We start from the raw sequence: 57671 nt of genomic DNA on the forward strand, positions 1-57671 counted from the left end.
GTCCACCGTCAGGTCATCGGCGAAATGCCGGTCACCGGTCGCGTCGGGCACGTACTTCACACAGACAACGATCCTCAAGCTCACGCCGGCTCTCCCTGTACCTGGTGGTGTCCTGCGGAAATCCTATGGCACTCAGTACCCTTCGTAAAGGTACCCGGTGTCGGCGGGCTGCCTTCGGTGTTACGTTTCCGGCATGACCGAAGACCGCCGGCCGGCCAAGAAACCCCCCATGCGTGACGTGCTCGCCGAGGCGGCCTTCGCGCTCTTCCTGGAGCGCGGGTTCGAGCGGACCACGGTGGACGACATCGTCGCGCGGGCCGGGGTGGGGCGGCGCTCGTTCTTCCGCTACTTCCCCTCCAAGGAGGACGCGGTCTTCCCCGACCACGAGCGGTGCCTCGCGGACATGACCGCGTTCCTGGCGGACGCCGACGGCGCCGACCCGGTCGCCACGGTGTGCGACGGGGCGCGTCTTGTGCTGCGGATGTACGCGGAGAAGCCCGAGTTCTCCGTACAGCGCTACCGGCTCACCCGCGAGGTGCCCGGGCTGCGCACGTACGAGCTGTCCGTGGTGCGCCGTTACGAGCGGACCCTCGCCGGCTATCTGGAGCGGCGCTGGGCCGAGGACCCGGACGCCGGGCCCGACGCCGCGCTGCGCGCCGAGGTGATCGCCGCCTCGGTCGTCGCCGCGCACAACAACGGGCTGCGGTCCTGGCTGCGTTCGGGCGGCGAGGGCGACGCGGAGGCCGAGGTGGACCGGGCCCTCGAGCTGGTGCGCGCGGTCTGGGGCGGGGCGCACGCCCGGCCCGCCGCGCCCGCGCCGGAGCCCGCCCCCGCCGCCGTGTCCCCGCCCGCGAGCGACGACGAGGTGATCGTCATGGTGGCGCGCAAGGGCGCTCCGATGTGGCGCGTGGTGCAGCACATCGAGTCCGCGCTCGGCACCGCCTGAGGCCCCGGCTCCCACTTCGCGGCACTCAGTGCCTTTACTCCTGGAACCAAGTGCCATACGGTGCCGGTGTGCCGTCGCCGAAGGTGCGGCGCACCGAGTCGAGCGCGGGAGGCGGAACGTGTTCAGTACCGGAATCGACGTGGGGCCGCCGGCCCGCCGGGCGGTGTCGCCGCACAGCCGGGAAGGGCTCGTCCATCAGGTGTGCCGCTGGTGCCGCACCGCCTCCTTCCGCACACTCCTGTGCCCCGTCTGCGCGTCGAGCGACCTCGAGTCCGCGCACAGCGACGGCCACGGCGTGGTCGTCCGCTCCCACGTCGTCAACCGCTACTCGCGCGTGATGCGCAACGAGTCCCTGGTCCGCTTCTCCGCGGGCTTCGTCTACCGCTGCCGGATCGTGGGCGCGGCCCCGCACCTCGTGAACGTCGGCGACCGGGTGCGACCGGTCGGCGGCCGGACCTCCGTGTCCGGCGAGGTCGTGCTCGAACTCTGCGACCCGCCCGGCTCGGCCGGCTGGTACTAGGGCCTCACGCTTCCAGATAGCGCAGCACGGCGAGGACGCGCCGGTTGTAGCCGGTGGTGTGCGCGAGACCCAGCTTGTCGAAGACGGTGTTGAGGTTCTTCTCGACGGCACTCAGCGAGATGTGCAGCTTCCGCGCGATGGCTGCGTTGGTGTGGCCCTGCGCCAGCGCCTCCAGGACGGTGCGCTCGCGCGGGGTCAGCCGCGACAGCGGATCACCGTGCGTGCTGCGGATGACCAACTGCCGCACGACCTCCGGATCGAAGACGGCCCCGCCCGCGTGGATGCGCTCCAGCGAGTCCAGGAACTCCTCCACCTGCGCGACCCGGTCCTTGAGCAGATACCCGACCCGCTCCGCGTTCTCGGCGAGCAGCTGGGCGGCGTAGTTCCGCTCCACGTACTGGGAAAGCACCAGCACGCCGACGTCCGGGCGCCGCGCCCGGATCTCCACCGCCGCGCGCAACCCCTCATCCTTGTGGGTGGGCGGCATCCGGATGTCGGTGACGACGATGTCCGGCGCGTGCGCCGCGACCTGCGACAGCAGGGACTCCGCGTCGCCCACCGCCCCCAGGACCTCATGGCCCTCCTCGGTGAGCAGACGGACCAGGCCCTCCCTGAGCAGGATCGAGTCCTCGGCGAGAATCACGCGCACGGCAGCTCCGCGGTCACGGTGGTGGGGCCCCCGGCGGGGCTGTGGACGTCCAGCATGCCGTCGATCGCGGCGACCCGGCCGCGCAGCCCGGCCAGCCCGCCGCCGTCCGGGTCCGCGCCGCCGCACCCGTCGTCCCGGACGCGCACGGTCAGCACGCCGTCCCGCCGTGCCACGCTCACCACGATGCCCTCGGCGCCTGAGTGCTTGGCGGCGTTGTTCACGGATTCGGACACCACGAAGTACGCGGCCGTCTCCACGGGTGACGGCAGCTCTCCGGAGACCTCGTACGCCACCCGGACCGGGATCGGGCAGCGCTCCGCGACCCCGCCCAGCGCCTCCCGCAGCCCCACGCTGTCCAGGGCCGTCGGATACACCCGCCAGGCCACCTCGCGGAGTTCGGCGAGCACCTCGCCCGCCTCCCGGTGCGCCTGCGCCAGCAGTGCGTCGGCGCGGCCGGCGTCCCGGGTGCGGCGGGCCCGGCCCAGCAGCATCGCCAGCGCGACCAGGCGCTGCTGGACCCCGTCGTGCAGATCGCGCTCGACGCGCCGACGCTCCCGGTCCACCGCCCGCACCACCGCGGCCCGGCTGGCGGCCAGTTCACCGATGCGCCGCCTCAGCAGTTCCCGCTCGCCGGGCCCGAAGTACTCCCGGGCGAGCCGGGCGTCCAGCGCGGCGAGCGAGAACAGCCCCTGCACGTTGAGGAAGAGCAGGACGGAGCCCAGGACCGCCTGGGTCAGCAACTCGCCCCAGCCGAGCGTGGCACGGGCCACGCCCACCGCGAGCAGCCCGGCCAGCACCAGGCCGAACCCGAGCAGCGCGGTCACCACCGCACACAGCAGCCCCGACGAGACGCGGCCGGCCAGATAGCGGAGGACCTGCTGATCGGAGGCGCGGTGCGCGGGGAACCGGTCGCCGAAGAAGACGGACCGGCGCCACCGCTCCACTTCCGCCAGCCTTCGGGCCCCCGCCACCAGGAGGCGGCGCGCGGAGACCCGGGTGCGGGGCCACAGCAGGAACGCGCCCAGGAGCGCCCCGGCTGCTGCAAAGTACACCAGCCCGGCGAAGGCCGTCGCGCAGCCGAGCAGCGTCCCCGCCGCCGCGGACAGTCTGCCTGCCCGGCCGCGGCCGGACGCGCCCGGCACTCCGGCGGAAACCTCCGACACCCTGCTCCGCCCCTCCGCCTCGCGCCCGGGGCCCCTCGCCGGGGCCCGGTCGGCCGAACCATAGTGCCCGGCCCGCTCATCCGGCACCCCGGCGGTGCCTGGCCCGCCCCGCCGCGCGGGACCGGACGCGCACGACGACGTACAGCACGACCGCCACCGCGACCAGCAGCAGCACGGCCTCGGAGAGCACGCCGACGTAGTCGCCGACGGTGTCCCACTGGTCGCCGAGCCAGTAACCGGACATCACCAGCACGGAGTTCCAGGCCAGACTGCCCACGGTGGTCAGCCCGAGGAACATCGGCAGCGGCATGCGTTCCAGGCCCGCCGGTACGGAGATCAGGCTCCGGAAGATCGGCACCATCCGGCCCAGCAGCACCGCCTTCGTGCCGTGCCGCAGGAACCACGCCTCGGTGCGCTCCAGATCGGAAACCCTGACCAGGGGCAGCCGTGCCCACAGGGCGTGCACCCGCTCCCGCCCGAACAGCGCCCCGAGCCAGTACAGGGCCGCCGCCCCCGCCACTGAACCGAGCGTCGTCCAGAACAGCGCCGAGGCGAGCGACAGCACCCCCTGACCGGCGGCGAACCCGGTCAGCGGCAGGATCACCTCGCTCGGCAGCGGCGGGAACAGGTTCTCCAGGGCGATGGCGAGACCGGCCCCCGGAGCGCCGAGGGCGTCGATCAGGTCGGCCGCCCAGCCGGCGAAACCTTCGGCGGGTTCCTGAGGAAGAGCGAGTGGGGCGGGGTGCATGCGGGGCTCCAGACGGACGGCCGCCGAGGCGCCCTGCCCCGGCTCCCAGCCACGCTAGGAAGCGCGGGACCGCGCCGGTATGAGGGTCGCCGCCGTCCTGGGTGCGGTTTACCGCACGTGTGCCCGCCGGGGGCAGCACGCCGGAGTCATCCGATGAACCTTGTTCCCTCTCTTCTCGCGGAGGGGCGGCGCCGCTACCATCGGGACGCGAAATGGGAGCGCTCCCACATCCGTTCACCCCCGTAACCGCCTTTGTCGGCGGCCCTGTTCGGAGAGGACGTTTCCGTGCGCTCAAGCGCAAGACCCTTTGCCACCCTGGTGGCAGCACTCACCCTCACAGCCGGGCTCTTCGCCGCCGGCGCCCCGGCGTCGGCGAAGGACGGCGACGCCGCCCCCGCCGCCCAGGCATCCGATGTGTCCCTCGCGGCGGACACGTACGACTGGAAGAACGTCCGCATCGACGGCGGCGGCTTCGTCCCGGGGATCGTCTTCAACCGGTCCGAGAAGAACCTCGCCTACGCCCGCACCGACATCGGCGGCGCCTACCGCTGGGACCAGGCCGGCAAGCAGTGGACGCCGCTGCTCGACTGGGTGGACTGGGACCACTGGGGCTGGACCGGAGTGGTGAGCCTCGCCTCGGACTCCGTCGACCCGGACAAGGTGTACGCCGCCGTGGGCACGTACACCAACGACTGGGACCCCACCAACGGCGCGGTGCTGCGCTCCTCGGACCGGGGCGCGACCTGGAAGGCGAGCACGCTGCCGTTCAAGCTCGGCGGCAACATGCCGGGCCGGGGGATGGGCGAACGCCTCGCGGTCGACCCGAACAAGAACTCCGTGCTGTACCTCGGCGCGCCCAGCGGCAACGGCCTCTGGCGGTCCACCGATTCGGGCGCCACCTGGTCCGAGGTGACGGCCTTCCCCAACCCGGGCAACTACGCCCAGGACCCCACCGACACCAGCGGCTACGGCAACGACAACCAGGGCATCGTCTGGGTGACGTTCGACGAGCGCACCGGCAGCGCGGGCAGCGCGACCCAGGACATCTACGTCGGGGTCGCCGACAAGGAGAACACCGTCTACCGCTCCACGGACGGCGGGACCACCTGGTCGCGGATCGCCGGACAGCCGACCGGATACCTGGCGCACAAGGGCGTACTCGACTCCGAGAACGGCTACCTGTACCTGACCCTGAGCGACACCGGTGGCCCGTACGACGGCGGCAAGGGGCGGATCTGGCGGTACACCACCGCGACCGGTGAGTGGAAGGACGTCAGCCCGGTCGCCGAGGCCGACACCTACTACGGCTTCAGCGGCCTGTCCGTGGACCGGCAGCACCCGGGCACCCTGATGGCGACCGCGTACAGCTCCTGGTGGCCCGACACCCAGATCTTCCGCTCCACGGACAGCGGGGCGACCTGGACGCGGGCGTGGGACTACACCAGCTACCCCAACCGCGCCAACCGCTACACCCAGGACGTCTCCTCGGTGCCGTGGCTGACCTGGGGCGCCAATCCGTCGCCGCCGGAGACCACGCCCAAGCTGGGCTGGATGACGGAGGCGCTGGAGATCGACCCGTTCGACTCCGACCGCATGATGTACGGGACCGGCGCGACGATCTACGGCACCGAGAACCTCACGAACTGGGACTCCGACACCCAGTTCAGGATCACCCCGATGGTGAAGGGCCTGGAGGAGACCGCCGTCAACGACCTGGCCAGCCCGCCGTCCGGGGCGCCGCTGCTCAGCGCGCTCGGTGACATCGGGGGCTTCCGGCACACCGACCTCGACGCCGTGCCGGACATGATGTTCACCTCGCCCAACCTCACCTCCACCACGAGCATCGACTTCGCCGAGGGCAGCCCGGACACGGTGGTCCGGGTCGGCAGCGCCGACGCCGCCCCGCACATCGGCTTCTCGACGGACAACGGCTCCAACTGGTTCCAGGGCTCCGAGCCGTCCGGGGTGACCGGCGGCGGCACGGTCGCGGCGGCGGCCGACGCGAGCGGCTTCGTCTGGAGTCCGGAGGGCGCCGGCGTCCACCACACGACCGGGTACGGCAGTTCGTGGTCGGCGTCGACCGGCATACCGCAGGGCGCGACCGTCGAGTCGGACCGGAAGAACCCGAAGAAGTTCTACGGGTTCAAGGCCGGCACCTTCTACGTCTCCACGGACGGCGGCGCGACCTTCACGGCGAAGGCGTCGAGCGGTCTGCCCACCGAGGGCGACGTCCGCTTCAAGGCGGTGCCCGGCACCGAGGGCGACATCTGGCTCGCCGGAGGCAGCGCGACGGGCACCTACGGCCTGTGGCACTCCACCGACTCCGGGGCGACCTTCACCAAGCTGACCGGCGTCGAGCAGGCGGACTCCGTCGGCTTCGGCAAGGCGGCGGCCGGCGCCTCGTACCGGACGCTCTTCGTCTCCGCGAAGATCGGCGGGGTGCGCGGCATCTTCCGGTCCACCGACGCGGGCGCCACCTGGACCCGCATCAACGACGACGCCCACCAGTGGGGCTGGACCGGCGCCGCGATCACCGGTGACCCGCGCGTCTTCGGCCGGGTGTACGTGTCCACCAACGGGCGCGGGATCATGTACGGCGACTCCTCGGACGGCGACGGCGGCGGCACGGACCCGGGCACCGACCCGGACCCGGACCCCGGCACCGACCCGGGTGACGCCGCCTGTTCGGTGACGTACAAGGTCACCAACCAGTGGTCCGGCGGCTTCCAGGCCGAGGTGACCCTCACCAACACGGGGAACGCGGAGCTGGACGGCTGGAAGCTCGCCTGGACCTTCCCGGACGGGCAGAAGGTCGGCCAGATGTGGAACGCGACGCCCGCCCAGGACGGGGCGAAGGTGACCGCCACCAACATCTCCTGGAACGGGAGGGTGGCGCCCGGCGCGTCCGCGGGCTTCGGCTTCACGGGCACGCTGACCGGCGGCAACACGGCGCCGGACACCTTCTCGCTGGGCGAGGAGGTCTGCGCCACCGGCTGACGCGGGGTGCGGGGCCCCGCGGTGAGGGGCGGGCCGGGCGGCCGGGCCCGCCCCTCGACACGCTGGGCCTTTCCGGACCCCTCCCAACTGGCCCCGTACAGGTTCGTCGGCCATACTGCCCGCCGTGGAGCAGCGCATAGATCCGAAGACCCAGCCCGCGTACGCCGCAGGGACCGACCCGGCGTACATCCCCGGTCTCACGGCCCCCCGACCCGCCACGGCGGTGGAGGAGGAGCCGGAGAACACCGAGGAGCCCGCACCCGTCGACGCCGTCCCGGAGCCGCCGGCCGACGAGGTGCCGGTGGCCGACGAGGCACCGGTGGCGCAGGAGGAGGAGCAGGAGGAAAGCGACGAGAGCGACGAAGGGGCCGCCGAGGGGCCCTCGTTCGAGGTGAGCGACCGGCGGGGCTCGATCTCGGCCACCCGCTCGGGCATCCGGTTCACGCTGGACGACCAGCAGGCCGACTTCCTCTGGGAGGAGATCGGCGCGGTCGAACTGAAGCCGGCCCGTTTCGGCCGCAGGTTCACCGTCACCGTCCACCTGTCGTCCAAGCGCTGGTTCAACGGCGAGGTGGAGGCGGAGTCCCGCAGCAGCCTCAAGGAGTGGACCGAGGGCTTCGACGCGGTCCTGGACGCCTACTTCGAGGAGTCCTGACCGGCGCTCAGGCCGGCCGGGTCCCGTGCAGCGCGTCCAGGACGTGCGGCCACGCGGCCGCTCCGAGCGCCGCGTCGGCCGCGGCCGAACCCCCGTACCGGAAGCGGGCGGACGCGGCGGCGGGGCCCTCGCCGGGCAGGCGCGGGCGGTGGCCCGCGGCGGGACCGGTGATCAGCCGGACGGACCGGCCCGCCGCCCGGCGCCGCGCGGCCAGCTCCTCGGCGAACCGCAGCGAGGGCCACATCAGGTCGTCGCCGCCCGCCACCAGGACGATTTCGGCGGCCGACCGCTCCACGGGGACGGCCGCGGCCGGGACCCGGTGCGCGTACGTCCGCAGGCTCCGCTCGTACCAGCCGAGCACCGAGACCGGGGTGCCCTCCGGCTCCGCCGGGGCCCAGTCGGGATCGTAGGGCAGGAAGGGCAGCGGCTCGCCCCGCCAGGACCAGGACGACCGGTGGGGGAGGGCCGAACCGTCGCGCCCGGGGCCGACGTTGGCCCAGGTCACCGAGGTGGGCGAGACGGCCACCACGGCGTCGACGTCCGGCCGGAGCACCGACAGGTGCAGCGCGGCCTCGGCACCCTTGGAGACGCCCAGGACGCCGAGGCGCCGTACGCCTTCCGCGCGCAGCCGGGCGAGGGCGGACCCGAAGGTCTCCAGCGGGACTTCGCAGATGCCGGGCGGCTGGCCCGGCCCGCCGAACCACCGGACCGACAGGGCCGTCAGCCCCTGCCGGGCCAGCAGCCGGCACCGCTCGTCCTCGATCCGCCCGCTGGAGCCGGCGAGGACGAGTACCCCCGCGCCACTGCCGCGGCGCGCGGGCGCGGCGAGGAAGCCCGTCCAGGCGTCCGCGCCGCCGCCCGGCGCGCCGTGTATCTCGTGCTCGACGGTGTCCGGCACGTGATCAGGCGTCCGCCAGGACCACCGAGCGGGTCAGGTGGCGCGGGGCGTCCGGGTCGAGGCCGCGGGCGGTGGCGCGGGCGACGGCCAGGCGCTGGACGCGGACCAGGTCGGCCAGCGGGTCCAGGTCGCTCTCCACCCAGCGGGCGCCGGTCTCCAGGAGCTGCTCGCGCAGGCCCTCGGGGGCGGTGCCGAACATCCAGGTGGCGGTGGTGTCGCCGGCGATGGAGATGGGGCCGTGGCGGTACTCCATCGCGGCGTACGACTCGGTCCAGGAGAGCGACGCCTCCTTCATCTTGAGCGCGGCCTCGTTGGCGAGGCCGGCCGTCCAGCCGCGGCCGAGGAAGCTGAACTGGGTGCAGTCCACGAGGCCCTGCGGCAGCGGCTCGGCCAGCGCCTTCTCCGCGTCGCGCACCACGGCGTCGGTGTGCAGGCCGAGGTGGGCGCGCAGCAGCGTCAGCAGCGTGGTGGCGAACCGGGTCTGGACGACGGACTGTTCGTCGGCGAAGTCCAGGACGACGACCGCGTCGGCGGCCGTCATCACCGGGGTCTCGGGGTCGGCGGTGATGGCCACCGTGGGGGTGGTGCCGTGCAGCCGGCCGAGGAGTTCGAGCACCTCGGTGGTGGTGCCGGAGCGGGTGAGCGCGACGACCCGGTCGTAGCGGCGGCGGGCGGGGAACTCGGACGCGGCGAAGGCGTCGGTCTCGCCCTGCCCGGACTCCTCGCGGAGCGAGGCGTATGCCTGAGCCATGTAGAACGAGGTGCCGCAGCCGACGACGGCGACGCGCTCGCCGCGGGCGGGCAGCACGGCCGCGTGACTCTGCGCCAGCTCCGCTGCGCGGCGCCAGCACTCCGGCTGACTGGCGATCTCGATCTCGACAAATGACACTTTTGCACTCCGTACTGGGGATGGGATGCTCGTTTGCGCACGTTACCCGCGATGAGCGAGCATTATCAAGCATTCTGTTTGCACATGACTTGACTCGCCGGAGCCTTGTGCGACGCTTTGCCCCTGTCCGGTGATCGCGCCCAAGGGGATGGGTGTCTCCAGCCCGGACCCGTGAGGAGAACTCTCTTGTCCAGGGACGCCCGGTGGAACGCACTGCTGGAACTCGTAGGTAAGCACGGCCGGGTGGACGTCGAGGACGCCGCCAGGACACTGGATGTCTCGGCCGCGACCATCCGACGGGACCTGGACCAGCTCGCCGAGCAGCAACTGCTCACCCGGACCAGGGGCGGCGCGATCGCCCACGGGGTCAGTTACGAGCTGGCCCTCCGCTACAAATCGGGACGCAACGCCCCCGAGAAGCAGGCCATCGGCCGCGCCGTCGCCGAACTGGTCGCGGTCGGCGAGGTGGTCGGGCTCACCGGCGGCACCACCATCACCGAGGTGGCCCGCTCGCTGGCCGTCCGCGCGGACCTGGTGGGCGACGGTGTCGGCGGGGCGGCGGGACAGCCGACGCTGACGGTGGTGACCAACGCCCTCAACATCGCCAACGAGCTGGTGATCCGGCCGCAGATCAAGATGGTGGTCACCGGCGGGGTCGCGAGACCCCAGTCGTACGAGCTGACCGGCCCGCTGGCCAGTGGGGTGCTCGCCGAGATAACGCTGGACGTGGCCGTGCTCGGCGTCAACGCGGTCGACACCGAACGCGGCGCGTACGTGCACCACGAGGGCGAGGCCAGCATCAACCGGCTGCTCGCCCAGCAGGCCCAGCGCGTGGTGATCGCCGCCGACTCCTCGAAGATCGGCAAGCGGGCCTTCGCCCGGGTCTGCGATCTCTCCCTGATCGACTTCCTGGTCACCGACCGGGGGATCGCGCCCGAGGCGGCCGCCCGTTTCACGGAGGCCGGCGTCACGGTCGTCGCCGTCTGAGCCCACGCAGCCCCCACGGCGGGCCGCCGCGCACCGAATGCGCGGCGGCCCGCCGTTCTGTGTGCGCCCAAACCGGTTCAGGGTGTCGGACCGTGCATGAAGTGTGCGTGATCGATCACAACCACGCACGGGACAGCCGATTTTGACGGAGGAACAGTGCATTCCGGTGCTGATCTGCAGGTATCGAGTGCCCCTTATGTTCGTGTTGTCGGATCTGGGGTGCCCTGTGGCGCTGCGGGAAGCGACTTTTGCCTGCCCATAGATGTTCGTTACCTCTGCGAAATGAACAACTCTTGCCATATGGGCGCGCGATCGTGAACTATGTGCCTGTCGCCGCGAAGGAGCAGCGGCCGCGCTTCCCCGAAGCGCGGGCCGCCCTCCACGTATGCGGGACGTTCTCTCGCTCCATCAGCCCTGGAGGTGCCTGTGACGATGGCAAACACGCCGGTCACAGCTGCGCGGCCGCCCGTGCCGCAGCCCCGCGACCCGGAAGACGCGGACAGCTCCGCAGGGGGGAAGGACAAGAAGCACCGAATACGGCAGCCGTTCCGGCAGCGCCTGAAGCGGGACAAAACGCTTCTGCTCTTCTGCCTGCCGGGCGTGCTGTACTTCGCGCTCTTCTTCTACCTGCCGCTCGCGGGCAACGTCATCGCCTTCCAGGACTACCAGCCGTTCCTGGGCTTCAAGCAGAGCCCGTTCGTCGGGATGGCGAACTTCACCGCGCTGCTGGCCGAACCCGAGTTCTGGAGCGCGGTGTCCAACACCCTCCAGATCACGGCGATCCAGCTGCTCCTGTACTTCCCGGCGCCGATCGCCCTGGCCCTGCTGCTCAACTCGCTCATCAGCGAGAAGATCAAGCGGTTCATCCAGACCGTCGTCTACCTCCCGCACTTCCTGTCCTGGGTCGTCGTCGTCGCGATGTTCAAGCAGGTCCTCGGCGGCGCCGGTTCGGTCACCACGCTGCTCATGGAGCACGGGGTGAACATCGGCAACGTGATGACGGACCCCGGCACCTTCAAGCTGCTCATCACCGCGCAGGCCATCTGGAAGGACTGCGGCTGGGGCACGATCATCTTCCTGGCGTCCATCGCCTCGATCGACATGGGCCAGTACGAGTCCGCCGCCATGGACGGCGCCGGCTGGCTCCGCCGGATCTGGCACATCACCCTGCCGGGCATCCGGCCGGTCATCCTGATGCTGCTGATCCTGCGGCTCGGCGACATCCTCTCCGTCGGCTTCGAGCAGATCCTGCTCCAGCGCGACGCCGTCGGCCCGGACGCCGCAGAGGTCATGGACACCTACGTCTACTTCCACGGCGTCGTGGACGGCGACTGGGGCATGAGCACCGCCGCCGGACTGATGAAGGGCGTCATCGGATTCGCCCTCATCCTCGCCGCCAACAAGCTGGCCCACCGCTTCGGCGAGCAGGGAGTGTACCGATGAGTCAGTCCGTCGCGACGCGGCTGCGCGCCGCCCGGTCCGGTGCGCGTCCCCGCAAGTCCAACGGCAGGCCGCCGTGGATGGAGCGCCCGCACTGGTACGGGCAGGGTGCCAAGGGCCTGGCCCTCATCGCCCTCACCGTGGTCGTGCTCTACCCGTTCCTCCTCGCCATCGGCACCAGCCTCGCCGGCCGCGAGGAGCTGAACGCCAACGGCGGCTACGTGCTGCTCCCGCACCACCCGACGCTGGAGGCCTACCGGGTCATCCTGTCCGGGGGCGTGGTCACCCGCGCCGCGGTGGTGTCCATCTTCATCACGCTGATCGGCACCGCGCTCAGCCTGGCCTGCACGGTGATGATCGCGTACGGCACCTCGCGCCCCGGCACGGTCCTCGCCAAGCCGATCCTGCTGGTGGTGCTCGGCACGTTCCTGTTCGCCCCCGGCATCATCCCGACGTACCTGGCGGTCCAGCAGTTCCACATGCTGGATACCTACGCGTCACTGATCCTGCCGGTCCTGCTGAACGCCTTCAACATCGTCGTCGTCCGCTCGTTCTTCCAGAGCATTCCGGAAGAGCTGTACGACGCGGCGCGCATCGACGGCGCCGGCGAGGTCACGGTCCTCTTCCGGATCGTCCTCCCGCTGTCGAAGGCGGTCCTCGCCGTGGTCGGCCTGTTCTACGCCGTCGGGTACTGGAACAGCTTCTTCAACGCGGTGCTGTACCTCAACGACTCCAGCAAGTTCCCCATCCAGGTGATCCTGCGCAGCTACGTCCTCAACGGGCAGAGCATCAACGCCTCCGCGATGGGCGTCCACGCCGTACCGCCCGCGACCTCGCTGCAGATGGCCGTGCTGATCATCGCCATCGTGCCCATCTTCTGCGTCTACCCCTTCCTGCAGAAGTTCTTTGTCAAGGGTGTCCTCACCGGGGCGATCAAGGGCTGACCCGCCCGCCCCGCACCACTGCCCCGCACGCCACACACTTTTCAAGGAGTCCCATGTCCACCCACTTGTCCCGGCGCGGTTTCATGGGCGCCGCGGGAATCGCCGGCCTCACCGTCGCGGGTCTGTCGACCCTGAGCGCCTGCGGCAGCGGCGCCACGGTCAGCAAGGGCGGCGCCAAGGCGTCCGCCAAGCTCAAGCTCCCGACGTATGTACAGGCCCAGACCGCCCCCGCGGACCTGGCGGGCAACGCGGCGGGCCTCGACGCCACCTACCTGCGCTACCCCAAGGCCCTCACCAAGTCGGTGGCGAAGACGCCCGGCGACGGCAGCCGCATCACCGCCCTCACCGAGACGTTCACCACCCCCGCCCCGCCGCAGGGCAAGAACGCCTACTGGCAGGAGCTGAACAAGCGCCTCGGCGCCCAGTTCGACATGACGATCGTGGTGGACCAGGGCGTCGACGCCTACCTCCAGAAGTTCAACGCCATGATGGCCGGCGGCGACATACCCGACCTGGTGTGGTTCCCGCCGAACCAGGGCATCCAGCGCGTACCCGAGCTGCTGGACGCCAAGTTCCACGACCTCACCCCGTACCTCTCGGGCGACGCGGTCAAGGCGTACCCGAACCTGGCGAACCTGCCGACCACCGCCTGGAAGACCGCCGTGATCAACGGCAAGATCCGCGGCGTCACCGTCGCCTACGGCTCCATGGGCCAGGTCTACGTCGTCAACCAGGACTTCTGGAAGCCGGTCGGCGGCGCCGAGTTCACCAGCGCCGAGGACTTCCTCGCCAAGGGCAAGGAACTGCTGGACGCCAAGCGCAACAAGTACGTCCTGGAACCGGCGTACGTGAACCACATCGCCCAGTTCGCCCAGTGGTTCGGCGCCCCCAGCGGCTGGCGCCTCGAAGGCGGCAAGCTGACGCACCAGTACGAGACGGAGGAGTACCAGGAAGCCCTGGCCTTCGCCGTCAAGGTGGCCAAGGCCGGACTGTTCTGGCCGGACCCCAACCTCAGCACCGTCATGGAGAAGATGTCGCAGGGCAGCCTCGGCGCCTACGTCCAGTCCTTCCCCAGCTTCCTGGTCGACGCCAAGACGTACGACTTCCCGTTCGGCGTCATCGTGCCGTTCGCCGGGAAGGAGGGGGCCACGCCGCACTACAACATGGGCTACGGCTCCGTCGGCTACACCGCGATCAACAAGAAGGCCGACGAGAAGCGCGTCAAGATGCTGCTGCGCGTCCTGGACTACCTGGCCGCCCCCTTCGGTACGGAGGAGCGCCTCTTCCTCGACAACGGCATCGAGGGCAAGCACTGGACCCGTACCGCCAAGGGCGACGTCAAGCTCACCCCCAAGGGCACCTCCGAGGCCGTCACCACGGCGATGCCGCTGGCCTTCCTCGCCGCCGGCCCCGAGTACATCTACCTGCCGGGCCAGCCCGAACTGGCCGGCAGGATCCACGGCTGGCAGGAGGAGCTCCTCAAGATCGCCCAGTCCAACCCGACGAGCGGCCACTTCTCGGACACGTCCACCAGCAAGGGCTCCTCGCTCACCACCGGCATGAGCGATGTCCAGAAGGACATCGTCGCCGGCCGCAAGCCGCTCTCCGCCTTCAAGGACCAGCTGGCCAAGTGGCGCTCCGGCGGCGGCGACAAGATGCGCGCCGAGTTCGAGGCATCCCTCGCCGGCAAGTAACCTCCGCCCGCACGACCCGTACCAACCGAAGGGACTCCCGTGTCAGACCTGCGACTCGGCGTCATCGGGCTCGGCCTGCGCCGGTCCATCGCGATGTCGGCCCACCACCCCGGCAAGGGATCGGCGATCACCGCCGTCTGCGACCTCGACCCGGAGGTGCGCAGCCGCGAGGCCGAGCGCTTCGGCGCCGAGATCGCGGTCGAGGACTACAAGCTGCTCCTCGACCGGGACGACCTGGACGCGATCATCATCGCCACCCCGGACGACACCCACGAGGTCATCGCCATCGACGCCCTGCGGGCGGGCAAGGCGGTCTTCGTCGAGAAGCCCCTCGGCATCACCGTCGAGAGCTGCGACAACGTCCTGCGCGCCGCGTACGAGACCGGGACCCGGCTCTACGTCGGCCACAACATGCGCCACATGGGCGTCGTGCGCCTGATGCGCGACATCATCGCGCGCGGCGACATCGGCGAGCCCAAGGCCGTCTGGGTGCGCCACTTCGTGGGCTACGGCGGCGACTACTACTTCAAGGACTGGCACGCCGACCGCACCCGCACCACCGGTCTGCTGCTCCAGAAGGCCGCGCACGACATCGACGTGCTGCACTGGCTGGCCGGCGGCTACACCCAGCGCGTCAACGCGCTGGGCGACCTGCTCGTCTACGGCGACCTGCCGCGCCGCGAGCCGGACACCCCGCGCCCCGAGAACTGGCTGCGCGAGTACGAGTGGCCGCCGACCGCCCGCAAGGACCTGCACCACATCGTGGACGTCGAGGACGTCTCGGTGATGAACATGCAGCTCGACAACGGCGTCGTGGCCGCCTACCAGCAGTGCCACTTCACCCCCGACTACTGGCGCAACTACACGGTCATCGGCACCGAGGGCCGGCTGGAGAACTTCGGCGACGGCCCGGGCGACGAGGTCAAGGTCTGGAACACCGGCCCCAGCGGCTACCGCGCCGAGGCCGACATCACCTACCGGGTGCCCGAGGCCAAGGGCTCCCACGGTGGCGGCGACAGCCGGATCATGCAGGAGTTCTGCCGGTTCGTGCGCGACGGGGGCGTCACCGACACCTCCCCGGTCGCCGCCCGGATGAGCGTCGCCGCCGGCGTCCTCGCGACCCGCTCCCTGCGCGAGGGCGGTGTGCCCTACGAGGTGCCGGCCCTCGACCCGGAACTGATCGCGTACTTCGAGCGCGGCCAGGTCCGCTCCTGAGGATCTGAGCGGCCGGTCCTGGGCCATGGGCCCCCGGCGTACCGCTTCAGGCGGTACGCCGGGGGCCCGTGGCGTCTGTTTTCAGCCATGCTCGGTGGGTAATCGGCCCCTTCCGGTTTGGCGGCGCCGTGTCCCGTAATGGTGACGGAGGTGCACCCACTGGGGTCGCTCCTTCCGCTTCACCCCGGAAGATTCCGTACGGTGACGGTCCCCTGCGCTCTCGTACGGTCACCGGCCGAGGCGCCGGAAGACAGGTCAAGGACTGTTTCAAGCCAATGGCGTGCCCGGATGGCCGGGTTCGAACGCGCGACCGGAAAGCGGTCGGCATAATCGCCTCCATGCTGATCACGGGTGGGGACGTCGTTGACCTTGGCCGGGGCCTGTACGCATGGCTCCCGCCGAAGCGTGGCTGGGGGCTGGCCAACTGCGGCCTGCTCGTCTCGCCCAGCGGCGCGCTGTGGATCGACACCCCGTACGACCCGGTGCTCGCCGGACAGTTCCTCGCCGAGTCCGGAAAGCGGCTGCCCGACGGCGTCACCATCGACCGGGTGATCGTCACGCACGCCAACGGCGACCACTTCTGGGGCGCGGGCGTGCTCCCGGACGCCGAGATCATCGTGACCCGTGAGGCCAGGGAGCACATCCACTACGAGCCCACGCCGCAGCAGCAGCACGCCCTCGTCAGCGGCGGCGACCCGGCGACCCCGCTCGGGGCCTACCTCGCACGGCACTTCGGACCGTTCGACTGGTCACAGACCGAACCGGTGCGGCCGACCACCTACTTCACGGGCGAGCTCGAACTGACCCTCGGCGACCACCCGGTGCAGATCACCTCGCTCGCGCCCGCGCACACCACCGGCGACCTGATGGTCCACCTGCCCGCCCAGTCCGTCGTGTTCAGCGGCGACATCATCTTCTCGTCGTCCCCGGAGCAGCCCGGCGACCACCCGATCCACTGGGAAGGCCCGCTGAGCAACGTCATCGGAGCCTGCGAACAGGTACTGGCCACCGGCGCCGAGACCATCGTCCCGGGCCACGGACCCGTGATCGACCGGGCCGGGGTCCGCGAGCACATCGGCTACCTGGAGTACATCCGCGAGCGCGCCCACACCCTCCACGCCGCCGGCGTACCCTCCGTCGACGCCGCCCGACAGGTCATCGCCGAGGGCCGCTACCCCGGCCTCGGGCTCCCCGAACGGCTGGTGGTGACCATCGGCAGCGAGTACCGCCAGCTCGACGGTTCCCCGCGGCCCGGCGTGGTCCAGGTCATGACCGAAGTCGCCGCGGTCGCACAGGAAGTGGAGCAGGCCAGTGAGCCGGCAGGCAGAGCGGGCTGACGGGGCGGTCCCGCGCCGCGCGCGCCGACGGACCGACCCGACGACAGAAACGCGGTAACGGCATGGCATGGATCGTCACACTGATCGCCGTCGTCGCCGCGGTGGTGGCGTTCTCGCGCGCGTACCGGACCGGCCTCTCCGAGCAGCAGGCCGTGACCCGGGCCGAACTCGCCGAGCGCCAGGCGAAGGCCGCCGAGGCCCGCACCGCCGCGCTCCTCGACGAGATCCGGCAGCTCGCGCGCAAGCGGATACCCGCCGCCGCCCTCGCCCTCTCCCACCCCAGCGCCACGGTCCCCGGGCTGCGCGAGGCGGCCGAGGTCGACGGCGGCGCCGCCCTCCTGCTCACCGAGGCCGTCCAGGCCGCGAGGACCGCCGTCCTGGAGGAGCGCGGACGCGTCGACGCGGCGGCCCGCTCCGCGATGCGCGGCACCTCCGCCAAGATCCAGTCGCTGCTCAACCAGTCCCAGCAACTGCTGCACGAACTCCAGCACGAGTACGACGACCCGCGCATCCTCCAACTGGACTTCCGCAACGAACTCGCTCTGCGCCGCACCCAGTCGACGGCAGTGCTCTGCGACGCCTGGCCCGGCCTCGCCCGGCAGAACTCACCGCTCGTCGAGATCGTGCTCGGCGCCCAGTCGCGGGTCGCCGGCTACGAGCGGATCAAGGTCGCCAACCACCTGCGCGACGAACGGCTCGCGCTCGCCGCCCGGGCCGCCGAACCCCTCGCGATCGCCCTGGCCGAACTGCTCGCCAACGCCACCGCGTACTCCCACCCCGACACCGATGTGCAGGTCACCATCCAGCAGAGCGGCGGCCGGGGCGCGTTCCTGGTGGTCGACGACGCGGGCATCGGCATGGACGAGGACGCGCTGGAACGGGCCCGCGCCCTGCTCGCCGGCCCCGCCGAGGTGCTCCTGACCGAACTGGGCGACCCACCGCAGACGGGCTTCGCGGTCGTCGGCCGGCTCGTCGTGCAGTACGGCTTCGACTGCCACATCGAGGAGTCCCCGTTCGGCGGCATGCGGACGATCCTGCGGGTCCCCGCCCACCTGCTGACCGTGCTGGACGAGGACCGCAACCTCTCCGCCCTCGCCCCGGCACCCGTGTCCGCGGCCGCCGCCCCGGTCCGGCCGGACCTCGCCGCCCCGGCCGGAGCGGACACCCGGGAACCGGCCGCCGCGGAGCCCACCGGACTGCCCAGCCGGCGCCGGCGCGCCCCGCGCCGCACACCCGCCGCGGCGACCGGCGCCCGGGCCGCCGAGCCGTCCGCCGGAAAGATGTCCCGTACACCGGAAGTGGCCGGGGCTTCCTGGGCCGCCCTCCAGCAGGGCACCCTCAACGGCAGGAGCGTCACCGGGCGGAGCCCCGCACCGGACACCGGCGCCCGCGACCACCAGGACGACCAGGACGACCAAGGAGACGACGAGAAGTGAGCGCCCCCAGCCCCACCTCAGGCGACCTCGCATGGGTGCTGACCCCGCTGCTGGAACTGCCCGGAGTCCAGCATGCCGTGGTAGCCACCGGTGACGGTCTCGTCGAAGGCGCCTCGCCCGGCCTCGACCGGGCCTCCGGTGAACGGGTCGCCGCCATGACGGCCACCCTGCACGCCGCGGCCCGAGCCTTCACGACCGCCTTCACCGACGCCGAGGCCCCGCACCTGGCCCAGACCGTCGTCGAATCGGACCTGGGCTTCGCCATCGTCGTACCGGCCGGCCGCAACACCACGCTCGCCCTGTTCGCCGAACCCGGCGCCAAACTCGGCGACATCGCCTACCAGATGCAGGTGCAGGTCACCGCGCTCACCCGGGCGATGCACGCACCCACCCGTCAACCGGACACCGCCGCCCGGCCATGACCCCCGGCCCAGCACGCCGTCTGATCCCCGCCTACCTGGTCACCGGCGGCCGCTCCCGCCCCGCCGGCCCCGCACTCGACCGGCTCGCCGTACTCGTACGCACCGACGCGCCCGTCCCCGGCGACGCCGGCACCCAGGCGCGCAGCCTGTGTGCCCTGCTGGAGCCGGGCGCCCTCACCGTCGTCGAGTGCGCGGCCCACCTGGACCTGCCGGTCAGCGCCACCGTCTTCCTGGCCACGGACCTCGCGGCCACCGGACTACTGCTCACCCGACCGCCGATACCCAGTGCCGGGCAGATCGACAGGTCGCTCGTCGAGAGGCTGCTCGTTGGACTCCGCTCCCTCCCCTGACCGGACCGGCGTCGGCTATCTGCCGGCCGCCGCCCGGACCCTGATGAAACTCGTCGTCACGGGTCCCTTCGGCGTGGGCAAGACGACCCTGATCCGTACGCTCTCCGAGATCGCCACCCTCCACACCGAGGAGGCGATGACCCAGTCCAGCACCCACGTCGACTCCACCGCCGGGCTCCCCGGGAAGACCACCACCACGGTCGCCATCGACTTCGGCCGCCTGACCGTCCCAGACGACCTCGTCCTCTACATGTTCGGCACGCCCGGCCAGGAGCGGTTCCTGCCCCTGTGGGAGGACATCGCCCGCGGCGCGCTCGGCGCCCTCGTCCTCGTCGACACCCGGCGGCTCGCCGACTCCTTCGCCGTGATGGACATGGTCGAGGAGCAGGGACTGCCGTACGCGGTCGCGGTGAACCGTTTCCCCGACGCGCCCGCACACAGCGACGAGGTCCTGCGCAAGCACCTCGACCTCGACGGCACGACCCCGCTGATCCAGTGCGACGCGCGCGAGCGCCGCGGCAGCATCGACGCCCTGATCGCACTCGCCGAACACGTGCTGACCCGCATGCCGCAGCCCGAGGACGCCTCATGACCACGTACGCACCGCCGCCGCAGCCCCTCGCGCTGTTCGGCCCGGCCTTCGCGGCCGACCCGCAGGGCCACTACCGCGCCCTGCGCGAGCACGGCCCGCTCGCACCGGTGCGGATCGCCCCCGACGTCGAGGCGATGCTCGTCACGGACTACCAGGCCGCCATCGACCTGCTGCGCGACACCCACACCTTCAGCAAGGACCCCCGGGCCTGGCAGGCGACCGTCCCGCCCGACTCGCCGGTGCTGCCCGTGCTCGGCCACCGCCCCACCGCGCTGTTCAGCGACGGCGCGGTGCACGCCCGCTACCGCGAGGCCATCAACGACAGCCTGGCGCTGATCGAACCGCACGTCCTGCGGGCCGAGGTCGCCCGCGTCGCCCGCCGGCTCATCGGCCGGTTCGCCGCCACCGGCAGCGGCGACCTCATCGCCCAGTACGCCCGGCGCCTGCCGATGCACATCTTCGTCACCTGGTTCGGCGCCGACCCCAAGGACGGCGACCGCATCGTCGACGGGGTCGCCGGGATGATGAACTCCGCAGCGGACGCCGCCGCCGCGTACGCCGACCTCGTCGACGTCGTCACCCGCCTCGTCGCCGACCGGCGCGCCAGGCCGCGTCGCGACCTGACCTCGTACTTCCTCGCCCACCCGGCGGGACTCGACAACGACGAGACGGTACGCCAGATCACCCTGGTGATGAGCGCCGGCAACGACCCGATGACCAACCTCATCGGCAACGCCATCCTCCACATGCTCACCGACGAACGCTACGCGGGCTCCCTGCACGGCGGCGCGATGACCGCCCACGAGGCGATCAACGAGGTCCTCTGGCGGGACGCGCCGATCGCCAACCTGGCGGCCCACTACCCGCGCCACGACACCGAGTTCCACGGGGTCCGGCTGCGTGCCGGACAACTCGTCCTGGTCTCCTTCGCCGCCGCCAACGCCCAGTCCCCCCCGCCCGCCTCCGACGACGGGCTCCGGTCCGGCGCCAGCGCCCACCTCGCCTGGTCGGCGGGGCCCCACCGCTGCCCCGCCAAGCAGCCGGCCCTGCTCATCGCGATGACGGCCATCGAACAGCTCACCAGTCTCCTGTGCGACGCGGAGCTCGCCGTTCCGGCCGGTGAACTGCTCTGGCGGCCGGGCCCGTTCCACCGCGCACTGGTGCACCTGCCGATCCGCTTCACCCCGCTGGACGCCAGCGCGACCCCGACCCGGCCCGTCACGGTCACGGAACCGGCGGACATGATTCCGGCGGGTGTGATTCCGGCAGGCGTGATCGATTCCTGAGCCGTGTCGCTCGTAGGCCGAACGGGTGAGGCGGGGGACAATCGCCCGATGAACAGTGAGGGCAGCCGGCGCAACGCCGACCGACGTGCGGACGGAGTGGTCCGGTGAGCAGGTACGACAGGTACGACGTCACGGACGAGCAGTGGGAGGGACTGGCCCAGGTCGTACCGCTGCGCAGCCGCAACGAGTGGCCCTCCCGGGTGAACCACCGCACCGTCCAGGACGAACCGGAGGCCGCCGAGCAGCGGCGCATGGTGGTGCTGCGGGTCCAGGTGTTCGCCGACGCCCGCGAGGTCGCCGAATACCTGGTGGCCCAGGTGCCGGTGCTGCTCGACCTGACCGGCGCCGAGAGCGATGTGGCCAAGCGCATCCTGGACTTCACCAGCGGTGTGGTCTTCGGCCTCGGCAGCGGGATGCACCGGGTGGACCGCAACGTCTTCCTGCTGTCGCCCGTCGGCATGGAGGTCGAGGGCGTCACGGCGGCCGGAGTGCCGGGGGCGTAGGACTCCGTGAGCGAACTCGACGTACAGGTCCTCCAGCAGCGGCTGGCCGACTTCGCGGCCGCGCGCGACTGGGGGCCTTACCACACCCCGAAGAACCTGGCCTCGGCGCTGAGCGTGGAGGCCGCCGAACTCGTGGAGATCTTCCAGTGGCTGACGCCCGAGCAGTCGGCGCGGGTCATGGAGGACCCGGCGACGGCGCCCAGGGTGGCGGACGAGGTCGCGGACGTGCTCGCGTATCTCCTCCAGTTCTGCGAAGTGCTGGGGATCGACGTGCTGGCGGCGCTCGCGGCCAAGATCGAACGGAACGAGTCGCGCTTCCCCCTCCCGGAACCGGCCCCGGACCCCGTGCCGGGACCGGCCCCTGGATCAATGGACAGCCAAGATCGTCACTCTTCGGAGTGATCGGCTTGTCCACACTCGATTGAGTGTCCACAGATTTCCGAAATCCTCTGGCGTTTCGGTGCGGCCGCCCTCACTGTGGGTAATGAAAGTGGTGAGCGGGTTCTCGCGGTCGAACGGGGGCAGTCGATGGAAGCGGAGCGGCTGGTAACGATCATCAGGCAGGCGCTGGCACAGAGCCGGGGCACACCGGACATCATCGCCGAGGCGTGGCAGGCGCAGGCCCTGGCCCAGGCGGTCGGCAGCCGGCTGGCGGCGAGCGGACCCAAGGGGTTACGGGGCGAGGCGCGCGCCCTGAGTGAGATCGGCGGCAGGAGCAGCGGCGCGCTGGACCACCCGGCGGCCCGCGCGGAGGTGGCCCGCGCGGCGCGGCTGACCGAGGTCGCCGATCCCCGCGCGGCCCTGACGGGCCTGGGCGCCCTGCTCGGGGAAGTCGGCATGGCCCTGGTCGGGGTGGCCTGCGAGACCGACGAACAGAGCCTGTACTGGCAGTGCATGGAGGCGATCGACGCCGCCGACGAGTCCACGGACCGGGTCCGCTCCATGCTGCGTCTGCTCGACGAGCGGGAGCGCGAGCAGCGGGAGGAGCGGGAGCGTGGCCGGGAGCGGGACGGCCCGCACGGCGTGCTCCACGATCCGGTCGGCCCGGTGACCGGCATCCAGTGAGCGGTACGCCCCCCGGGGCGGCGACGGCATGCGGAAAGGGCCCCGGACAGGGGCGGGCGGCGCGCGTGGGTGCAGGATGGAGGCATGGATCTTCGCATCTTCACCGAGCCCCAGCAGGGGGCGAGCTACGACACCCTCCTCACCGTCGCCAAGGCCGCCGAGGACCTCGGCTTCGACGCCTTCTACCGGTCCGACCACTATCTGCGGATGGGGCCGGGCGACGGGCTGCCCGGCCCGACGGACGCCTGGATCACGCTGGCCGGACTGGCCCGCGAGACCAAGCGCATCCGCCTGGGCACGCTGATGACGGCCGGCACGTTCCGACTCCCCGGCGTCCTCGCCATCCAGGTGGCGCAGGTCGACCAGATGTCCGGCGGCCGGGTCGAACTGGGCCTGGGAGCGGGCTGGTTCGAGGAGGAGCACAAGGCGTACGGCATCCCCTTCCCGAAGGAGAAGTTCGGCCGTCTCGAGGAACAGCTCGCGATCGTCACCGGGCTGTGGGCGACCGAGGTCGGCAAGACGTTCAGCTACGAGGGCACGTACTACCAGCTGACGGACTCACCGGCGCTGCCCAAGCCGGCGCAGGCCAAGGTGCCGGTACTGATCGGCGGGCACGGCGCGAAGCGCACCCCGCGCCTCGCCGCTCAGTACGCCGACGAGTTCAACATCCCGTTCGCCTCGCTGGAGGACAGCGAGAAGCAGTTCGGCCGGGTCCGGGAGGCGGCCGAGGCGGCGGGCCGCAAGCCGGACGACCTGGTGTACTCCAACGCGCTGGTCGTCTGCGTCGGCCGGGACGACGCGGAGGTCGCGCGCCGGGCCGCCGTCATCGGCCGCGAGGTGGCCGAGCTGAAGGCCAACGGGCTCGCGGGGTCGCCCGCCGAGGTGGTCGACAAGATCGGCCGCTTCGCGGAGATCGGGGCGTCGCGGATCTACCTCCAGGTGCTCGACCTGGACGACCTGGACCACCTGGAGCTGATCTCGTCCCAGGTCCAGTCCCAGCTCCGCTGAGAGCGAGGCGGCGATGACACCTGGTCCCGGCTCCTGCTCCGGTCCTGGTCCTGGTCCTGGTCCCGGTTCCGGTCCTGGTCCCGGCCCCGGTTCCGGTCCTGGTCCCGGTCCTGGTCCCGGTTCCGGTCCTGGTCCCGGCCCCGGTTCCGGTCCTGGTCCCGGTCCCGGCCCCGGTTCCGGTCCTGGTCCCGGTCCCGGTCCCGGTTCCGGTCCCGGCCCGGCGGCCGGGGCCGGGGTGCCGGCCCGGCCGCTCGCCGCCGCGCTCGCCGAGGGCACGGTCGTCCTCGACGGCGGGCTCTCCAACCAGTTGGAGGCGCAGGGCTGCGATCTGTCCGACGCGCTGTGGTCCGCCCGGCTGCTCGCCGACGGACCGGGGCAGATCGAGGCCGCCCACACGGCGTATGTGCGGGCGGGGGCCCAGGTGCTCATCACGGCCAGTTATCAGGCGAGCTTCGAGGGGTTCGCCCGGCGCGGGATCGGGCGGGAGGCGGCGGCCGGGCTCTTCGCCCGCAGTGTGGAGCTGGCCCGGCGGGCGGCCGGCACGGTCGGCCGGGACGTCTGGGTGGCGGCCTCGGTCGGCCCGTACGGGGCGGTGGCGGCGGACGGGGCCGAGTACCGGGGCCGCTACGGGCTCACCGTCCGGGAGCTGGAGCGCTTCCACCGCCCCAGGATCGAGGCGCTGGCCGCCGCCGGTCCGGACGCGCTGGCCCTGGAGACGGTGCCGGACCTGGACGAGGCGCGGGCGCTGCTGCGGGTGGCGGGGGAGTACGGGCTGCCGGTCTGGCTGTCCTACACCGTGGCCGGCGGCCGGACCCGGGCCGGGCAGCCGCTGGACGAGGCGTTCGGCCTGGCGCGGGGCCGCGACGAGGTCATCGCGGTCGGGGTGAACTGCTGCGACCCGGCCGAGGCGGACACCGCCGTGCGGGCGGCGGTCCGGGCGACCGGGAAGCCGGCCGTGGTCTACCCGAACAGCGGCGAGCACTGGGACGCGGATGCGGGCGCCTGGACCGGGGGCGCCACGTTCGACCCCGCTCGGGCGGTGGGCTGGCAGGAGGCGGGCGCCCGCCTGATCGGCGGCTGCTGCCGGGTGGGGCCGGCGGCGATCGCGGGGCTGGCGGGGGTGCGGCGGGGCGGGCCGCCGGTGTGACATGCCTGGGGCGGAGTGACCGCCCCGGGGAAAATTGCCTGGTGGGAGGAGGGCGGGCGGATCATACTCACACGTGTGTTCCTGACGATCAGTACCACCGGCACCCCGGAACGTCCCGCCACCGACCTCGGATTCCTGCTGCACAAGCATCCCGACCGGGCGCAGGCGTTCTCCACCTCCCACGGCACCGCGCACGTCTTCTATCCCGAGGCGTCCGCGGAGCAGTGCACGGCGGCCCTGCTGCTGGAGGTCGATCCCGTCGCCCTGGTGCGCAAGGGGAAGGGCAAGGGCCGGGGCGGGGCGCCCGACGCGGCGCTCGCGCAGTACGTCAACGACCGCCCCTACGCGGCATCCTCGCTGCTGTCCGTCGCGATGAGCACCGTCTTCAAGTCCGCGCTGAGCGGTGCCTGCAAGGCGATGCCCGAGCGGGCGGCGGCCCCCATGGAGCTGCGGATCGAAGTGCCCGCCCTGCCGGCCCGTGGTGGTGCCGAGCTGGTGCGCAAGCTCTTCGGTCCGCTCGGATGGACGCGGGTGGAGGCGGAGGCCGTGCCGCTCGACGAGAAGTTCCCCGAGTGGGGCGACTCGCGGTACGTACGGCTGGTGCTGGAGGGCGAGTTGCGGCTCGCCGACGCGCTGCGCCAGCTGTACGTGCTGCTGCCGGTGCTCGACGACGCCAAGCACTACTGGGTGGCGCCGGACGAGGTGGACAAGCTGTTGCGGGCGGGTGAGGGCTGGCTGGCCGAGCACCCCGAGCACAAGCTCATCACCAGCCGGTATCTGGCGCGGCGCTGGGGGCTGACCCGGCAGGCGATGGAGCGGCTGGAGCTGGTGCGGCTCGCGGAGTCGGACGACCTCGACGTCGAGAGCATCGACAACGCCGTCGACGAGGGCTCCGACACCGAGGAGCGGCCGGTGCCGCTCGCCGTGCGGCGGCGCGACGCGATCCTGGCGGCGCTCACCGCCGCCGGGGCGGGCCGGGTGCTCGACCTGGGCTGCGGACAGGGGCAGTTGGTGCAGGCACTGCTGAAGGACCCCCGCTTCACGGAGATCGTCGGCCTCGACGTGTCGATGCGCGCCCTGACGATCGCCTCGCGCCGGCTGAAGCTTGACCGGATGGGGGAGCGGCAGGCGGCCCGCGTGACGCTGCGGCAGGGTTCGCTCACCTACACGGACAAGCGGCTCAAGGGGTACGACGCGGCGGTGCTCAGCGAGGTGATCGAGCACCTGGACCTGGAGCGGCTGCCCGCCCTGGAGTTCGCCGTGTTCGGCTCGGCGCGCCCCCGCACGGTGCTCGTGACCACGCCGAACGTCGAGTACAACGTCCGCTGGGAGACCCTTCCGGCCGGGCACACCCGCCACGGCGACCACCGCTTCGAGTGGACCCGGGCCGAATTCCGGGCCTGGGCCGAGGCGGTGGCCGGGCGCCACGGCTACGGCGTGGAGTTCGTGCCCGTCGGCCCCGACGACCCGGAGGTCGGTCCGCCCACGCAGATGGCGGTGTTCACGACGGCCACCGATGCGGCCGACACGGCCGCGAGGCCCGACAAGGCCAGGACCACCGACGAGACCGAGAAGGAGGCGAAAGCCGCATGACCAGCACCCACGACACCCCGGAGCGCACCGCGCCCACCGGCCCGGCCGACGCGTCCGCCGAAGGCGCCCCGCGCCCCGCCCGCGTCCTCCCCGTCACCGACCTCTCCCTCGTCGTGCTCATCGGGGCCAGCGGGTCCGGCAAGTCCACCTTCGCCCGGCGGCACTTCAAGCCGACCGAGGTCATCTCGTCGGACTTCTGCCGCGGCCTCGTCGCCGACGACGAGAACGACCAGGGCGCCAGCAAGGACGCCTTCGACGTCCTGCACTACATCGCGGGCAAGCGCCTCGCCGCCGGCCGGCTGACCGTCGTGGACGCCACGAACGTGCAGCCCGAGGCCCGGCGTCAGCTCGTGCGGGTGGCCCGGGAGCACGACGTGCTGCCCATCGCCATCGTCCTCGACCTGCCCGAGGAGGTCTGCCTCGCCCGCAACGCGGCCCGCCCGGACCGCGCCGACATGCCCCGCCACGTCATCCAGCGCCACCGCCGCGAGCTGCGCCGCTCCCTGCGCGGCCTGGAGCGCGAGGGCTTCCGCAAGGTGCACGTCCTGCGCTCGGAGGACGAGGCCGAGCACGCCGAAGTGGTGCTGGAGCGCCGCTTCAACGACCTGCGCCACCTCACCGGCCCGTTCGACGTCATCGGGGACATCCACGGCTGCCGCTCCGAGCTGGACACCCTGCTCGGCAAGCTGGGTTACGTGGACGGCGCCCACCCCGAGGGCCGCACGGCGGTCTTCGTCGGCGACCTCGTGGACCGCGGCCCCGACAGCCCCGGCGTCCTGCGCCGTGTGATGTCGATGGTGGCGGCCGGGAACGCCCTGTGCGTGCCCGGCAACCACGAGAACAAGCTCGGCCGCCACCTCAAGGGCCGCAAGGTCCAGCTCACCCACGGCCTCGCCGAGACCGTCGAGCAGCTGGAGCGGGAGGACGCGAAGGACCCGGAGTTCCGCAAGCGCGTCGCGGAGTTCATCGACGGGCTGGTCAGCCACTACGTGCTGGACGGCGGGCGGCTCGTCGTCTGCCACGCCGGGCTGCCCGAGAAGTACCACGGACGCACCTCCGGCCGGGTCCGCTCGCACGCGCTGTACGGCGAGACCACCGGCGAGACCGACGAGTTCGGGCTGCCCGTGCGCTACCCGTGGGCGGAGGACTACCGGGGCCGCGCCGCCGTGGTCTACGGCCACACGCCCGTGCCCAACACCTCGTGGATCAACAACACCATCTGCCTGGACACCGGTGCCGTGTTCGGCGGGAGGATGACCGCGCTGCGCTGGCCGGAGCGCGAGCTCGTCGACGTACCGGCGGAGCGGGTCTGGTACGAGCCGGTGAAGCCGCTGGAGACGGAGGCGCCCGGGGGCCGGGAGGGCAGGCCGCTGGACCTCGACGACGTGCGGGGCCGCCGGATCGTGGAGACCCGGCACATGGGCCGCCTCGCCGTCCGCGAGGAGAACGCGGCCGCCGCGCTGGAGGTCATGAGCCGGTTCGCGGTCGACCCCCGGCTGCTGCCCTACCTGCCGCCGACCATGGCGCCCACCGCCACCTCGCGCGAGGAGGGCTACCTGGAGCACCCGGCCGAGGCGTTCGCCGAGTACCGGGCGGCCGGCGTCGCGAAGGTCGTGTGCGAGGAGAAGCACATGGGCTCCCGCGCCGTGGCCCTGGTCTGCAAGGACGCCGCCGCGGCCCGCGCACGCTTCGGTACCGGAGACGGCGACAGCGGCCCGGCCGGCGCGCTGTACACCCGCACCGGGCGTCCGTTCCTGGACGACTCCGCGCTCACCGAGTCCGTGCTCGGCTGGCTGCGCGAGGCCGTCACCGCAGCCGGGCTCTGGGAGGAGTGGGGCACCGACTGGGTGCTGCTCGACGCCGAGCTGATGCCCTGGTCCCTGAAGGCGGGCGGCCTGCTCCGCTCGCAGTACGCGGCGGTCGGGGCCGCGTCCGGTGCGGTGTTCCCCGCCGCCACCGGGGCCCTCGCGGCAGCCGCCGCGCGCGGCATCGAGGTGGGCGCGCTCGCGGACCGGCAGCGGGCGCGGGCCGAGGACGCCGCGGCGTTCACGGAGGCGTACCGCCGCTACTGCTGGAGCACCGAGGGGCTGGACGGTGTGCGCCTGGCGCCGTTCCAGATCCTCGCCGTGCAGGGCCGCTCCCTCGCCTCCGTACCGCACGACGAGCAGCTGGCCTGGCTGGACCGGCTGGTGGAGCACGACCCCGGCGGCCTGCTCCAGGTCACCCGGCGGCTCGTCGTGGACACCGCCGACGAGGCGTCGGTCCGCGCGGGCGTCGACTGGTGGCTGGAGATGACCGGCCGGGGCGGCGAGGGCATGGTCGTCAAGCCGCTCGGCGCGCTCGTCCGGGACGCCAAGGGCCGCCTGGTGCAGCCCGGCATCAAGGTGCGTGGCCGGGAGTACCTGCGGATCATCTACGGCCCCGAGTACACCCGCCCGGACAACCTCGACCGCCTGCGCGGCCGCTTCCTCGGCCACAAGCGCTCGCTGGCCCTGCGTGAGTACGCCCTCGGTCTGGAGGCCCTGGACCGGCTCGCGGACGGGGAGCCGCTGTGGCGGGTCCACGAGGCGGTGTTCGCCGTGCTGGCCCTGGAGTCGGAGCCGGTGGACCCCCGGCTCTGAGGGCACCAGGAGAACAGGCTGGCGATTCGCCGGGTGAACGGCGCGCCGCGCGGTGAGGATGTGGGCATGGGATTCCATGTCGACTCCGAGGCCGGGCGGCTGCGCCGCGTCATCCTGCACCGCCCCGATCTGGAACTGAAACGGCTCACGCCGAGCAACAAGGACGCGCTGCTCTTCGACGACGTGCTCTGGGTGCGCCGGGCCCGGCAGGAGCACGACGGCTTCGCGGACGTGCTGCGCGACCGGGGCGTGGAGGTGCACCTCTTCGGCGACCTGCTGCGCGAGGCGCTGGAGATCCCGGTCGCCAGGCGGCTCGTGCTGGACCGGGTCTTCGCCGAGAAGGAGTACGGTCCGCTCGCCACCGAGCATCTGCGGGCCGCCTTCGAGGAGTTGTCCGCGCCGGAGCTGTGCGAGGCACTGGTCGGCGGGATGACCAAGCGGGAGTTCCTGGAGCGGCACCGGGAGCCGGTCTCGGTGCGCTTCCACGTCATGGACCTGGACGACTTCCTGCTCGGGCCGCTGCCCAACCACCTCTTCACCCGGGACACCTCGGCGTGGATCTACGACGGGGTGTCCATCAACGCGATGCGCTGGCCGGCCCGGCAGCGCGAGACCGTCCACTTCGAGGCGATCTACCGTCACCACCCGCTGTTCACCGGCCCCGAGGCGGGCGCCTTCCACCACTGGTCCGAGGGGCAGGACGACTACCCCTCCACCATCGAGGGCGGCGACGTCCTCGTCATCGGCAACGGCGCCGTGCTCATCGGCATGAGCGAGCGCACCACGCCCCAGGCCGTGGAGATGCTGGCCCGGGGCCTCTTCGACGCCGGCTCGGCCCGGACCATCGTGGCGCTCGACATGCCCAAGAGCCGGGCCTTCATGCACCTGGACACCGTGATGACGATGGTCGACGGGGACACCTTCACCAAGTACGCGGGCCTCGGCATGCTCCGCTCGTACACGATCGAGCCCGGCGAAGGACCGCGTGACCTCAAGGTCACCGACCACCCGCCCGAGCAGATGCACACGGCCATCGCCCGGGCGCTGGGTCTCGACTCGATCAGGGTGCTCACCGCCACCCAGGACGTGCACGCGGCGGAGCGGGAGCAGTGGGACGACGGCTGCAACGTTTTGGCCGTCGAGCCGGGTGTCGTCGTCGCCTACGAGCGCAACGCCACCACCAACACCCACCTGCGCAAGGAAGGCATCGAGGTCATCGAGATCCGCGGCAGCGAGCTGGGCCGTGGCCGGGGCGGACCGCGCTGCATGAGCTGCCCGGTGGTCCGGGAGGCCGTGTGACGGGTGCCGGGGCCCGCCCGGCCTCGGAGACGGGCACCTGGGCGGAGTGGTCCGGGCGCCCGGGTGCCGGGGTGTCCGTACCGCGAGACGTCTCTGTATAGCGATGCATTCGGTCGTATATAGTTCCAGGGTTGCCGTATGCGTCCCCGTCCGACCCAGGAGCAGTCACCATGGCCATAGACCTCGCAGGCCGCCACTTCCTCAAGGAGCTGGACTTCACGGCCGCGGAGTTCCGCGGTCTGGTCGACCTGGCCGCCGAGCTCAAGGCCGCCAAGAAGTCGGGGACGGAGACGCGGCGGCTGCGTGGCCGGAACGTGGCGCTGATCTTCGAGAAGACCTCGACCCGCACCCGCTGCGCCTTCGAGGTCGCCGCCGCCGACCAGGGCGCCTCCACCACCTACCTCGACCCCTCCGGCTCCCAGATGGGGCACAAGGAGTCGGTCAAGGACACCGCGCGCGTCCTCGGCCGGATGTTCGACGGGATCGAGTACCGGGGCGACAGCCAGGCGGTCGTCGAGGAGCTGGCCGCGTACGCGGGGGTGCCGGTCTTCAACGGGCTCACCGACGACTGGCACCCCACCCAGATGCTCGCCGACGTGCTGACGATGACCGAGCACAGCGACAAGCCCCTGGAGGAGATCGCCTTCGCCTACCTCGGCGACGCCCGCTTCAACATGGGCAACTCCTACCTCGTCACCGGCGCCCTGCTCGGCATGGACGTGCGCATCGTCGCGCCCAGGGCGTACTGGCCCGCCGACACGGTCGTCGCGGAGGCCCGCGCGCTCGCCGAGGCGTCCGGGGCGAGGGTCACGCTCACCGAGGACGTGGCCGAGGGCGTGCGCGGGGCGGACTTCGTCGCCACCGACGTCTGGGTCTCGATGGGCGAGCCCAAGGAGGTGTGGGACGCCCGCATCGCCGCCCTCACGCCGTACGCCGTCACCATGGACGTCCTGCGGGCCACCGGGAACGCCGAGGTGAAGTTCATGCACTGCCTGCCCGCCTACCACGACCTCGGCACCGGGGTGGGGCGCGAGATCCACGAGCGGCACGGGCTGAGCGAGCTGGAGGTCAGCGACGAGGTGTTCGAGTCCGCGCACTCCGTCGTGTTCGACGAGGCGGAGAACCGCATGCACACGATCAAGGCCGTCCTCGTCGCGACGATGGCCGGGAAATGATCCGGAACCGCATGTTCATGCACCCAATTGGGTGAATATGCGGACTGGTGTCTATGATGGTGCCGATTGGTGGGGTTCGAGCTCGCACGCTCGAACCCCCTTTTCGTGCGTGCGACGGCCCCCACCGCCCGAGCCGCACCGCCCCCCACGCGTACCGCCAGAGATGAGACACCGCCGTGAGCCCCCTGCGCCTCCCCGGCCCCCCGCACCGCGTCAAGGACCCGCACCGGCTGATCGCCGAGTCGGGCGCCGACCTGGAGGGCCACGGCCTCAAGCGCACCATGGGCCTCTTCCAGCTGGTGTGCTTCGGGATCGGCGCCGTCGTGGGGACCGGCATCTTCGTCGGCCTGTCCGACAGCGTGGCCGAGGCCGGGCCCGCCGTCGTGGTCTCCTTCGTCCTCGCGGCCGTCACCTGCGTCTTCACGGCGTTCTCCTTCGCCGAACTGGGCAGCGCCATCCCCGTCTCCGGCAGCTCGTACTCCTTCGCCTACGCCACGCTCGGCGAGCGCCTCGCCTTCCTCGTCGGCTGGTGCCTGCTCCTGGAGTACGGCGTCTCGGTCTCCGCCGTCGCGGTCGGCTGGAGCCAGTACGTCAACGAACTCCTCGACAGCCTCTTCGGGCACCAGCTGCCCGCCGCGCTCTCCGCCGGCCCCGCCGACGGCGGCGTGATCAACCTGCCCGCCGTCATCGTGGTCATGATGGCCGCCACCCTGCTGGTGCGCGGGGTACGGGAGAGCGCCGGCGCCACCGCCGCGATGGCCGTCCTCAAGCTCGTCGTCCTGGCCCTGTTCTGCGTCATCGCGTTCACCGCGTTCGAGCGCGGCAACCTCGCCCCCTTCGCCCCCCACGGCGCGGGCGGTGTCACGGCGGGCGCGTCCCTGGCGTTCTTCTCGTACATCGGCTTCGACGCGATCACCACCGCCGGGGAGGAGGTCAAGAACCCCCGGCGCGACATCCCGCTCGCGATCATGATCTGCATCGGCCTGGTCACGCTGCTCTACTGCGCGGTCGCCCTCGCCGCGATCGGCGCCCTCGGCCCGGACGCCGTCTCCGACAAGCCCGCCGCGCTCTCGCTGATCGTCGACCAGGTCACCGGCTCCTCCGTGGGCGGCGGCGTCATCGCCTTCGGCGCGGTCGTCGCCATCGCCTCGGTCGTCCTGGCGGTGATGTACGGGCAGACCCGCATCCTGATGTCGATGTCCCGCGACGGCCTGGTCCCGAGGGTCTTCGAACGGGTCTCGCCGCGCACCGCGACCCCGGTCGCCAACACCTGGATCGTCGCCGTCGTCTTCGCGGTCCCGGCGGCCTTCTCCTCGCTCGACATGGTGGTGAACCTGACCACCATCGGCACACTCGCCACCATGGTCGCCGTCAACGCCGCCGTGCTCGTGCTGCGCCGCCGCAACCCCGAGGTGCGCGGCTCCTTCCGGGTCCCGCTCTACCCGCTCAGCCCGCTCATCGGCATCGGCTTCTGCGTCTATCTGATGTACGGCACCGGCTGGACGACCTGGGTGCAGTTCGCCGTGTTCCTCGTGGCCGGGGCGCTCGTGTACGCGCTCTACGGCCGCCGCCGCTCCCGGCTGGCTTCCCCGGCCGCCGGGTAGCGCTCACACGGGCGGCAGCCGGAACCAGACCGCCTTGCCGCGCTCGGTCGGGCGGTGGCCGCAGGACGAGCTGAGGGTGCGGATCAGCAGCAGGCCCCGGCCGTGCTCCTGCCACAGGTCCGGTACGTCGTCGGGCCCGGGGCGCGAAAGATCACCGGGCGGGGCCGGGTCGCCGTCGTGCACCTCCACCTGGCAGCCGGCCGCCAGCAGCTCCACCACCAGCTCTATGGGCTCGTCGCCCGGGGTGTGCTCCACCGCGTTGGCGACCAGCTCGGCGGTCAGCAGCTCGGCGGTGTCGCTGTCGGCGGGCGCGTCGATGTCCGTCAGCACCGAGCGGATCAGGGCACGGGCGATCGGCACGGCGGCCGTGGAATGCGGCAGGGAGATGCGCCAGGAGGGGGGTGGCGGTCCGTCGGGGGGCACGAGGGTTTCCGTTCGGGTGGGCGCGGGGGTCCTGGGCTCAGACGTTTCCGCGCTCAAGACGTGTCGGTCCCACCTTACGAAGCGGCGCGACGCGGACAAGGGCCCGTCGGCCGGTACGAAGGGGACGTTCGTCACTGGTGCCGTACGCACCCCGGGTATCGCGTACTCGTGACGGCAGTCACGTAACGGTGATAAATTCGAGGCCAGGCAGCAGCGACGGCCGAAGGGGACACCCCGCCATGAGCCCGTTCACCGGCTCCGCACCGCGTACGCAGCACTGGCGCCACCTGCGGGTCACCGTCGAGGACGGCGTCGCCACCGTCACCCTCGCCCGGCCCGAGAAGCTCAACGCCCTGACCTTCGGCGCCTACGCCGATCTCCGCGACCTCCTGGCCGAGCTGGCCCGCGAGCGCACCGTGCGGGCCCTGGTGCTGGCCGGCGAGGGGCGCGGCTTCTGCTCCGGCGGCGATGTGGACGAGATCATCGGCGCCACCCTTTCGATGGACACCGCGCAGCTCCTGGACTTCAACCGGATGACGGGCCAGGTCGTCCGCGCGGTGCGCGAGTGTCCGTTCCCCGTCGTCGCGGCCGTCCACGGGGTCGCCGCCGGGGCCGGCGCGGTCCTCGCCCTCGCCGCCGACTTCCGCGTCGCGGACCCCACCGCCCGGTTCGCCTTCCTCTTCACCCGGGTCGGGCTCTCCGGCGGCGACATGGGCGCGGCCTATCTGCTGCCCCGGGTCGTCGGCCTCGGCCACGCCACCCGGCTCCTGATGCTCGGCGAACCCGTGCGCGCCCCCGAGGCCGAGCGGATCGGCCTGATCAGCGAGCTCACCGACGAGGGCGACGCCGGCAAGGCCGCCGCCGCGCTCGCCCGCCGCCTCGCGGACGGGCCCGCGCTCGCCCTCGCCCAGACGAAGGCACTGCTCACCGCGGAGCTGGACATGCCGCTGGCCGCCGCCGTCGAGATGGACGCCGCGACCCAGGCCCTCCTGATGCACGGCGAGGACTACGCCGAATTCCACGCCGCGTTCAGTGAGAAGCGGCCACCCGCCTGGCGGGGCAGATGACCGCCCCGGGCCCCGGCCCGCACCGGATCGCGGTCATCGGCGGCGGCCCCGGCGGGCTCTACGCGGCGGCCCTGCTCAAGCGCCTCGGCCCCGGGCGCGAGATCACCCTCTGGGAGCGCAACGCCCCCGACGACACCTTCGGCTTCGGCGTCGTCCTCTCCGACGAGACCCTGGGCGGCATCGAACACGCCGACCCCGTCGTCCACCGGGCCCTGCAGCGCGAGTTCGTCCGCTGGGACGACATCGACATCGTGCACCGGGGCCACACCCAGACCTCCGGCGGCCACGGCTTCGCCGCCCTCGGCCGCCGCCGGCTCCTGGAGATCCTGCACGAACGCTGCGCCGGGCTCGGCGTCGACCTCCGCTTCCGTACGCAGGCCCCGCCCGCCGCCGAACTCGCCGCGACGCACGACCTGGTCATCGCCGCCGACGGCGTGCACAGCGCCACCCGCGAGGCCCACGCCGAGAGCTTTTGCCCCCGCGTCACCGGACACCGCTGCCGCTACATCTGGCTCGCCGCCGACTTCGCCCTGGACGCCTTCCGCTTCGAGACCGCGGAGACCGCGTACGGCGTGATGCAGCTGCACGCCTACCCGTTCTCACAGGACGCCTCCACCGTCATCGTCGAGATGCGCGAGGAGGTCTGGCGGGCGGCCGGCTTCGACGTGCCCGACCCGGCCGAGTCGGTCGACCAGTGCGCCAAGATCTTCGCGAACGCGCTCGGCCACCGGCCGCTGCGCTCCAACAACTCCGCCTGGCTCACCTTCCGTACCGTCGTCAACGAGCGCTGGTCGCACGGCAGTACGGTCCTCATCGGCGACGCCGCGCACACCGCGCACTTCTCCATCGGCTCCGGCACCAAGCTCGCCGTGGAGGACGCCCTCGCGCTCGCCGCCTGCGTCGAGGAACAGCCGTCCCTCACCGCCGCGCTCGCCGCGTACGAGAGCGAGCGCCGGCCCGTCGTCGAGTCGACGCAGCGCGCGGCGGCGGCCAGCCTGCGCTGGTTCGAGGAGCTGGGCACCTACGTGGACCAGCCGCCCCGCCAGTTCGCGTTCAACCTCCTCACCCGCAGCCGCCGCGTCACCCACGACAACCTGCGGCTGCGCGACCCCGCGTTCACCGCGGGCGTGGAGGAGGAGTTCGGCTGCCCGCCCGGCACCCCGCCGATGTTCGCCCCGCTGCGGCTGCGCGGCCTGGAGCTGCGCAACCGCGTCGTCGTCTCGCCGATGGACATGTACTCGGCCACCGACGGCGTCCCCGGCGACTTCCACCTCGTCCACCTCGGCGCCCGGGCGCTCGGCGGGGCCGGGCTCGTCATGACGGAGATGGTGTGCGTCAGCCCCGAGGGCCGCATCACCCCCGGCTGCACCGGCCTCTACACCGACGCGCAGACCGCCGCCTGGACCAGGGTCACCGACTTCGTGCACACCTCGTCCCCCGGCACCGCCATCGGCGTCCAGCTCGGCCACTCCGGCCGCAAGGGCTCCACCAAGCTCATGTGGGAGGGCATCGACCAGCCCCTGGACGACGGCAACTGGCCGGTGACCGCCGCGTCCCCCCTCCCGTACGCGCCCGGCGTCAACCAGGTCCCGCACGCCCTGGACCGGGCCGGTCTCGACGAGGTGCGCGAGCAGTTCGCCGCCGCCGCCCGGCGCGCCGACGCCTGCGGGTTCGACCTCCTCGAACTGCACTGCGCGCACGGCTATCTGCTCTCCGGCTTCCTCTCCCCGCTCACCAACCACCGCACCGACGCCTACGGCGGGCCGCTCGCCCACCGGCTCCGCTTCCCGCTGGAGGTCTTCGACGCGGTCCGCGCCCAGTGGCCCGACGACCGGCCGATGACCGTCCGGATCTCCGCCACCGACTGGGCGGAGGGCGGCACCACCGCCGAGGACGCCGTCGAGATCGCCCGCGCCTTCGTCGCGCACGGGGCGGACGCCATCGACGTCTCCACCGGCCAGGTCGTGCCCGGCGAGCGGCCCGAGTACGGGCGCTCCTACCAGACGCCGTGCGCCGACCGCATCCGCAACACCCTGTGCGTGCCCGTGATCGCGGTGGGCGCGATCTCCTCCTGGGACGACGTCAACTCCCTGCTCCTCGCGGGCCGCGCCGACCTCTGCGCCCTGGCCCGCCCCCACCTGTACGACCCGCACTGGACGCTCCACGCGGCGGCCGAGCAGGGCTACACCGGCCCGGGCGCGCCCTGGCCCCTCCCGTACCGCGCGGGCAGCCGCACCCCGCCGACGGGCCGCGCGGACGCGCCGAAGCCGAGGCTCACGCTGGGCTGACCGGCACGCCGCACTGCCGCGACGCCCCCGCCCTGAAGCCGGTCTACGCCCGCGCGAACTCCGCCCCCGCGTCCCGCAACCGCTCGTGCAGCGCCCGGAACACCTCGGCCGACCGGGCGCCCGGCCAGCCGTCGGGCAGCAGTTCCCGCGGCAGCCCCGGGTCGGCGTAGGGCACCCGGCGCCAGGAGTCCAGTGCCGTCAGGTAGTCCCGGTAGGCCGCCTCCGGGTCCGCCGTCCCGTCCCCGCGCGCCTCCCAGGCCCTGAGGACCGGTTCGTGGTGTTCCAGGAAGTCGTGGTGGAGCCGGGCCACCGCGTCCAGGTCCCACCAGCGGGCCACGGCCTCCCGGGTCGGGGTGAAGCCCAGGTGCTCGCCGCGGAACAGGTCGACGTACGGGGCGAGTTCCAGCCGCTCCAGGGTGTGCCGGGTCTCGTCGTACAGCCCGGCCGGGGCGATCCAGACACCGGGGGCGGCCGTGCCGAACCCCAGCCGGGACAGGCGCGAGCGCAGCAGGTGCCGCTTGTGGCGCTCCGCCTCGGGCACGGAGAACACCGCGAGCACCCAGCCGTCCGACGAGGCCGGGTCCGGGTGCCGGTAGATGCGCCGGTCGCCGTCGTCCAGGAGTTGGCGGGCGTCCGCCGACAGCGCGTACCCGGCCGCCCCGTCGGCCGTGCGCGCGGCGACGAGCAGCCCGCGCCGCTTCAGCCGGGAGACGGACGAGCGTACGGCGGGCGCGTCCACGCCGACGGCGCCGAGCAGCCGGACCAGACCGGCCACCGGCATCGGCTCGTCGCCGGGGGTGCGGCCGTACGCCCCGTACAGGGTGACGATCAGTGAGCGGGGGGTGTGCGGTTCGGCCATGTGATCATTCTCGGCCCGGCGCGGGGCCCGCCGCACCGGGTTCCCCCGCGCGGAGCCGGAACCGTTGCAGTTTCCCCGTGGCGGTCCGGGGGAGCGCCGGCAGGAACGTGAAGCGGCGGGGGCACTTGTGCGGGGCCAGCTCCGCCCGCATGAACGCCCGCAGCTCGTCCGCCGTCAGCGCGGAGCCCTCCCGCGGCACCACGTACGCCGCCACGATCCGGCCGCGCAGCTCGTCCGCCTGCCCCACCACCGCGGCCTCCGCCACGTCCGGGTGGCGCAGCAGGGCCTCCTCGACCTCGGGGCCCGCGATGTTGTACCCGGACGAGATGATCATGTCGTCGGCGCGGGCCACGTACCGGAAGTAGCCGTCCGCGTCGCGCACATAGGTGTCGCCGGTGATGTTCCAGCCGTGCCGTACGTAGTCGCGCTGCCGTTCGTCGGCGAGGTAGCGGCAGCCGACCGGGCCGCGCACGGCGAGCAGCCCCGGCTCGCCGTCCGGCACCGGCGTTCCGTCGGCGTCCACCACGCGGGCCTGCCAGCCGGGGACCGGGACGCCCGTGGTGCCGGGGCGGATGGCGTCGTCGGCGGCGGAGACGAAGATGTGCAGCAGTTCGGTGGCGCCGATGCCGTTGATGATCCGCAGCCCGGTCCGCTCGTGCCAGGCGTGCCAGGTCGCCTCGGGCAGGTTCTCGCCCGCCGAGACGCAGCGGCGCAGCGCCGACAGGTCGTGCCCGTCGAGCTGGTCCAGCATCACCCGGTACGCGGTCGGCGCGGTGAACAGCACGGAGACGCGGTGCTCGGCCAGGGCGGGCAGCAGCTGCTTGGGGCCGGCCTGCTCCAGCAGCAGCGCCGAGGCGCCCGCCCGCAGCGGGAACACCACCAGGCCCCCGAGCCCGAAGGTGAAGCCGAGCGGCGGACTGCCCGCGAACACGTCGTCGGGGACCGGCCGCAGCACGTGCCGCGAGAAGGTGTCCGCGACGGCCAGCACATCGCGGTGCAGGTGCATGCAGCCCTTGGGGCGGCCGGTGGTGCCCGAGGTGAACGCGATCAGCGCCACGTCGTCCGACGCCGTGTCCACCGCCCGGTAGGGCCCCGGCCGGGCGGCGGCCAGCCGCAGCAGGTCGTCCGGCGCCTCACCCCCGTACGCCGTGATCCGCAGCCCCGGCACCTCCGCCTGCGCCAGGTCCTCGACCGACCGTGCGTCGCACAGGGCGTGGCTCACCCGGGCGATCGCGCAGATCGTGGCCAGTTCGGAGGCCCGCTGCTGCGCCAGTACGGTGACGGCGACCGCGCCCGCCTTCAGCACCGCGAGCCAGCAGGCGGCGAGATGCGGTGTGGTGGGGCCGCGCAGCAGGACGCGGTTGCCGGGGACGACCCCCAGGTCCGAGGTGAGGACGTGGGCGATCCGGTCGACGAGGTCCTGCAGCTCCCCGTAGCTCAGCACCCCGCCGTCGGGCGTGCGGAAGGCGGGGCGGCCGGGGCCGAGGCGGCCGGCTGTGCGGTCCAGGAGCTCGGCGGCGCAGTTGAGCCGGTCCGGGTAGTGCAGCTCGGGCAGGTCGAAGACCAGCTCCGGCCACTGCTCCACGGGGGGCAGGTGCTCCCCGGCGAAGCCGTCGATGTGCGCTGAGGTTTTCGGGTCCACGAAGGATCGCCCCCTTGTCGCTCCTGGAGCGTATCGTTTGGGTGACGGGAGTCAACGGTCCGCGATAAAGATGCTCAGGTGCAATCGATTCGACCAGATGCGACCAGAGAGGCGCCGGTATGACGGCATTCTCGCTCGATCCGGCACAGACCGCCTGGTGCGAGGAGTTGCGCACCCTGGCCCGGGACCGGCTCGCCCCGCTCGCCGCGCGCGGCGAGCCGGGGCACGTCAACCGCCCGCTGCTCGCCGCCCTCGGCGAGCTGGGCCTGCTGGACCGGCTGCTCGGCTCGGGCGCCCTCGACCTCTGCCTGCTGCGCGAATCGCTCGCCCGGGGCTGCACGGAGGCCGAGACCGCCCTCGCCCTCCAGGGCCTCGGCGGCTTCCCGGTGCTCCGCTCGGGCACCCCCGCCCAGCGCGAGCGGTGGCTCCCCGAGGTGCGGGCGGGCCGGGCCGTCGCCGCCTTCGCGCTCAGCGAGCCCGGCGCGGGCTCCGACGCGGCCGCCCTCGCGCTCGACGCCGCCCCGGACTCCGGCGGCTGGCGGCTGACCGGCGAGAAGTGCTGGATCTCCAACGCGCCGGAGGCCGACTTCTACACGGTCTTCGCCCGCACGACCCCGGGCGCCCGGGCCCGGGGCGTCACCGCGTTCCTGGTCCCCGCCGACCGGCCGGGCCTGACCGGCACCGCCCTGGAGATGCTCTCCCCGCACCCCATCGGGGCCCTCGCCTTCGACGGCGTCCGCGTCACCGCCGACGACATGCTCGGCGAACCGGACCGGGGCTTCGCGGTCGCCATGGACACCCTCAACCTCTTCCGCCCCAGCGTCGGCGCCTTCGCCCTCGGCATGGCGCGGGCCGCCCTCGAAGCCACCGTGGAGCACACGGCGACCCGTACCGCCTTCGGCGGACCCCTGGCCGGTCTCCAGGCCGTGTCCCACCAGGTCGCCGAGATGGCCACCCGCACCGAGGCCGCCCGGCTGCTGGTCTACGCGGCGGCCGCCGCCCACGACGCGGGGGAGCCCGGGGTGCCGCGCCGGGCCGCCATGGCGAAGCTGTACGCCACCGAGACCGCGCAGTACGCCGTGGACACCGCCGTCCAGCTGCACGGCGCCCGCGCGCTGCAACGCGGGCATCTGCTCGAACACCTCTACCGGGAGGTCCGCGCCCCGCGCATCTACGAGGGCGCCAGCGAGGTCCAGCGCACCATCATCGCCAAGGAGCTGTACGCGAACCGGGAGCCCTCCGCATGAGCTCGATCCACCGCATCAACCCGCACGAACTCCCGCCCGCCTCCGGCTTCTCGCACGCGGTCACCGCCACCGGCGGCCGGCTCGTGTTCCTGGCCGGGCAGACCGCCCTGGACCAGCACGGCGCCGTCGTCGGCGAGACGCTGCCCGAGCAGTTCGCCACCGCCCTCGGCAACCTCCTCACCGCCCTGCGCGCGGCCGGCGGCTCCCCGGCGGACCTGGCCCGGGTCACGGTGTACGCCACCGATGTCGCCGACTACCGGGCCCACGCCCCGGAACTGGGCCGCGTCTGGCGCCGGCTGGCGGGCCGCGACTACCCGGCGATGGCCGTCATCGGGGCGGCGCGGCTCTGGGACGAACAGGCCCTGGTCGAGATCGACGGGATCGCGGTCCTGCCCGGACAGAACACTTAGGGCTTTCACGGCGGGCCGTCGTGGGCGCGGCGCGCCGTACGGGTGGGGCACGGCCGGGGCGATATCTCTATTCAGTGCGCTTTGCCCGTTGTGTGACCATCTGCCTCGCTCCACCCGCCGCCGCGCCCCGCCGCCCCGTCGTATGACCGCCCTCATCGTCGGTCACTTCGTCCTCGCGGCCTGCGCGCGTCCGCTGGTGCGGTGGCTGGGGGCGCGCGCCTTCCTCGTCCTCGCGCTGCCGCCCGCCGCCACCACCTGCTGGGCCTTCACCCAGTGGGACACGGCCGCGTCCGGCTCCTCGGCCGACTGGTCGTGGGCGTGGATGCCCGCGTACGACGTCTCCGTCTCCCTCCGCCTGGACGCGCTCGCCGAACTGATGGTGCTGCTCGCGTCCGGCGTCGGCACGCTCGTCCTGCTGTACTGCGCCTCCTACTTCAAGGACACGACCCCCGGCCCGGCCGGATTCGCCGGGAACCTGCTCGCCTTCGCCGGCGCCATGCTCGCCCTCGTCCTCAGCGACGACCTGATCTCCCTCTACGTCTTCTGGGAGCTCACCACCGTCTTCTCGTACCTGCTCATCGGGTACGACAGCGAGCAGCGGCACAGCAGACGCTCCGCCCTCCAGGCACTGACCGTCACCACGCTCGGCGGCCTCGCCATGCTGATCGGCTTCCTGATCGTCGGCCGGGAGGCCGGCACCTACCGCGTCTCCGGGATCCTCGCCGACCCGCCCCCGGCGACCACCGCCCTCGAGGTCGCCGTCCTGCTCATCCTGTGCGGGGCCCTGTCCAAGTCGGCGGTCTGGCCGTTCAGTCTCTGGCTCCCCAACGCCATGGCCGCTCCCACCCCCGTCAGCGCCTATCTGCACGCCGCCGCGATGGTCAAGGCCGGGGTCTACCTGGTCGCCCGGCTCGCGCCCGCCTTCGCCGACGTGCCCGGCTGGCGGCCCGTCGTGATGGTCCTCGGCGCCGCGACGATGCTCCTCGGCGGCTGGCGGGCCCTGCGGCTGCACGATCTCAAGATCGTCCTCGCCTACGGCACCGTCAGCCAGCTCGGCTTCCTCGTCCTGCTCGCGGGCGTCGGCAACCGCGACGCCGCGCTGGCCGCCGCCGCCATGATCCTCGCGCACGCCCTCTTCAAGGCCCCGCTCTTCCTCGTCACCGGCATCATCGACCACGCGGCCGGCACCCGCGACCTGCGCAAGCTCTCCGGCGTCGGACGCGCCCTGCCCCATGTGTGCGCCGTCGCCGTGCTCGCCGCCGCCTCCATGGCCGCCCTGCCCCCGCTGCTCGGTTTCGCGGCGAAGGAGGCCGCGTTCGAGGCGCTGCTGCACGGGGACACGGCGGAGCGCTGGGCGCTGGGCATCACGGTGGCGGGCTCGGCGCTGACCGTCGCGTACACCGCCCGGTTCGTCTGGGGCGGCTTCCTGCGCAAACCGGGCGTCGCCGACACCCCGGTGCACCGGGTCGGCCCGGCCTTCCTCGCCGCGCCCGCCGTGCTCGTGGCCTGCGGGCTGGTCCTCGGGCCCGGCGTCGGGTGGACCGACCGGCTGCTGAGCGCCTACGCCGACGCCTTCCCGGCCCCCGCCCACCCCTACCACCTCGCGCTCTGGCACGGCTGGGGCACCGCCCTGCTGCTCTCGGCCGTCGCCACGGCGGGCGGCGCGGTGCTCTTCGCCGCACGCGACCGGGTCGCCCGGTTCTCCCGGCGCATCGCCTGGCCCACCGCCGACGGCGTCTTCGGCCGGCTGCTCCTGGGCCTGGAACGCCTCTCCCTCCAGGCCACCGGATTCGTCCAGCGCGGCTCGCTCTCCGTGTACCTCGCCACCACCCTGCTGGTGATGCTCGCCGGACAGCTCTCCGTGCTCATCGCCGACCGGCCCTGGCACGGCGCGTCCGCGCCCCGGCTCTGGGACGTCCCGCTCCAGGGCGCGATCGCCGCCCTGACCTGCGCGGCGGCCCTCCTCTGCCTCACCGTCAGACGGCGCATGAAGGCCGTGGTGCTGGCCGGACTCACCGGTTACGGGACCGCGCTGCTGTTCGTCGTCCAGGGCGGCCCGGACCTGGCGCTCACCCAGTTCTGCGTGGAAACCGTGTCGATGATCGTGTTCGTGCTGGTCCTGCGGCGGATGCCGGTGCACTTCCAGGAGTCCGTGAGCACCTGGCGGCGGGCCGTGCGCATCCCGGTCGCTCTGGCCGCCGCCGCCACCCTCGGCGTGGTGGTCTGGGTCGCCGCCGCCGCGCGCACCGCGTCCCCGGCGGGCGCCGCCATGGTCGAGGAGACCGCGGACCACGGCCTCAAGGACGTCGTCGCCACGATCCTGGTGGACCTCCGCGCCTGGGACACGATGGGGGAGTCCGCCGTCCTCGCCGCCGCCGCGATCGGCGTGACCAGCCTCATCTACCTGCACCGCCGCGCGGAGGGGACCGCGGCGCCCTCGGAGGTACGGGGGCGCACCGCCTGGTCGGTGACCGCCGAACCGCTGACCGGGGTGCCCCGGGGCGACGAGGGGGCGCCCGAGCGCGACTGGCTGGCGGCCGGCGGGACCCTGGCGCCCGAGCACCGGTCCGTCGTCTTCGAGGTGGTGGCCCGGCTGCTGTTCCACCCGATCCTGGTGCTCTCGGTCTACCTGCTGTTCTGCGCCGAGAACATGCCGGGCGGCGGCTTCGTCGGCGGCCTGGTCGCGGGCCTCGCCCTGATCACCCGTTACCTGGCGGGCGGCCGCTTCGAACTCGCCGAGGCCGCGCCCCTGCAACCGGGCCTGTTCACCGGGCTCGGCCTCTTCCTGTCCACCGGCGTCGCCCTGTTCGGCCTCTGGGACGGAACGGTCCTGCACGCCTGGACGTACCACGGTCATCTGCCGCTCATCGGCGACTTCGAGTTCGGCACACCGGTGATCTTCGACTGCGGGGTGTACCTGCTGGTCCTCGGCGTCGTCCTCGACATCGTGCGGGCCCTCGGCGCCAAGATCGACCGCCAGATCGAGCGGGCCGCCGCCGAGAAGGCCGCCGCGCGCCGGGCCGGACCGGAACCGGGGGAGGCCGCCCCGTGACCGTCAGCGCCTCGCTCCTGGCCACCGCGGCGGTCCTCTGCGCGGTCGGCGGCATCCTCATGCTGACCAGGCCCCTCACCCGCATCCTGCTCGGCGCGGTCGTCGCCGGCAACGGCATCAACCTGTTCATCCTGTCCGCCACGGGGACGGCCGGCCGCGCACCGCTGCTGTACGGCGTCGACCTCGCCCGGGTCACCGACCCCCTGCCCCAGGCCATCGCCCTCACCGCGATCGTCATCACCCTGGCCACCACCGCGTTCCTGCTCGCCATGGCCTACCGCAGCCACCAGCTGACCGGCACCGACGAGGTCCACGACGACCTGGAGGACCGGCGCGTCGTGCTCCGCGCCGAGGTGCTGGACGAACGGGACGAGCTGCGCGCGCGTTTCCGGGCCGACGGCGACCGCAGCGCCGAGGCCCGCCACCGCTACCGCGAGGAACGCCGCCGCCTGCGGGGCCGGCTGCGCGCCGACCGCGCCCTCCAGGCCCGGGGCCGCGACGCCACCGGCGACCTGTGGCACGACGTCCTCGGGGCGGACCCGGAGGACTACGCCGCCGCCGAGGCGAACGGCACCCCCACCCCCGACGCCGAGAGCCCAGGAGGCACCGGATGAACGCCCTCGTCCCGCTGCCGGTGGTGCTGCCGCTCTGCGCGACCGGTCTCAGCCTCGCCTTCGGCACCCGGCTCAAGCGGTTCCAGCGCTTCATCAGCGTCGCCGTGCTGACCGCCGTCCTCGGACTCTCGGTCGCCCTGATGATCGCCGCCGACCGGGAGGGCCCCCTCTCCGTGCACCTCGGCGACTTCGCGCCGCCGGTCGGCATCACCCTGGTCGCCGACCGGCTCTCCGGGCTGATGCTGACGGTCTCCTCGGCCGTCACCCTGTGCGTCCTCGTCTACTCCCTGGGCCAGGGCATGGCCGACCGGGACGAGGAGACGCCCGTCGCGGTCTTCCACCCCGCCTACCTGATCCTGGTCGCCGGGGTGTCCTGCACCTTCCTCGCCGGTGACCTGGTCAACCTCTACGTCGGCTTCGAGATCATGCTCGTCGCGAGCTTCGTCCTGCTGACCCTCGGCGGCACCGGACCGCGCATCCGGGCGGGCTCCACGTACGTGATCATCTCGCTGTTCTCCTCGATGCTCTTCCTCACCGCCATCGCCATGACGTACGCGGCGACCGGCACCGCCAACCTCGCCCAGCTCGCCGAACGGCTGGCCGGGCTCCCGCTGGGCGTCCAGACGCTGATCCAGGCGATGCTGCTGACGGTCTTCGCGATCAAGGCCGCCGTCTTCCCGCTCGCCGCCTGGCTGCCCGACTCCTATCCCACCGCGCCCGCCCCCGTCACCGCCGTCTTCGCCGGGCTGCTCACCAAGGTCGGCGTCTACAGCATGCTGCGCACCGAGACGCTGCTCTTCCCCGGCAACCGGCTCGGCGACCTGCTGATGGCGGCGGCGCTCGCCTCGATGACCGTCGGCATCCTGGGGGCCGTCGCGCAGACCGACCTCAAGCGGCTGCTCTCCTTCACCCTCATCAGCCACATCGGTTACATGGTCTTCGGTATCGGCCTCGCCGACCGGCAGGCGTACGCCGGCGCGATCGTCTACGTCGTCCACCACATCACCGTCCAGACCACGCTGTTCCTGGTCGCCGGGCTGATCGAACGCCGGGGCGGCACCACCGAACTCACCCGGCTCGGCGGCATCGCCCGCGCCGCCCCCGCGCTCGCCGTCCTCTTCTTCGTCCCCGCGATGAACCTCGCCGGCATCCCGCCGCTGTCCGGGTTCATCGGCAAGCTCGGCCTGATGCGCGCCGGCGTCGCCGACGGCGGGGTGTGGTCCTGGATCCTCGTCGTCGGGGCGGTCTCGACCAGCCTGCTCACGCTGTACGTGATGGCCAAGGTCTGGAACCTGGCCTTCTGGCGGGCCGCGCCCCCGGGCCAGGCCGCCGCCGGCACGGTCCTGGAGTCGGACGACGACAGCGACGACGGCGACGCCGACGAGGGACCGGACCGGATGGCCGGCACCGGCGACGAGGGCGTGCGCCTCCGCCACCAGCCGGCCGGGCTCGCCGTCGCCGCCACCCTGCACGGCCATGCGGTCACCACGACCAGTGTGCTGCCCCGCCCGATGACCTGGGCGACGGCCGCCGCGGTCGGCCTCGGCCTCGCCTTCACCGTGTTCGCCGGCCCGCTGACCTCGTACACCGACCGCTCGGCCGCCGAACTCCTCGCCCGCAGGCCCTACATCGAGGAGGTGCTCGGCCGGTGAAACGCCTCGTCACCTTCTCTTTCCGGAACAAGGACCTGCCGCCGTTCAGCGCCGCGCTCGGCAGCCGGCACCGACGGCTGCTCGACCTCCCGCTGATCATCTGGCTCACCGTCATCTGGGTGCTGCTCTGGTCCACCCTGAACCTGGCCAACGTGCTGACCGGAGTCGTGGTCGCGGTGGCCGTCTGCCTGGCCTTCCCGCTGCCCAAGGTCGACCTCGGGCTGCGGCTGCACCCCTGGGGCATCCTGCGGCTGGCCGGCTATCTGCTCTACGACATGTACACCTCCGGCGTGAAGGTCACCCGGCAGATCCACGGCAGCCGGTCGCGCCGGGCCGCCGTCATCGCCGTACCGCTGCGCTGCCGCTCGGACCTGATGCTCACCGCGACCGCCGTCGCCGTGTCGAACGTGCCGGACGGGTCGGTCGTCGAGGTGCGCCGGGCCACCGCCACCGTCTTCCTGCACGTCCTGGACGCGGGCGACCCCGCCGAGCTGGAGGCCGCCCGGCAGTCCGTCTGGCGCCTGGAGGAGCTGACCGTACGGGCCTTCGGCACCCCCGACGAGATCGAGCGGGTCGCCGCCCCGCCCCCGCGAGCACCGCACACCGGCCCACGGCCGGGAGACCAGGAGGAGAGGCCGTGAACGAGCCCCAGACCGTGGACCGGGTGCTGCTCGTCGCAGCCGTCGTCCTGATCCTCGTCGCCGGCGCGGCCCTGCTCGCGCGCATCTGGCGCGGGCCCTCGATGCTGGACCGGGCCATCGCGCTCGACGTCTGCGCCGCGCTGATCATCGCCGGCCTCGGCGCCAAGTCGGCCTTCGCACGCGACCCGTTCTACTTCCCGATCATGCTGGTGCTGGCCTTCCTCGGCTTCACCGGTTCGGTGGGCATCGCGCGCTTCATCGCCGTACGCGACCGGCCGCCGGGCCGGCCGCACCGTCCCGGCGGCCGACGGGACGGCGGCACCTCATGAGCGTCTGGCTCCAGTTTCTCGACACGGCGGGCGCGGCGCTGGTGCTGATCGGCGCCGCGATCTGCCTGCTCGGGGTGGTCGGCATGCTGAGACTGCCCGACGTCCTCTCCCGCAGCCACGCCGCGACCAAACCCCAGGCACTGGGCATGCTGATCGTGCTGGCCGGTGTGGCACTGCGGCTGCGCAGCGGCATGGACCTCGCCACGCTCGGGCTGATCGGCTTCTTCCAGCTGATGACCGGCCCGGTCGCCGCGCACCTGGTGGCCCGCTCCGCGTACCGGACCGGGCAGATCGACCACTCCGAGCTGCTCTTCGACGACCTCGACGAGCAGCTGACCGAGGAGACCTGAGCCGGACCGGCGGAGGGCCGAGGGGCGCGGGCCCCGGGGCCCGGGAGGCCTCAGTCCGTGAGGAACGCGCCCTCGCGGCAGGCGCGGCAGACGAAGACGTAGCCCAGCTGGCCGCCGAGGTTCATCGAGGTCTCCTGGGAGAACCCCTCCTCCAGGTGGGCCACGAACTCCATCGTGCCGGAGCAGGAGGGGCACGCGGGCACCCGGTCGTCCTCCAGGTAGGAGGGATCGCCCCCGAGCGATCCGAGCACCTCCCGCTGCCTCCCGAACCATTCGTCCGGTTCCCGCTTCCACCCCGCGCGGCCGATGTCGTACGCGTCGGGCTCGACGCCTTCGTCGCAGTCCTCCGGGTCGACCGTCACGACCTGCGTGCGGATGGCCGAGACCGCGGGCAGGACCGTCAGCCCCGTCTCCGGTACGGCGACCGGCCGCAGCCCCTCCCGGGGGAACAGATGGACCCGGTTGGCGCCGGACCCGGCCGCCCAGAACTCACACGCGCCGGGGTCGTTCTGGCACACGAACACCGACAGGACGCCGTCCTCGACGGGAAGGTGCGCGAAGAACTGCAACGGCCCTCCGCAGTCGCACACGGGCCAGGTGAACCCGGCGGGAGCCAACGGCACGCCACCGGTACGCGCGACGTCGGAGTCGGCCGGGGCGGCGCCGTCGTAGATCATCAGATTCGTCTGCATGGGGAGAGGTTACGGGGGACCTCCGACAGCGGGAGCGCGCCCGCCGTCCACTCCGGCGGCCGGCCCCCGGCGCGGCTCTTCTCACACCGGCGCCCCCTCCGGTGTGCGGTGAGCGTTACCGCCCATGATCGGCCGGGGCCACACCGGCGTAACGGCCCCTTCCTACCGTCGGGGGCACGATCCGATTCACGGAAGGGCTCCCCGGTGCCTCCACAGAGCTCGTCGGCCGACGCCACTCAGGTCCGTACGGTCTGCTCGTACTGCGGGGTGGGCTGCGGCATGGTCCTCGACCTGGCGTCCGGGCCCGACGGGCGCCGTACCGTCCTCAAGGCCTCGGGGGACAAGGCCCACCCCGCCAACTCCGGCCGGCTCTGCACCAAGGGGGCGACGACCGCCGACCTGCTCGCCGCGCCCGGCCGGCTGACCACCGCCCTGCTGCGGCCCGAGCGGGGCGCGGAACCCGTACCGGTCGCCGTGGACGAGGCGGTCGCCTCCACCGCGCGGCGGCTGCGGGCGGTCATCGACGAGCACGGGCCGGACGCCGTCGCGTTCTACGTCTCCGGGCAGCTGAGCCTGGAGGCGCAGTACCTCGCCAACAAGCTGGCCAAGGGGTTCGTCCGGACCAGCCGGATGGAGTCCAACTCGCGGCTGTGCATGGCGAGCGCGGGCAGCGGTTACAAGCTGTCGCTCGGCGCCGACGGCCCGCCCGGCTCCTACGACGACCTGGACCGCGCGGACGTCTTCCTCGTCATCGGCTCCAACATGGCCGACTGCCACCCCGTCCTCTTCCTGCGCCTCCTCGACCGGGTCAAGGCGGGCGCCAAGCTGATCGTCGTCGACCCCCGGCGCACCGCCACCGCCGACAAGGCCGACCTCTTCCTGCGCGTCAACCCCGGCACCGACCTGGCCCTCCTCAACGGCCTCCTGCACCTGCTCCACGCGAACGGGCACACCGACTCCGCGTTCGTCGCCGAGCACACCGAGGGCTGGGAGGCGATGCCGGACTTCCTCGCGGACTACCCGCCCGCCGCCGTCGCCGCGATCACCGGCATCCCCGAGGAGGACATCCGCCGCGCCGCGCGGTGGATCGGCGAGGCGGGCGAGTGGACGAGCTGCTGGACGATGGGGCTCAACCAGTCCACGCACGGCACCTGGAACACCAACGCGCTGATCAACCTGCACCTGGCGACCGGCGCGATCTGCCGCCCGGGCAGCGGCCCCCTCTCGCTCACCGGCCAGCCCAACGCCATGGGCGGCCGCGAGATGGGCTACATGGGCCCGGGGCTGCCCGGCCAGCGCTCGCTCCTGGACGACGGGGACCGCGCCTTCACCGAGGAACTGTGGGGCCTGGAGCCCGGCACCCTGCGCAAGGACGAGTGCGGCCGGGGAACCGTGGAGATGTTCGAGCGGATGGCGGCGGGCGACATCAAGGCGTGCTGGATCATCTGCACCAACCCCGTCGCCTCCGTCGCCAACCGCCGCACCGTCATCGAGGCGCTGGAGGCCGCCGAACTCGTCATCACCCAGGACGTGTTCGCCGACACCGAGACCAACGCCTACGCCGACGTCGTCCTGCCCGGCGCGCTGTGGAGCGAGGCGGAGGGCGTACTCGTCAACAGCGAACGCAACCTCACCCTCGCCCGCCCGGCCGTCGAGCCGCCCGGCGAGGCCCTCGCGGACTGGCGGATCATCGCCCGCATCGCCTGCGCGATGGGGTACGCCGACGCCTTCACGTACGACAGCGCCGAGGAGGTCTTCGAGGAGATCAAGCGCGCGGCGAACCCCCGGACCGGCTACGACCTGCGGGGCGTGACGTACGAACGGCTGCGCGACACCCCCGTCCAGTGGCCCGCGCCCACCGCCGACGGCCCCGACCGCAACCCCATCCGCTACCTCGCCCCGGACGGCGGCGGACCGGTCTTCCCGACCCCGAGCGGACGCGCCCGCTTCTTCGCCCGCCCCCACATCCCGGCCGCCGAGATGCCGGACGACGACTACCCCTTCCTGCTCAACACCGGACGGGTCCAGCACCAGTGGCACACCCTCACCAAGACCGGCAGGGTCGCCAAGCTCAACCGGCTCGACCCGGGCCCGTTCGTCGAGGTGCACCCCGAGGACGCGGCCCGGCTCGGGATCGCGGAGGGCGACTCGGTGGAGGTCGAGTCGCGGCGCGGGCGGGCCGTGCTGCCGGCCGTGGTGACCGACCGGGTGGCGCCCGGCGGCTGCTTCGCGCCCTTCCACTGGAACGACCTGTTCGGTGAGTACCTCAGCGTCAACGCCGTGACCAGCGACGCCATCGACCCGGTCTCCTTCCAGCCGGAGTTCAAGGTGTGCGCGGTGACCCTGACGAAGGTGGCCGCAGCCCCGACCCCGGCGCCGCTGCCGGTGGAGGCCCCCGCCCAGGCGCCCGTCGCCGTCTTCGGCCTGGAGAGCACCCGGCCCCCGGTCCTCGCCGAGCACGAACGCCAGTACCTGGTCGGCTTCCTCGCCGGGCTGCCCCTGGGCACGCCCGGTGTCCCCGTCCTCCCGCCCGGCGCGCCCTTCAGCGCCGAGCACGCGCGCTGGGTCAACGGGGTCCTGGCCGGCATGTACTCGCGCACCGCGCCCCCCGTCGAGGCGACCGCGCCGGTCGCCGCCGAGGCCCCCGGCCGCGAGGTCGTCGTGCTGTGGGCCTCGCAGACGGGCAACGCCGAGGAGTTCGCCGTCGCCACCGCCGACCGGCTCACCGCCACGGGCCACCGTACCCGGCTCCTCGGCATGGACGAGGCCGACCCGCGCGCCCTGCCCCCCGCCGCCGACCTCCTCCTGATCACCAGCACCTTCGGGGACGGCGACGCCCCCGACAACGGCTCCGGGTTCTGGGAGGCCCTGACGGCCGCCGACACCCCGCCCCTGGAGGGCAGGCGGTACGCGGTCCTGGCGTTCGGCGACTCCTCGTACGACGACTTCTGCGGGCACGGACGGCGGCTCGACCGCCGCCTGGACGAGCTGGGGGCCGTACGCCTCGCCCCGCGCACCGACTGCGAACCCGACTACGAGCCGTCCGCGCTGAGCTGGCTCGACCAGGTCCTCACCGGCCTCACCGCACCGCCCGCCGATCCTCCCCCCGCACCCGCACCCGCACCCGCGCTGGCCCCCGCGCCCGCCCCGGCCCGCGCTTCCAGACCCGCACCCGTCACGGCCCGGCTGGCCGGCAACCGGCTGCTCGGCCTCCCCGGCTCGGGCAAGGAGGTCCGCCGGTTCACCTTCGACACCAGCGGCACCGGCACCGCCCTCGACTACGCGGCCGGCGACGCCCTCGGCGTCCACGCCGTCAACCACCCGGACCTGGTGGCCGAATGGCTCTCCGTCACCGGCCTCGACGCCGAAGCGGAGACCGAGGTCGCCGCCCTCGGCGGCGTCCGGCTCGGCGACGCGCTCCACACCCACCTGGACATCACCCGCCTCACCCCCGCCCTGCTCGGCTTCGTCACCGAACGCACCGGCGACCGGGACCTGAAGAAGATGCTGCGCCCCGACAACAAGGGCGAGCTGGCCCGCTGGTCCTGGGGCCGGCAGGCCGTCGACGTCCTCGCCGAGTTCCCGGTCCGGGCCACGCCCGAGGAGTGGGCCGGAATCCTCAAGCCCCTCCAGCCGCGCCTGTACTCGATATCGTCCAGCCCGCTCACCGACCCGCACCGCCTCTCCCTGACGGTCTCCGTCGTCCGCTACGAGAACCTGCACGGCCGCCCGCGCACCGGGGTGTGCTCGCCGTTCCTCGCGGACGCAGCCCCCGACACCCGGGTCCCGGTCTTCGTCCGCCGCTCCCCGCACTTCCGGCCCCCGGCCCGCCCCGACGCACCCATGGTCATGGTGGGGCCGGGGACGGGCGTGGCCCCCTTCATCGGCTTCCTGGAGGAGCGCCGCGCCCGCCGCGACCCCGGCCCCAACTGGCTGTTCTTCGGGGAGCAGCACCGGGCCACCGACTTCTTCTACGAGGAGGAGCTGACGTCCTTCCTCGCCGACGGCACCCTCACCCGCCTGGACACCGCCTTCTCCCGCGACCAGCGCGCCAAGATCTACGTACAGGACCGGATGCGCGAGCACGGCGCCAAACTGTGGTCCTGGCTGCGCGACGGGGCCCACTTCTACGTGTGCGGGGACGCCGCCCGGATGGCCAAGGACGTCGACCGGGCGCTGCGCGACATCGCCGTCGCGCACGGCGGGCTGGACCCGGAGGCCGCCGCCCTGTACGTGAAGCAGCTCGCCGCCGACAAGCGGTACGTGCGCGACGTGTACTGACGGGCGGGGCGCCCCGTTCAGAGCGCCACGAGCGTCACCTCGGTGGCCTTGACGCCGGTCCACACCGCCACCCCGTCCGCGAGGGACAGTTCGGCGGCGGCCTGCGGAGTGATCTCGGCGACCAGGTCAGGTGCCTGGTTTGACCCGACCAGCACCCGCAGCCGGCTCCCGCCCGAGGTGATCTCCCGTACGGTCCCCGGCCACACGTTGCGCGGGCTCCCGGTGGGCTTCTCGCGGTGCACGGAGACGGCCTCGGGCGCGATGACCGCGAGCGCGGGCGCCCCGGCGGGCAGCGGGTCGGCCGCGACGAGGTGCCCGCCGCCCGAGGGCTCCAGGCCGTCGGCGGTGGTGGTGCCGGGCCAGGCGTTGCGGCCGAGCATCCGGGCGACCCAGGGGGAGCGCGGGTGGCGGGTCACCTCGGCGGGCGGGGCGTCCTGGAGCGCGCGGCCCTCCTCCAGGACGAGGACCCGGTCGGCCAGCGCGACGGCCTCGACCGGGTCGTGGGTGACGATCAGGCAGACACCGCCGAAGCCTTCGAGGTGCCGGCGCAGGGTGTGCCGGACCTGGGAGCGGGTGGTCTGGTCGAGCGCGGCGAGCGGTTCGTCCAGCAGCAGGAGGCGGGGGCGGGCGGCCAGGGCGCGGGCCAGCGCCACGCGTTGGGCCTGGCCGCCGGAGAGCTGGGCGGGCCGGCGCGAGGCGAGGTGGCCGACGCCGAGCCGGTCCAGCCACTCCTGGGCACCGCGGCGGGCCTCGGCGCGCGGCACGCCCCGGGCGCGCAGCCCGTACGCGGTGTTGGCGAGGGCGCTCAGGTGCGGGAACAGCGCGCCGTCCTGCGGGACCCAGGCCACGCCCCGGCGGTGGGCGGGCAGGGCGGTGACGTCGGTGCCGCCGAGCCGGAGCCGTGCGTGGGCGCGCGGGGTGAGGCCGAGCAGGGCGCGCAGGAGGGTGGTCTTGCCGGCGCCGTTGGGGCCGACGACGGCGATGGTGGTGCCGGCCTCCGCGTCGAGGGTCAGCTCGTCGAAGCCGGTGATCTCGGCGTGCAGCGGCCAGCGTCCGGTCCCGGACGGCTGCGGGGCGGGCAGCTCGGCCACGGCCGCCGGCTCCTCCTCGACGGCCTCCCGCCGCCGCGTACGCTCCGGCGGCGTCCCGGTCCACCGTCCGCGCAGCGCGAGCAGCACCGCCATGGCGATGACGAGGAGCAGCAGGGAGACCGAGGTGGCGGCCTCCGGGCTCTCCTGGAGCAGCAGATAGACCTGGAGGGGCAGGGTCTGGGTGGTGCCGGGGAGGTTGCCCGCGAAGGTGATGGTCGCGCCGAACTCGCCGAGCGCCCGCGCCCAGGTCAGCGCCGCGCCGGCGGCCAGCCCGGGGGCCACCATCGGCAGCGTGACCGTGCGGAACACCCGTACCGGCGAAGCACCCAGGGAGGCCGCGGTCTCCTCGTACCGGGGACGCAGCCCGCCGAGCGCGCCCTCCAGGCTGATGACCAGGAACGGCATGGCGACGAACGTCGCGGCGAGGACGGCACCGGAGGTGTGGAACGGCAGCGTGATACCGAACCAGTCCTCCAGCCACGGCCCCAGCAGCCCCCGCCGTCCGAAACCGAGCAGCAGGGCGACCCCGCCGACCGTGGGGGGCAGCACCATCGGCAGCAGCACCAGCGAGCGGACGAGGACCTTGCCGGGGAAGTCGACCCGGGCCAGCAGCCAGGCCAGCGGCACCCCGAGGACGAGGGAGAGGGCCAGCGCCCAGCCGGAGACGATCAGCGACAGCGTCAGCGCCCGGGTGGTGCCCTCGCTCGTGAGGTGGGTGCCCAGCTCGCCCCACGAGGTCCGGGCCAGGATGCCGGCCAGCGGCAGCAGCAGGAAGGCGACGGCCAGGAGTGCGGGGAGGGCCAGCACGATCGGCGCGCGGCCGCGGGGTCGGTTCATGGGGGTTCCCTGGTTGCGTTACGGGTTACGGCTGCTGGAAGCCCGCGCCGGTCAGGATCTTTTGCGCCTCGGGCGAGGACAGCCACGTCACGAACGCCTCGGCCGCCGCCCCGTGCTCGCTGGTCCTCAGGGTCGCCGCCGGGTAGGAGGCGACCGCGTTCTGCGCGTCCGGGATGTCGACGGAGTCGACCTTGCCGGCGGCGGCGACATCGGTCTTGTACACCAGCCCGGCGTCCGCTTCGCCCAGTTCGACCTTGCTCAGCACCGCGCGCACGTTGGGCTCCTGCGAGACCGGCTTCACGGTGATCCTCTGCGCGTCCAGGATCTGCTCGCTGTACCGGCCCACCGGCACCTCGGGCGCGGCGAGCACCACCTTCAGCTCCGGGTCCGCGAGGTCCTTGAGGTTCCGGACCTTCTCCGGGTTGCCCTTGCCGGTGGCGATGACGAGGCGGTTCTTCGCGATGACGACGGGCGTGCCGGTGTCCGCCTTCAGCCCGTCCATCGTCTTCGTGTCGGCGGTGACCAGGGCGTCGGCGGGCGCACCCTGCTCGACCTGCGCGGCCAGCTCCTGCGACCCGGCGAAGGAGAACGTCACCTTCGTGCCCGGGTGCTCCTTCTCGTACGCCGCACCCGCCTCCTTGAACACATCGGTGAGCGAGGAGGCGGCGAGGACGGTGAGGTGGGTACCGGACGCCGTGTCCTCGGCGCCGCCGTCCCCGCCGCAGGCGGCGAGGGGCGTGAGCAGACCCACGACGAGGAGGGCCGCGGCGGCGCGCCGCCGGGTGGAAGCAGGAGGCCTGGAGAGCAGCATGTGCCAAAGAGTAGGGGTGATCACATCGCATTTACAGCTTTCCATCGGAAAACACATGGCAGATGCGATCTCGTCCGGAGGAAGCTCCTGGCCGCTTCCGGGAAAGCCCTCGCCCAGTCGAACCCTGTCCGGAGGCCGTCCGCGACCGGCCAGTAGAGTGCGGGTGCGTCAGCCCCCGAGACCCGAGGTAGCGTCCGTGACCCCCGAGCACCCCCTCCCGCCCGCAGTCACCGTGGTCGGGATCGGAGCCGACGGCTGGGCGGGGCTCACCGGACCGGCGCGCGCCGCGCTGACGGACGCCCAGGTCCTCATCGGCGCCGCACGGCAACTCGGCCTCCTGCCACCGGAGTGCGCCGGGAGCCGCGTGCCCTGGCCCTCGCCCCTGCGCCCCGCCGTCCCCGGCCTGCTCGCCGAGCACGCGGACCGTCGCATCGCCGTCCTGGCCAGCGGGGACCCGATGTTCTACGGGATCGGCCGGGCCCTCACCGAAGTCCTGGGCGCCGAGCGGCTGCGCGTCCTGCCGCACCCCTCGTCCGTCTCGTACGCATGCGCCCGCGTCGGCTGGCCACTGGAGGACACCGAGGTCGTCACCCTCGTCGGACGCCCCGCCGCCCGGCTCGCCGCCGCCCTGCACGAAGGCCGCCGGCTGCTCGTCCTCAGCGCCGACGCCACCACCCCGGGCACGGTCGCCGCCCTGCTGCGGGACCACGGCTTCGGCCCCAGCCGCATGCGGGTCCTGGAACAGCTCGGCGGCGAGGACGAGGCGTGCGCCGAGGGTACGGCGGACACCTGGGACCATCCGGCCGGGGACCCGCTGAACGTCATCGCCGTCGAGTGCCGCACCGCCCCCGGGGCCCTGCGCCTCGGTGCCGTACCGGGTCTGCCCGACGAGGCGTACGCCCACGACGGGCAGCTGACCAAACGTCATGTCCGGGCCGTCACGCTGGGCGTGCTCGCCCCCGCCCCCGGCGAACTCCTGTGGGACATCGGCGGCGGCTCCGGATCGATCGCCATCGAATGGATGCGCGCCCACCCCTCCTGCCGGGCCGTCACCGTCGAACGCGACCCCGTCCGGGCGGCGCGCATCGCGGAGAACGCCGACCGGCTCGGCGTGCCCGGCCTGCGCGTCGTCACCGGCCGCGCCCCCGAGGTCCTGGCCCAACTCCCCACCCCCGACGCCGTGTTCATCGGCGGCGGCCTCACCGCGCCCGGCCTCCTCGACACCTGCCTCGCGGCACTCCCGGCCGGCGGCCGGCTGGTCGCCAACACGGTCACCCTGGAGTCCGAGGCGCTGCTCGCCGCCCAGCACAAGGCGCACGGCGGCGAACTGGTCCGGCTCGCCGTGGCACACGCCGTGCCCGTCGGCACCTTCACCGGCTGGCGCCAGGCGATGCCGGTCACCCAGTGGTCCGTACGCAAGCCCTCGGACACCGCGACTCCCCCCGCGCAACCCTCAGGAGACGACAGATGACCGTGTACTTCATCGGAGCGGGCCCCGGCGCGGCCGACCTGATCACGGTGCGCGGCGCGCGCACGCTCGCCGCCTGCCAGGTGTGCCTGTACGCGGGCAGTCTGGTACCCCGCGAACTGCTGGCCGAGTGCCCGGACGGCGCCCGCCTGGTGGACACCGCGCAGCTCGACATCGACGCCATCACCGCCGAACTCGTCGCCGCGCACCGCGACGGCCACGACGTGGCGCGGCTGCACTCCGGCGACCCCTCGGTGTTCAGCGCGGTCAACGAGCAGATGCGGCGCCTGGACGAGGCGGGCGTGCCCTACGAAGTGGTGCCCGGCGTCCCCGCGTTCGCGGCGGCTGCCGCTGCCCTCAAGCGCGAGCTGACCGTGCCGACCGTCGGCCAGACCGTCATCCTGACCCGGATCGCCCAGCGGGCCACCGCCATGCCCGAGGGCGAGGACCTGGCGACGCTCGGCCGCAGCGGCGCGCTGATCGTCCTGCACCTCGCCGCCCGTTACGTGGACCGCGTCGTCGACGAGCTGCTGCCGCACTACGGGGCCGACTGCCCGGCCGCCGTCGTCGCCATGGCCTCACGCCCCGACGAGCTAGTCCTGCGCGGCACCCTGGACGACATCGCCGGGCAGGTGAAGGCCGCGGGCGTCCTGCGTACCGCCGTCATCATGGTCGGCCGCACCCTGGGCGCCGAGCAGTTCCACGACAGCCACCTCTACTCGCCCGCCCGCGAC

General features: G+C 72.9%; 49 protein-coding genes and 1 pseudogene (1 of these 50 running past the window's edge). 38 read left to right on the top strand and 12 right to left on the bottom strand.

Features of this window, described 5'->3' with window-relative positions; genetic code table 11:
- A pseudogene (locus ABZ564_RS24165) lies at positions 1 to 84 on the bottom strand (electron transfer flavoprotein subunit beta); the annotation flags it as partial.
- A gap of 109 nt (positions 85 to 193) precedes the next feature.
- On the opposite strand from ABZ564_RS24165, the gene ABZ564_RS24170 reads away from it, so the two are divergent.
- Both ABZ564_RS24170 and ABZ564_RS24175 read left to right on the top strand, forming a co-directional pair.
- Positions 194 to 946, top strand: coding sequence for a TetR family transcriptional regulator (locus ABZ564_RS24170; protein WP_360860168.1), 753 nt, complete (start codon positions 194 to 196; stop codon positions 944 to 946).
- Positions 947 to 1064: 118 nt separating this feature from the next.
- Positions 1065 to 1466: a hypothetical protein gene (locus ABZ564_RS24175; RefSeq protein ID WP_360860171.1), complete on the top strand. Its 402-nt coding sequence runs from the start codon at positions 1065 to 1067 to the stop codon at positions 1464 to 1466.
- A gap of 4 nt (positions 1467 to 1470) precedes the next feature.
- Here the strand turns inward: ABZ564_RS24175 and ABZ564_RS24180 are convergent, their stop codons facing one another.
- The 3 genes from ABZ564_RS24180 to ABZ564_RS24190 form a co-directional block, all read right to left on the bottom strand.
- On the bottom strand, positions 1471 to 2115 hold the full coding sequence (locus ABZ564_RS24180; RefSeq protein ID WP_360860174.1) for a response regulator transcription factor: 645 nt from the start codon (positions 2113 to 2115) through the stop codon (positions 1471 to 1473).
- Positions 2106 to 3278: a histidine kinase gene (locus ABZ564_RS24185; protein WP_360860177.1), complete on the bottom strand. Its 1173-nt coding sequence runs from the start codon at positions 3276 to 3278 to the stop codon at positions 2106 to 2108. The genes ABZ564_RS24180 and ABZ564_RS24185 overlap by 10 nt, the downstream gene beginning before the upstream one ends.
- Before the next feature lie 76 nt (positions 3279 to 3354).
- Positions 3355 to 4026, bottom strand: a complete 672-nt coding sequence (locus ABZ564_RS24190) for a DedA family protein (RefSeq protein ID WP_360860180.1) — start codon at positions 4024 to 4026, stop codon at positions 3355 to 3357.
- Positions 4027 to 4311: 285 nt separating this feature from the next.
- Between ABZ564_RS24190 and ABZ564_RS24195 the strand changes: the two genes are divergently transcribed.
- Positions 4312 to 7023, top strand: a complete 2712-nt coding sequence (locus ABZ564_RS24195; protein WP_360860183.1) for a cellulose binding domain-containing protein — start codon at positions 4312 to 4314, stop codon at positions 7021 to 7023.
- A gap of 124 nt (positions 7024 to 7147) precedes the next feature.
- The gene (locus ABZ564_RS24200; protein ID WP_360860185.1) at positions 7148 to 7678 is read left to right on the top strand and encodes a hypothetical protein; all 531 of its coding nucleotides are present in this window, start codon (positions 7148 to 7150) and stop codon (positions 7676 to 7678) included.
- A 7-nt stretch (positions 7679 to 7685) separates the two neighbouring features.
- Here the strand turns inward: ABZ564_RS24200 and ABZ564_RS24205 are convergent, their stop codons facing one another.
- Together ABZ564_RS24205 and ABZ564_RS24210 are read right to left on the bottom strand one after the other, a co-directional pair.
- The gene (locus tag ABZ564_RS24205; protein ID WP_360860188.1) at positions 7686 to 8576 is read right to left on the bottom strand and encodes an acyl-CoA thioester hydrolase/BAAT C-terminal domain-containing protein; all 891 of its coding nucleotides are present in this window, start codon (positions 8574 to 8576) and stop codon (positions 7686 to 7688) included.
- Positions 8577 to 8580: 4 nt separating this feature from the next.
- Entirely contained in the window at positions 8581 to 9465 is an 885-nt protein-coding gene (locus tag ABZ564_RS24210; protein WP_360860191.1) for a sugar isomerase, read from the bottom strand.
- Between the two features lie 186 nt (positions 9466 to 9651).
- On the opposite strand from ABZ564_RS24210, the gene ABZ564_RS24215 reads away from it, so the two are divergent.
- The 21 genes from ABZ564_RS24215 to ABZ564_RS24315 all read left to right on the top strand — a co-directional run bounded on the left by ABZ564_RS24215 (position 9652) and on the right by ABZ564_RS24315 (position 33183).
- Positions 9652 to 10452, top strand: coding sequence for a DeoR/GlpR family DNA-binding transcription regulator (locus ABZ564_RS24215; RefSeq protein WP_360860194.1), 801 nt, complete (start codon positions 9652 to 9654; stop codon positions 10450 to 10452).
- A 468-nt stretch (positions 10453 to 10920) separates the two neighbouring features.
- Entirely contained in the window at positions 10921 to 11895 is a 975-nt protein-coding gene (locus ABZ564_RS24220; RefSeq protein ID WP_360860325.1) for an ABC transporter permease subunit, read from the top strand.
- Positions 11892 to 12836, top strand: coding sequence for a carbohydrate ABC transporter permease (locus tag ABZ564_RS24225; protein WP_360860197.1), 945 nt, complete (start codon positions 11892 to 11894; stop codon positions 12834 to 12836). The genes ABZ564_RS24220 and ABZ564_RS24225 overlap by 4 nt, the downstream gene beginning before the upstream one ends.
- Before the next feature lie 53 nt (positions 12837 to 12889).
- Entirely contained in the window at positions 12890 to 14530 is a 1641-nt protein-coding gene (locus ABZ564_RS24230) for a hypothetical protein (protein WP_360860199.1), read from the top strand.
- Between the two features lie 39 nt (positions 14531 to 14569).
- Positions 14570 to 15745 (top strand): Gfo/Idh/MocA family oxidoreductase, encoded by a 1176-nt coding sequence (locus ABZ564_RS24235; protein ID WP_360860202.1) that lies wholly within the window; start codon positions 14570 to 14572, stop codon positions 15743 to 15745.
- 338 nt (positions 15746 to 16083) lie between these two features.
- Positions 16084 to 17082 carry an MBL fold metallo-hydrolase gene (locus ABZ564_RS24240; protein ID WP_360860205.1) on the top strand — a complete coding sequence of 333 codons (999 nt, stop codon included), beginning with the start codon at positions 16084 to 16086 and terminating at the stop codon, positions 17080 to 17082.
- 62 nt (positions 17083 to 17144) lie between these two features.
- Positions 17145 to 18518 (top strand): ATP-binding protein, encoded by a 1374-nt coding sequence (locus tag ABZ564_RS24245; RefSeq protein WP_360860208.1) that lies wholly within the window; start codon positions 17145 to 17147, stop codon positions 18516 to 18518.
- Positions 18515 to 18940, top strand: a complete 426-nt coding sequence (locus ABZ564_RS24250) for a roadblock/LC7 domain-containing protein (protein WP_360860211.1) — start codon at positions 18515 to 18517, stop codon at positions 18938 to 18940. The genes ABZ564_RS24245 and ABZ564_RS24250 overlap by 4 nt, the downstream gene beginning before the upstream one ends.
- Complete coding sequence (locus tag ABZ564_RS24255) at positions 18937 to 19290, top strand: DUF742 domain-containing protein (protein ID WP_360860214.1); 354 nt, start codon at positions 18937 to 18939, stop codon at positions 19288 to 19290. The genes ABZ564_RS24250 and ABZ564_RS24255 overlap by 4 nt, the downstream gene beginning before the upstream one ends.
- Complete coding sequence (locus ABZ564_RS24260) at positions 19268 to 19882, top strand: ATP/GTP-binding protein (protein WP_360860216.1); 615 nt, start codon at positions 19268 to 19270, stop codon at positions 19880 to 19882. Before ABZ564_RS24255 ends, ABZ564_RS24260 begins: the two co-directional genes overlap by 23 nt.
- Entirely contained in the window at positions 19879 to 21168 is a 1290-nt protein-coding gene (locus ABZ564_RS24265; RefSeq protein WP_360860219.1) for a cytochrome P450, read from the top strand. The genes ABZ564_RS24260 and ABZ564_RS24265 overlap by 4 nt, the downstream gene beginning before the upstream one ends.
- A 104-nt stretch (positions 21169 to 21272) precedes the next feature.
- Positions 21273 to 21671 carry a cell division protein SepF gene (locus ABZ564_RS24270; RefSeq protein WP_360860222.1) on the top strand — a complete coding sequence of 133 codons (399 nt, stop codon included), beginning with the start codon at positions 21273 to 21275 and terminating at the stop codon, positions 21669 to 21671.
- 6 nt (positions 21672 to 21677) lie between these two features.
- Positions 21678 to 22073 (top strand): nucleotide pyrophosphohydrolase, encoded by a 396-nt coding sequence (locus ABZ564_RS24275; RefSeq protein ID WP_360860225.1) that lies wholly within the window; start codon positions 21678 to 21680, stop codon positions 22071 to 22073.
- A gap of 126 nt (positions 22074 to 22199) precedes the next feature.
- On the top strand, positions 22200 to 22736 hold the full coding sequence (locus tag ABZ564_RS24280) for a DUF6099 family protein (protein WP_360860228.1): 537 nt from the start codon (positions 22200 to 22202) through the stop codon (positions 22734 to 22736).
- Positions 22737 to 22820: 84 nt separating this feature from the next.
- Complete coding sequence (locus tag ABZ564_RS24285) at positions 22821 to 23744, top strand: LLM class F420-dependent oxidoreductase (RefSeq protein WP_360860231.1); 924 nt, start codon at positions 22821 to 22823, stop codon at positions 23742 to 23744.
- Between the two features lie 235 nt (positions 23745 to 23979).
- Complete coding sequence (gene mmuM / locus ABZ564_RS24290; RefSeq protein ID WP_360860234.1) at positions 23980 to 24891, top strand: homocysteine S-methyltransferase; 912 nt, start codon at positions 23980 to 23982, stop codon at positions 24889 to 24891.
- A gap of 75 nt (positions 24892 to 24966) precedes the next feature.
- Positions 24967 to 26484, top strand: a complete 1518-nt coding sequence (locus tag ABZ564_RS24295) for a 3' terminal RNA ribose 2'-O-methyltransferase Hen1 (protein WP_360860237.1) — start codon at positions 24967 to 24969, stop codon at positions 26482 to 26484.
- Positions 26481 to 29105 (top strand): polynucleotide kinase-phosphatase, encoded by a 2625-nt coding sequence (locus tag ABZ564_RS24300; RefSeq protein WP_360860240.1) that lies wholly within the window; start codon positions 26481 to 26483, stop codon positions 29103 to 29105. Before ABZ564_RS24295 ends, ABZ564_RS24300 begins: the two co-directional genes overlap by 4 nt.
- Positions 29106 to 29171: 66 nt before the next feature.
- Complete coding sequence (locus tag ABZ564_RS24305; RefSeq protein WP_360860243.1) at positions 29172 to 30404, top strand: arginine deiminase; 1233 nt, start codon at positions 29172 to 29174, stop codon at positions 30402 to 30404.
- A gap of 170 nt (positions 30405 to 30574) precedes the next feature.
- The gene (gene argF / locus ABZ564_RS24310) at positions 30575 to 31579 is read left to right on the top strand and encodes an ornithine carbamoyltransferase (protein WP_360860246.1); all 1005 of its coding nucleotides are present in this window, start codon (positions 30575 to 30577) and stop codon (positions 31577 to 31579) included.
- A 176-nt stretch (positions 31580 to 31755) separates the two neighbouring features.
- Positions 31756 to 33183, top strand: a complete 1428-nt coding sequence (locus ABZ564_RS24315; protein WP_360860249.1) for an amino acid permease — start codon at positions 31756 to 31758, stop codon at positions 33181 to 33183.
- A 3-nt stretch (positions 33184 to 33186) separates the two neighbouring features.
- On the opposite strand, the gene ABZ564_RS24320 is transcribed toward ABZ564_RS24315, so the two are convergent.
- Positions 33187 to 33606 (bottom strand): ATP-binding protein, encoded by a 420-nt coding sequence (locus ABZ564_RS24320; RefSeq protein ID WP_360860252.1) that lies wholly within the window; start codon positions 33604 to 33606, stop codon positions 33187 to 33189.
- A gap of 239 nt (positions 33607 to 33845) precedes the next feature.
- Between ABZ564_RS24320 and ABZ564_RS24325 the strand changes: the two genes are divergently transcribed.
- Together ABZ564_RS24325 and ABZ564_RS24330 are read left to right on the top strand one after the other, a co-directional pair.
- Positions 33846 to 34673 (top strand): enoyl-CoA hydratase family protein, encoded by an 828-nt coding sequence (locus ABZ564_RS24325; RefSeq protein ID WP_360860255.1) that lies wholly within the window; start codon positions 33846 to 33848, stop codon positions 34671 to 34673.
- A complete protein-coding gene (locus ABZ564_RS24330; protein WP_360860258.1) occupies positions 34670 to 36961 on the top strand; it encodes a bifunctional salicylyl-CoA 5-hydroxylase/oxidoreductase in 2292 nt (763 codons plus the stop codon). The genes ABZ564_RS24325 and ABZ564_RS24330 overlap by 4 nt, the downstream gene beginning before the upstream one ends.
- Positions 36962 to 37004: 43 nt before the next feature.
- Here the strand turns inward: ABZ564_RS24330 and ABZ564_RS24335 are convergent, their stop codons facing one another.
- Complete coding sequence (locus tag ABZ564_RS24335) at positions 37005 to 37820, bottom strand: PaaX family transcriptional regulator C-terminal domain-containing protein (protein ID WP_360860261.1); 816 nt, start codon at positions 37818 to 37820, stop codon at positions 37005 to 37007.
- A 4-nt stretch (positions 37821 to 37824) separates the two neighbouring features.
- Positions 37825 to 39462 (bottom strand): AMP-binding protein, encoded by a 1638-nt coding sequence (locus tag ABZ564_RS24340; protein WP_360860264.1) that lies wholly within the window; start codon positions 39460 to 39462, stop codon positions 37825 to 37827.
- A 119-nt stretch (positions 39463 to 39581) separates the two neighbouring features.
- Between ABZ564_RS24340 and ABZ564_RS24345 the strand changes: the two genes are divergently transcribed.
- The 8 genes from ABZ564_RS24345 to mnhG all read left to right on the top strand — a co-directional run bounded on the left by ABZ564_RS24345 (position 39582) and on the right by mnhG (position 47757).
- A complete protein-coding gene (locus ABZ564_RS24345) occupies positions 39582 to 40709 on the top strand; it encodes an acyl-CoA dehydrogenase family protein (RefSeq protein WP_360860267.1) in 1128 nt (375 codons plus the stop codon).
- Positions 40706 to 41119: a RidA family protein gene (locus ABZ564_RS24350; protein ID WP_360860270.1), complete on the top strand. Its 414-nt coding sequence runs from the start codon at positions 40706 to 40708 to the stop codon at positions 41117 to 41119. Before ABZ564_RS24345 ends, ABZ564_RS24350 begins: the two co-directional genes overlap by 4 nt.
- A gap of 142 nt (positions 41120 to 41261) precedes the next feature.
- The gene (locus ABZ564_RS24355; protein ID WP_360860273.1) at positions 41262 to 44171 is read left to right on the top strand and encodes a Na+/H+ antiporter subunit A; all 2910 of its coding nucleotides are present in this window, start codon (positions 41262 to 41264) and stop codon (positions 44169 to 44171) included.
- The gene (locus tag ABZ564_RS24360; RefSeq protein WP_360860276.1) at positions 44168 to 44785 is read left to right on the top strand and encodes a Na(+)/H(+) antiporter subunit C; all 618 of its coding nucleotides are present in this window, start codon (positions 44168 to 44170) and stop codon (positions 44783 to 44785) included. The genes ABZ564_RS24355 and ABZ564_RS24360 overlap by 4 nt, the downstream gene beginning before the upstream one ends.
- Positions 44782 to 46437, top strand: a complete 1656-nt coding sequence (locus ABZ564_RS24365; protein ID WP_360860279.1) for a Na+/H+ antiporter subunit D — start codon at positions 44782 to 44784, stop codon at positions 46435 to 46437. The genes ABZ564_RS24360 and ABZ564_RS24365 overlap by 4 nt, the downstream gene beginning before the upstream one ends.
- The gene (locus ABZ564_RS24370; protein ID WP_360860282.1) at positions 46434 to 47078 is read left to right on the top strand and encodes a Na+/H+ antiporter subunit E; all 645 of its coding nucleotides are present in this window, start codon (positions 46434 to 46436) and stop codon (positions 47076 to 47078) included. Before ABZ564_RS24365 ends, ABZ564_RS24370 begins: the two co-directional genes overlap by 4 nt.
- Positions 47075 to 47407 (top strand): monovalent cation/H+ antiporter complex subunit F, encoded by a 333-nt coding sequence (locus tag ABZ564_RS24375; RefSeq protein ID WP_360860285.1) that lies wholly within the window; start codon positions 47075 to 47077, stop codon positions 47405 to 47407. The genes ABZ564_RS24370 and ABZ564_RS24375 overlap by 4 nt, the downstream gene beginning before the upstream one ends.
- Positions 47404 to 47757, top strand: a complete 354-nt coding sequence (mnhG, locus tag ABZ564_RS24380; RefSeq protein WP_360860288.1) for a monovalent cation/H(+) antiporter subunit G — start codon at positions 47404 to 47406, stop codon at positions 47755 to 47757. The genes ABZ564_RS24375 and mnhG overlap by 4 nt, the downstream gene beginning before the upstream one ends.
- A gap of 50 nt (positions 47758 to 47807) precedes the next feature.
- On the opposite strand, the gene ABZ564_RS24385 is transcribed toward mnhG, so the two are convergent.
- Positions 47808 to 48449 carry a hypothetical protein gene (locus ABZ564_RS24385; RefSeq protein ID WP_360860291.1) on the bottom strand — a complete coding sequence of 214 codons (642 nt, stop codon included), beginning with the start codon at positions 48447 to 48449 and terminating at the stop codon, positions 47808 to 47810.
- Positions 48450 to 48653: 204 nt separating this feature from the next.
- Here ABZ564_RS24385 and ABZ564_RS24390 point away from each other — a divergent pair, with 204 nt between their 5' ends.
- Positions 48654 to 52730: a bifunctional nitrate reductase/sulfite reductase flavoprotein subunit alpha gene (locus tag ABZ564_RS24390; protein ID WP_360860294.1), complete on the top strand. Its 4077-nt coding sequence runs from the start codon at positions 48654 to 48656 to the stop codon at positions 52728 to 52730.
- Between the two features lie 17 nt (positions 52731 to 52747).
- On the opposite strand, the gene ABZ564_RS24395 is transcribed toward ABZ564_RS24390, so the two are convergent.
- Together ABZ564_RS24395 and modA are read right to left on the bottom strand one after the other, a co-directional pair.
- Complete coding sequence (locus ABZ564_RS24395) at positions 52748 to 54658, bottom strand: ABC transporter permease (protein ID WP_360860297.1); 1911 nt, start codon at positions 54656 to 54658, stop codon at positions 52748 to 52750.
- A gap of 25 nt (positions 54659 to 54683) precedes the next feature.
- Positions 54684 to 55469 carry a molybdate ABC transporter substrate-binding protein gene (gene modA / locus ABZ564_RS24400; protein WP_360860300.1) on the bottom strand — a complete coding sequence of 262 codons (786 nt, stop codon included), beginning with the start codon at positions 55467 to 55469 and terminating at the stop codon, positions 54684 to 54686.
- Positions 55470 to 55665: 196 nt separating this feature from the next.
- On the opposite strand from modA, the gene cbiE reads away from it, so the two are divergent.
- Both cbiE and cobM read left to right on the top strand, forming a co-directional pair.
- Complete coding sequence (gene cbiE / locus ABZ564_RS24405; protein ID WP_360860303.1) at positions 55666 to 56940, top strand: precorrin-6y C5,15-methyltransferase (decarboxylating) subunit CbiE; 1275 nt, start codon at positions 55666 to 55668, stop codon at positions 56938 to 56940.
- Positions 56937 to 57671, top strand: partial view of a precorrin-4 C(11)-methyltransferase gene (gene cobM, locus ABZ564_RS24410; protein WP_360860306.1) — the 5' portion only. The gene runs 15 nt beyond the window's last position; the window shows 735 of its 750 coding nt (coding positions 1-735); its start codon is at positions 56937 to 56939; its stop codon lies beyond the right edge, outside the window. Before cbiE ends, cobM begins: the two co-directional genes overlap by 4 nt.

Origin of the sequence: Streptomyces sp. NPDC019224 (genome assembly GCF_040632605.1) — a bacterium.
In the GTDB taxonomy this organism is placed as follows: domain Bacteria; phylum Actinomycetota; class Actinomycetes; order Streptomycetales; family Streptomycetaceae; genus Streptomyces.

Bases quoted from the DNA above. Each gene is read 5' to 3' on its own strand.
- ABZ564_RS24230 (WP_360860199.1), top strand. From the start codon at position 12,890: ATGTCCACCCACTTGTCCCGGCGCGGTTTCATGGGCGCCGCGGGAATC.
- ABZ564_RS24300 (WP_360860240.1), top strand. From the start codon at position 26,481: ATGACCAGCACCCACGACACCCCGGAGCGCACCGCGCCCACCGGCCCG.
- argF (WP_360860246.1), top strand. From the start codon at position 30,575: ATGGCCATAGACCTCGCAGGCCGCCACTTCCTCAAGGAGCTGGACTTC.
- ABZ564_RS24305 (WP_360860243.1), top strand. From the start codon at position 29,172: ATGGGATTCCATGTCGACTCCGAGGCCGGGCGGCTGCGCCGCGTCATC.
- ABZ564_RS24395 (WP_360860297.1), bottom strand. From the start codon at position 54,658: ATGAACCGACCCCGCGGCCGCGCGCCGATCGTGCTGGCCCTCCCCGCA.
- ABZ564_RS24365 (WP_360860279.1), top strand. From the start codon at position 44,782: ATGAACGCCCTCGTCCCGCTGCCGGTGGTGCTGCCGCTCTGCGCGACC.
- ABZ564_RS24280 (WP_360860228.1), top strand. From the start codon at position 22,200: ATGGAAGCGGAGCGGCTGGTAACGATCATCAGGCAGGCGCTGGCACAG.
- mnhG (WP_360860288.1), top strand. From the start codon at position 47,404: ATGAGCGTCTGGCTCCAGTTTCTCGACACGGCGGGCGCGGCGCTGGTG.
- ABZ564_RS24325 (WP_360860255.1), top strand. From the start codon at position 33,846: ATGAGCCCGTTCACCGGCTCCGCACCGCGTACGCAGCACTGGCGCCAC.
- modA (WP_360860300.1), bottom strand. From the start codon at position 55,469: ATGCTGCTCTCCAGGCCTCCTGCTTCCACCCGGCGGCGCGCCGCCGCG.
- ABZ564_RS24385 (WP_360860291.1), bottom strand. From the start codon at position 48,449: ATGCAGACGAATCTGATGATCTACGACGGCGCCGCCCCGGCCGACTCC.
- ABZ564_RS24240 (WP_360860205.1), top strand. From the start codon at position 16,084: ATGCTGATCACGGGTGGGGACGTCGTTGACCTTGGCCGGGGCCTGTAC.
- ABZ564_RS24170 (WP_360860168.1), top strand. From the start codon at position 194: ATGACCGAAGACCGCCGGCCGGCCAAGAAACCCCCCATGCGTGACGTG.
- ABZ564_RS24330 (WP_360860258.1), top strand. From the start codon at position 34,670: ATGACCGCCCCGGGCCCCGGCCCGCACCGGATCGCGGTCATCGGCGGC.
- ABZ564_RS24190 (WP_360860180.1), bottom strand. From the start codon at position 4,026: ATGCACCCCGCCCCACTCGCTCTTCCTCAGGAACCCGCCGAAGGTTTC.
- ABZ564_RS24350 (WP_360860270.1), top strand. From the start codon at position 40,706: ATGAGCTCGATCCACCGCATCAACCCGCACGAACTCCCGCCCGCCTCC.
- ABZ564_RS24335 (WP_360860261.1), bottom strand. From the start codon at position 37,820: ATGGCCGAACCGCACACCCCCCGCTCACTGATCGTCACCCTGTACGGG.
- ABZ564_RS24245 (WP_360860208.1), top strand. From the start codon at position 17,145: ATGGCATGGATCGTCACACTGATCGCCGTCGTCGCCGCGGTGGTGGCG.
- ABZ564_RS24225 (WP_360860197.1), top strand. From the start codon at position 11,892: ATGAGTCAGTCCGTCGCGACGCGGCTGCGCGCCGCCCGGTCCGGTGCG.
- ABZ564_RS24345 (WP_360860267.1), top strand. From the start codon at position 39,582: ATGACGGCATTCTCGCTCGATCCGGCACAGACCGCCTGGTGCGAGGAG.
- ABZ564_RS24355 (WP_360860273.1), top strand. From the start codon at position 41,262: ATGACCGCCCTCATCGTCGGTCACTTCGTCCTCGCGGCCTGCGCGCGT.
- ABZ564_RS24255 (WP_360860214.1), top strand. From the start codon at position 18,937: ATGACCCCCGGCCCAGCACGCCGTCTGATCCCCGCCTACCTGGTCACC.
- ABZ564_RS24285 (WP_360860231.1), top strand. From the start codon at position 22,821: ATGGATCTTCGCATCTTCACCGAGCCCCAGCAGGGGGCGAGCTACGAC.
- ABZ564_RS24265 (WP_360860219.1), top strand. From the start codon at position 19,879: ATGACCACGTACGCACCGCCGCCGCAGCCCCTCGCGCTGTTCGGCCCG.